We start from the raw sequence: 55,522 nt of genomic DNA, 5'->3' as shown, positions 1-55,522 counted from the left end.
AGCACCAGAATCCGTCTTCGTAGGTGCCGCATTCCGTGCCCTTGGGCGCGTAGATCGCGGTGACCTTGGAGTGCTTGGGCAGCAGGCCGCCCATGTAGAAGGCGTCGGCCACGTAGGGGCCCTTGTTGACGCCCTTGATCTTGTAGGTGATCTTTCCACCGGCCTTGACCTTCTTCGGCGCGGAAACCGTGACCGCGAAGGAGGCGAACGGTTCGGCCGCGGCCTTGACCGTCGCCGGCACCTGCGCGGGAGCCGCCGAGGCGGGGGCGGTGAGCAGCATGCCGCCGGCCAGCGGGGCGACCAGAGCAAGAGCGGCGATCTTGGAGATCGGGTGGCGCATCAAACGTCTCCCAGCTGGAGGGGTTAAGGGGACGCCTGGAACGCCCCATAAAGTTCCAGCGTTTTATCACACATATAGATGTGGGGAGAAATCATATTTCGCTATGTGATTTAGGTGGAACACCTGGCGCGGCGCCGTACCGGGTGGAGGCGCCGGGCGGGGCAGGGCCACACCGACCGGCACGCCTCGTGCGATCCGGGGCCCGGAGTGATCTGAGGCTCGAAAGGGCGGGGACTTCGCGCTGGGTTTCGTGAGGAACCCGAACCGGGAAAGGCCGGGTTTTGAAAATGCCTTAAAAGCGCACTAAGAGGATTTTAGGGGATGAAACCGGCTGGGGCTGTTTTCCGCGCGCGCCGCGTCGTCGACGTACGGGGCGTCACGATCGTCGCTGTTTTCGGCGATCGCCCCAGGGGGACGGCGGCACGCGCGGAACGCGCGGTTAGCGGAGCACCCGGGTCTTCACCCGCACGTACTTGACGTCGCTGCCGATGTCGATGCCGTGGATGTCGAAGGTGCCGAGCCCGCCCGCGGGGACGTCGATCGAGGCCGAGCCGAAATCGGCGGCCGCGGTGCCCCTGGCGCTGTTCTTCAACCAGACCCTGACCTTGATGGTGGCCGTCTTTCCGGGGTTCAGGGTGTCGAGCAGGCAGCCCACCTCGCGGCCGGAGATCTCGCAGTACGACCCGGCGGGCTTGCGGATGACGCGGACCTTGGAGACCTGCGAGGGAAGGTAGCCGCCGATGTAGGCGATGTCGGTGTACCACTTGCCCACGTTCTTGGTCGTGAGCGTGTAGACGTACGAGTCACCCGCCCAGGCCCTGCGCGGGTAGGTGACGGTCAGCTTCAGCGGCGCGAGCGGCTTGTCGGCGTGGACCGTCCCCTGCGGGGCGGTGATCCGGGGAGCCGCGGCGTTCGCGGTTCCAGGGGTGAGCAGCATGCCTCCCGCCAGGGCGATGGCGGCGAAGGCGGTCAGGTGCCGGCGCATTTCTTTACTCCAGTCGGAATTCGGTGATCCCCCGTTGGTTAATGAGATCAGCATGTGGGAGATCACTTGGAGATTCCTTGTGACTGACTGGCCGACCGAACGGTGAGCGGTTGGACGACGCGTCGGGTGCCCGCCGCGGCCCGGTCCTCGCCTCCCTCCCCCGGGGGTCTCGGCAGCAATGGGGCAGAATCCAACGAACCTGCCTCTGACCTGGGGTTATTTGGGTTTGGGGGACGCCTGACGATCCGCGGTGCGCGGACAAGGCCTACTCCTGCCGGCCGCACCGGGTGCCGATCGGGAAGCGGCGATCCGACGCGGCCGGGTCTGGCTCACCACCGTGCCCTTCGCGCCTTGGACGCGAAGGGACTCCCTGTGCCCATCTGTGGCGCCTGGGAGTGCGCGGAGTCTTTGAAGTCCGCCAGGAAATGTCGCGGCGGGATGTCGAGAACCCGAGCGCGGCTTCGTCCCCGGAGTGAACACGGCCACAATGGGCCGTACCGCACTGAGGAGAACATGATGGCCAAGTACCTGCTGCTCAAGCACTACCGGGGCGCGCCGGCATCGGTCAACGACGTGCCGATGGACCAGTGGACGCCGGAGGAGCTTTCGGCCCACCTGCAGTACATGCGGGACTTCGCCGCTCGGCTCGAGGACACCGGCGAGTTCGTCGACGGTCAGGCGCTCTCCCCGGAGGGCACGTTCGTCCGCTACGACGGCGAGGGGCGGCCGCCGGTCACCGACGGCCCGTTCGCGGAGACCAAGGACCTGATCGCCGGCTGGATGGTGATCGACGTCGAGACCTACGAGCGGGCGCTCGAGCTGGCCGGCGAGTTGTCCGCGGCTCCGGGTGCGGGTGGGAAGCCGATCCACGAGTGGCTCGAGGTGCGCCCGTTCTACGCCGAGCAGCCGACGGTAACCGAGTGAACGAGTCGCTGCTGCGGGAGCTGGTGCCCGCGGTGATCGGTGTTCTCGTCCGTCGTGGAGCCGACTTCGCGGCGGCCGAGGATGCCGTGCAGGACGCCCTGGTCGAGGCCGTGCGCGTGTGGCCGGACGACCCGCCGCGGGACCCCAAGGGCTGGCTGGTCACCGTGGCCTGGCGTAAGTTCCTCGACGCCGCCCGCGCCGATACCTCCCGACGGCACCGCGAGGTACGTGTCGAGGGCGAGCCCATGCCCGGCCCGGGCGAGGCGGTGGACGACACGCTCCAGCTGTACTTCCTGTGCGCGCACCCGTCCCTGACACCGGCTTCGGCCGTCGCGCTCACGCTGCGCGCGGTCGGCGGCCTGACCACGCGTCAGATCGCGCAGGCCTACCTCGTGCCGGAGGCGACCATGGCCCAGCGGATCAGCAGGGCCAAGCGGGCCGTCTCGGGCGTCCGGTTCAACCAGCCCGGTGACGTCGCCACGGTGCTGCGCGTGCTCTACCTGGTCTTCAACGAGGGCTACTCCGGCGACGTCGACCTCGCCGGCGAGGCGATCCGGCTCACTCGCCGGCTGGCGGCCAAGGTCAACCATGAGGAGGTCGCGGGCCTGCTCGCGCTCATGCTGCTCCACCACGCACGGCGCCCGGCACGGACCGGCCCCGACGGCAGGCTCGTGCCTCTTGCCGAGCAGGACCGCGGCCTGTGGAACACCCGTCTGATCGCCGAGGGCGTCGACGTGCTCCAGGCAGCCCTCACCCGCGACCGCCTGGGCGAGTTCCAGGCCCAAGCCGCCATCGCCGCGCTCCACGCCGACGCCCGGACGGCCGAGGAGACCGACTGGGTGCAGATCGTCGAGTGGTACGACGAACTGGTGCGCCTCACCGACAGCCCGGTGGCCCGCCTCAACCGGGTCGTCGCGGTCGGTGAGGCCGACGGCCCGCGGGCCGGTCTGGCCGCCCTGGCGGGGCTCGACCCCGCCCTGCCCCGCCACGCCGCCGTCGCGGCGTACCTACACGAGCGTGACGGTGACCCGGTGACCGCGGCACGGCTCTACGCCGAAGCTGCCCGATCGGCGCCCAGCCTCCCCGAACGCGACCACCTCACGCGACAGGCCGCACGGCTCAACGCGCAGCTGCGCAGTTGAGCGGCGGGCGTTCACCGACCCGATGGGGATGGTCTGCTCACCCTGTTGGCCGGCCGGACCGCGTCACCTGCCGTTCGAGAGGCCGACATCCTGTGCTCCTCGCTCCCGGCCAGCGATCACCGGACACCCGGCACCGATCGCGCGTCGGGTTCGTCACCGTCGACATCGAAGCCGAGCTCATCGAGGGGTGGCGGCCCCTACACCCGACCAGGGGCCACGACGCAGGCCTGCCCTTCCTGCTCCCCCTGATCCCCGGTGCCGCAGATCAGGGCAGTTCCGGGCCGGGAGTCGACGCTGCCGTGGAGCCGCTGTCCTGATCAGCTGCCGAGCCTGCCGAGTAGGTCCTGGATCGCTTGGAGAACGGCGTCGGGACGGCGGAATATGACGGAGACATGTCCGGCGTCGTCGATGACGCGGTTCTCGCCGTGCGAAACAGATTCGGCCAGCGCGGTGTAGAGCCGCGTTTTCGCTTCGGCCTCCTCCTGGAGGAGCGATGTGGGTATGCCCTGGGTGACCGCTTCTTTGAAGGGGTCGATCGCTACAGCGGTGAGTACGATCAGCGGGACGTCGGGCATCGGTCCCGCGTTGCGTACCTCGTCATGGAGTTGGTGACGGTTGGCCGCCTCCTGGCCGCCGATCCTCAGCCATTCCGGGCTGACGTGCCGTTCGATCAGCGACTCGCGGATCTCCTCCGGCCAGTCGGCCATCTCCCGCGCGAACAGGGCGCGGTAGAACTGGATGATTTCGTCGGGCAACTCGTCGGGCACCGCCTCGCCGGGGTCCCACGCCTGATACAGCTCGTTCAGTTCCTTGGGCATGTAGGAGTCGTAGTCCTCGTGTTCGGGCTCCACCAGGACCAGGCCCGCCACCTCGTCGGGGAAACGCTGCGCATAGTGGCGTGCGTGGAGGCCGCCGAGGGAATGACCGACCAGCAGGTAGGGAGCGGGCACGCCGACGACCCGCAGCAGCTCGCGCAGCTCGTCGGTGACCTGGGTGGCGGTGCGTGGCAGCTCGGCCCGGTCGCTCCACCCCGTTCCGGCCCGGTCGTAGAGCACGCTCGTGGTGAGTTCAGCGGCCCGCCGCTGAACGATGAAGCCGTCCATGCCGGATGAGCCGGCCCCGGGTAGGAACACCACCGCCGGGCTCCCGCTGCCCGATCGGTGGAGGAACAGTCTCCGATCCCCGACCTGGTGGTGCCGTCCCACTGGCGGCGTTGCCTCGGTCGTTTGGCGTTGCATCGCTGACTCCCTCACTGCCGGCGCCGGCTTGGCGGAGACGAGAGCGCACCTTTCGGGGTCGCCACCCGTCGCCACGCCATCGGGCATGTGCTTTACCAATTTCAGGAACGGTACCAGATATGGGATCGTAGGGCTGTGGACACCCTTGATCTGCTCCTGCACCCGGTCCGGCTGCGCATAGTGCACGCCATGTCCGGCGGTCGCACCCGCACCACGTCCGGCCTGTGCGCCGGCCTGCCCGACGTCCCCAAGACCACGGTGTACCGGCACGTCGGCCTGCTGGCCGAGGCGGGAGTGCTGGAGGTCGTCGACGAGCAGCGCGTGCACGGCGCCGTCGAACGCCACTACCGGCTACGCCGCGAGCATGCAGGGATCGACGCCGACATGGCCGCGTCGATGTCCCTGGACGAGCACCGTCACGGGTTCGCCGCAGCCATGGCCGCCCTGCACGCCGAGTTCAACGCCTACCTCGACCGGGACGGAGCCGACCCGACCGCCGACTCCGTGGGCTACCGGCAGGGCACCGTCTGGCTCAGCCCGGACGAGCTCGCCGAGATGATCGACGAGCTACGCGACGTCCTGGCCTCCAGGGCGGGCAACAAACCCGCGCCCGGCCGCAGCCCCCACCTCCTGAGCATGATCCTGTTCCCGACGGAGGAACCACCGCGGCACGAGGCCGGCCGGCAGGCCGACGACCACTCCTGAGTCCATGCACGGCTTCTGGTAAACGAGCGATTCCGAGAGAAGATCACCAACACATCCCGCCGCCCGCCCCGGTCGACCTCGACCGGCTATCAGCCGACATCCGCATCGGCTACGCCCGCTGCTCCTCCCTCACCCAGGAACTCCAGTCCCAGCTGGACGCCCTGGAGGCGCACGGCGCGGCGGACGGACCGGACGGCCGTCCCGCTCGATGGCCGGCGGCCCCGGCAAGCGGATCGTCAGCGAACGCACCTCCTCGGCCTTGATCGTGGTACCGGCCGCCGCACGGGCGTCCGTCCACCGGTACCGAGCCCGCCGAACGGTGGCGCCGAGCTCTCATCGGACCGGGGCTAGAGTCGTTCCGTGAGCTCCGAGAGTGAGGACCGGGACGCCGTGCTGCACGCGGTGAGCTCGGCCGTCCTCGCGGTGACCAGGCATCTGTCGGTCCGGGAGGTGCTCGGCGTCATCGTGCGGTCGGCGGGGCGGCTGCTGGACGCCCGCTACGCCGCGCTGGGCGTGCCCGACGACCAGGGGGCGTTCGCCGAGTTCGTCGCCGAGGGCATCTCCGACGAGGAGTGGGACGCGATCGGGCCCACGCCCCGCCAGCACGGCATGCTCGGCGCCCTGCTGCGCGAGGGCGTGCCGGTCAGGCTTCCCGACATCCGCAGGGACCCCCGGTTCGAATACTGGCCCCGTGCCCATCCGGTGCTCAAGGACTTCCTCGGGGTGCCGATCCTCGACGGGGACGAGGTGCTCGGCATCATCTTCCTGTCCAACAAGCGGGCCCCGGGCGGCTTCACCGAGGCCGACCAGCGGCTGCTCACCATGTTCGCCGCGCACGCCGCGCTCGCCCTCACCAACGCCCGCCTGTACGAGCGGAGCCGGGAGCTCACGCTGGTGGAGGAGCGCACCCGGATGGCCAGGGAACTGCACGACGCGGTGACCCAGAAGCTGTTCTCGCTGCGCCTCACCGCGCGGGCCGCGGCGTCGCTGGTCGCCGGCGACCCGGTACGGGCGGTGCGGGAGCTCGACCGGGTGGAACGGCTGGCGGGAGAGGCGCTGGCCGAACTGCGGGCGGTGATCGTCGAGCTCCGGCCGGCCGAGCTCGACCGGCACGGCCTGGCCGAGACGCTCCGCAAGCACGTCCGCCTGCTCGACCGGCTCCACCCGGCCTCGTTCTCGTTCGAGGAGGCTCCGGTGTGCGACCTCGAACCCGAGATCGAGGCGGCCGTGCTGCGGGTGGCCCAGGAGGCGCTGCACAACGCCTCCAGGCATTCGAAGGCGCGTGCCGTCGGCGTACGGCTGGGTTGCGAGGGCGGACGCGTGTTTCTGGAGGTGAGCGACGACGGGACGGGATTCGAGGTGACCGCCGCCGTGGGACGAGGGCTGGGCATCGCCTCGATGGGCGATCGGGCGGAGGCCGTCGGCGGCAGCGTGCGGGTGAGGTCGGAGCCCGGGGGCGGCACGCTCGTCCGGATGGAGGTGCCGGCGTGATCCGCGTCCTGATCGCCGACGACCACCCGGTCGTCCGGCAGGGGCTGCGTACCTTCCTGGACCTCCAGGAAGACCTCGACGTGGTCGGCGAGGCCGCCGACGGCGCCGAGGCGGTCGCCCTGGTGGAGACCCTCGCCCCGGACGTGCTGCTGCTCGACCTGAAGATGCCGGTCCTCGACGGGCTCGGCGCGCTGCTCCTGCTGGGGGAGCGGGGACTGTCGCCGCGGGCGCTCGTGCTGACCTCGGTCAGTGACCGGGAGGACGTGGCCCCGGCGATGCGGGCGGGCGCGGCGGGCTTCCTGTACAAGGACGTCGAACCGGCAGCGCTCGTGCACGCGATCCGGGCGGTGCACGGCGGCCAGGTGCTGCTCGCTCCGGAGGCCGCGGAGGCGATGCTCTCCCTCTCCGGATCCGTTCCGGCCACGCCGGAGGGCAGACGGGTGGCACCGTTGACCGAACGGGAGCGCGAGGTGCTCGCGCTGATCGCGTCGGGCCGTTCCAACAGGGAGATCGCCAGACAGCTCACCGTGGCGGAGAAGACCGTGAAGACCCACGTCTCCAACGTGCTGATGAAGCTGGGCGTGCAGGACAGGACCCAGGCCGCCCTCTACGCGGTGCGGAACGGCCTGGCCTGACCGGCCTGCGAGGTCAGGTGTCCTTCTTCTCCTCACGCCGTCCCGGCGGCGGGGGCGGTGGCGGGGGAGGCGGCGGCGGTGGTGGGGTGTAACTCCCGCCCCCACTGCGCTTGGGTTTGGGCGGCGTGGGGTGGACGATCTTGGTTTTCACCGTCTTGAGGTAGTACCAGTGGGGGAAGTTCAGCCGCCTCCACTCGTTGCGGCTGAGGTCCGCACCTCCGGTCGGGACGTTCCAGGTGTCGGCGCCGAGCTTGGCGACCGCGGTGCCCCTGGTCCGCTTGTTGAGCTTGACCCAGATGCGCACCGTCTCCGACTCGCCCTTGCCGATGATCCAGGGCGTCACACACCAGAAGCCGTCGGTGTAGAAGTCGCAGTCGGTGCCTTTCGGGCCCTTGTAGTAGACGGTGCTGTTGATGCCTTTTGGTAGGAGGGTCCCGCCTACGTAGAAGTAGTCGGCCTTCTGCGGTCCCCGATTGGTGATTCTGATCGTATACATGAACTCTTGGCCGCTTCTGACCCGTTTTGGGGCCTTCACTGAGACCTTGAAAGCGGACCAGGGCCTGTCCAGACCCGCCGCTGACGGGGCCACGGCCGAGACGTCCGTCCGGGGCGCCGACAGGACCTCGGAGGAAGTCGGGGACTGTGTGTTCGCGGCGGCGGCCGAGGCGTTGGGGACGATCGCGAGCGGAGTGATGAGGCTGAGACCTAGGAGCGTGCCGAAGCTTCGGCGCATGGGCGTCTCCGCACGAGCTAGGGGTGACCGTAGTCACCATTTGTTTCGAAGATTATGACTTAAGAAGGATGCGCCGGAAGAGTGAATGATCTACCTGAAAATTAGTTATTTGCGTATCTTTGGTGACTCGGGGATGGCGGCGGTTCACAGGCTGGACAACGGGGAGGCTCAGGTGCCGGATACGAGCCCGCTGCGCAGGGAGGACCCGGAGTCACTGGGCGACTACCGACTGCTCGGCCGCCTCGGTGAGGGGGCGCAGGGGGTGGTCTACGCGGGCCGGGGGGCCGACGGGGTGATGGTGGCGATCAAGCTGCTCCACCCCAGGCTGAGCGACACCGGCATGGACGGCGCCCGGTTCCTCCGTGAGGTCTCCGCCGCCCGCCGGGTGGCGCCGTTCTGTACCGCCCAGGTGCTGGGCGCCCACATGGACGGTGACCGCCCCTACATCGTGAGCGAGCTGGTGGAGGGGATCTCCCTGCAGCGGGTCGTGCAGGCCGAGGGACCCCGCGGCGGCAACGTGCTCCACCGGCTCGCGGTCGGCACCGTGACCGCGCTGGCCGCCATCCACCGGGCGGGCATCGTGCACCGCGACTTCAAGCCGAGCAACGTGCTGCTCGGTCCCGACGGACCCCGCGTGATCGACTTCGGCATCGCCAGGGCCCTCGACTCGGCGATGACCGTGACGAGCGGAGTGGTCGGCACCCCCGCCTACATGTCGCCGGAACAGGTCTCCGGGCACCGGGTCGAGCCCTCCTCCGACATGTTCAGCTGGGCGTTGACGATGGTGTTCGCCGCGACCGGGCGGCCCGCGTTCGGCCAGGACAGCGTGCCCGCGGTCATCTACAGGGTGATGAACGAGGCCCCCGACCTGTCCGAGCTTCCCGACACCCTGCGGCCGATCGTCACCTCGTGCCTCAGCAAGCAGGCCGGGGAACGGCCCAACGCCTCCGAGGTGCTGTTCGCGCTTCTGGACACCCAGTCGGAGGAGGCGGCCGCTCCCGAGCCTCCGCTCGCCGCTCCGCCCCTGCCCACTGCCCTGCCCGTGCCCCCGCCCGCCGCCTCGACCGTGCCCCCGCCGCCCGCTCCCGAGACGTTGTGGGTGCGGCCGTCAGGGGCGGACCCGGGGGAGCCTGGCGCGGGCCCCGGCCACGCTCCGGGCGGCAGGGCGGGCACCTCCCCGGCTGCTCCTCCGCCCGCGGCCGTCCCCTTCACCTCCCCCGCGGGACCCGCGCACTACCCGGGCAACCTGACGCCCGTCGGCAGGCAGGCCGCGCCCCCGCCGGGGGCGTACCCCCCGCCACCGCCGCGGCACCCGGACCTCTTCGGTGACCCGGTACCCGGCGCGCCCGGCGAGCACGGCGAGCCCGGCGAGCACGGGACGCGGCGCAGACGGGCCGCCCTCGTCACCGGGGTGCTCGTGGGATCCCTGGCCCTGGCCACCGCCGTGCTGGTGGCGGTGCCGAGCATGCGGAACGACACCACGGCGAGCTCCCCGGCTCCCGATGCCGGTACGCCGTCGTCCTCGATTCCCTCCACACGGCCCCCCACGGCCGCCTCGCAGGCTGCCACGCAGGCCCCGACACCTGTCGCGCAGGCCCTGACCCCGGCCCCCACGGCGAGCCTCACGACGGCGCCGACCTCCGAGCCGTCCGAGCCGCTCGCCATGCCGCCCACCGCGGTGCTCTTCGACGGTCAGGACGGCAAGGCGCTCAAGGGGCACAGCAGGGCCGTACAGTCCCTCGCCAAGGTCGAGATCAAGGGCAGGCCCACGGTGGTCTCGGGCAGCCAGGACGGTTCGCTCGGGATCTGGGACCCCGCCGAGCACAAGAGGCTCCACCGGCTCCGCGGCCACCGGGGCGAGGTCTACGCGGTCGCCACCGTCACCTTCGGCGGCACGCCGTACGCGGTGAGCGGCGGCTACGACCACTCCGTCCGCCTGTGGAACCTGAAGACCCGCAAGAGCAGGGTTCTCGGCCACCACCCCATCGCGGTCTTCTCCGCCGCGGCGGGCATCGTGAACGGTTCACCGGTCGCCGTCACCGGGGACGGCGACGGCACGCTCTACTTCTGGAACCTGAAGAGCCGCAGGTTGCTCAGAGTCGTCTCCGCGCACCGCGACGACGTCAACTGGCTCGCCTTCGGCAAGATCGGAAAGCGCTCCGTCGTCGTGTCCGCCGGCGCCGACAAGACGCTGAAGATCTGGGACCTCGTCACCAGGAAGCGGTACGGCAAGGTCTACCGGGGGCACAGCGGGCGGGTCTTCTCGGTGGCCTTCGGCAAGCTGGGCGACCGCACCGTGGTCGCCTCGGGCGGCAAGGACAAGAAGATCAGGATCTGGGACCCGAAGACCTCCAAGACCATCGGCAAGCCGCTCAAGGGTCACGGAGGCAACGTCTACTCCCTGGCGTTCGGCACGGTGGACGGGCGCACCGTGCTGGTGTCGGGCAGCACGGACGGGACCGTCCGGCTCTGGGACCCGGCCGAGGGCAAACCCCTTGGCAAGGCGATCAAGGCACACAAGGGCGGGGTCTACTCGGTCACCGTCATGACCGTCGGCGACCGTATGGTGGCCGTCTCGGCGGGCAAGGACCGCACCGTCAAGCTCTGGAAACTGACCTCCGGCCGGTGACCCGCCCCGCGACGGGCTCTCGGACCGGGCCCTCAGACCAGCTCGGTGATGGCGTGGTGGGCGACCACGCGGGCCCGGCGCACCGCGCGGTCGAGCTCACGCAGGGCCTCGGCGCGCACGGCGAGCTGGCCCGAGGTGAGCCCCCGCTCGTCGGCGATGCGGAGCACCGCGGCGAGACGGGCGGCCAGGGCGGCGACCCGATGGGCGCGGGCGGGATAGCCGGGGGCCAGGCCGTCATCGGTGATCTTCAGCTGCCGGTGGCCCTGGGCCGGACCCCCCACGCCGAGCAGGGCGTCGGTGGCCACCCGCATCGCGCGGGTCAGCTCGTGCTCCGCGTCGGCGAGAGAGGGCAGGTCGGGTGCCGTGGCTCGGGCCTCCAGCACGCTCCAGCGAACCCCGGCGTACGATGACCCGCGGTGGTCCTTTACCGGGACCAGGCCAAGGCATCTGTCACCGAGCACGGCTGTCGCCGCCTGTCCGGCCTCGATGGCCGCGGAGTTGAAGGGGGGCGGTCCGGTGAGCCCGAGCGGGTCGCCCGGGACGGGCAGGGCCAGTCGCAGCGACTTCATACCCCCGATCCGCAGGTCGGCGAGGAACCCGCGGAGGGGAAGGTCGCCGCTTTCCGCGGCGACGACTTGGGGGCCGGCCTGTCGTTCCACGCGGTCGGCGGCCTCGTCGAGGCCAACCTGTCCGGCGAGCCAGGCGTTGCCCCAGCAGACCAGGGTGGCCGAGATCGGTGAATCAGGGTGCACCGATCCACGATATGCGCTCACCCTGCAATAGGTTCTGTTCCAGCGATTCACAAGGAGGCGTAAGGGATGGGCGGTCAGGTGCTTCGGCTACAGGACGTCACCGTCCGCAGGGACGGGGCGGCCCTGCTGCGGGAGATCGACTGGACCGTTCACGAGGACGAACGGTGGGTCGTCATCGGTCCCAACGGCGCGGGGAAGACGACGTTGCTGCAGGTGGTCGGGGCGATGCTGTTCCCCACCGAGGGCATCGTGGAGATTCTGGGTGAGCGGCTCGGCCAGAGCGACGTCTTCGAACTGCGGCCCCGCATCGGGCTTGCGAGCGCCTCACTGGCGGAGAAGGTGCCGCCGGAGGAGAAGGTCATCGACCTGGTGCTCACGGCCTCGTACGCCATCCTCGGCCGCTGGACGGAGGAGTACGACTCCCACGACGTCACGCGCGCCGTCGAGCTGATCGACCAGTTCGGATGCGCCCACCTGATCCGGCGCCGGTTCAACACGTTGTCCGAGGGAGAGCGTAAGCGGGTCCAGATCGCCCGCGCGCTCATGCCGAACCCGGAGCTGCTGCTGCTGGACGAGCCCGCCGCCGGCCTGGACCTGGGCGGGCGCGAGGACCTGGTCCGCCGCCTGGCGACGCTCGCGCACGATCCGAAGGCGCCGACCATGGTGCTGGTCACCCACCACGTGGAGGAGGTACCCAGCGGGTTCACCCACGCGCTGTTGCTCCGGCACGGCTCCGTGGTGGCCCAGGGGCCGATCGAGCAGGTGATGACGGCGGAGAACCTGTCGCACACCTTCAGCGTCCCGCTCAGCCTGGATCAGGGGCGGGACGGCCGGTGGTACGCGCGGGCGCACCAACTCTGAGCTCATTTCGGTTGTCCAAAAACCGGTAAAGCATACCCCTGCCGTGAGACGGCGGCCGGGCTCCTCCTAGCATCCGGTAAGTGCCGTGCACCTCGTCATGGGCGCGAGCCTCACCAGCAAAGGGGAGTTCATGACACCGTGGGAGGCGGCTGCGATCTTCGTGGCCGGTATCGGAGCCGGAGGCATCAACGCCGTTGTCGGCTCCGGATCTCTGATCACGTTTCCGACCATGGTCGCGCTGGGGATGCCGCCGGTCGTCGCCAACGTCTGCAACAGCGTCGGCCTGGTCCCGGGCTCGCTGACCGGCGCGCTCGGCTACCGGGCGGAGTTGAAGGGGCAGCGCCAGCGGCTGATCCGGCTGGGAATTCCGACGATCATCAGCGCGGTGATCGGCGGGGTGCTCCTGCTCTATCTCCCCGCGGAGACGTTCAACGTCGTGGTGCCCGTCCTGATCGGTGTGGCGTGCGTGCTGGTGATCGCCCAGCCGAGACTCAACAGGTGGTTGAGCGCCCGGCGGGAGCACGCCCAGCCGCACGGCGGCCCCTGGCTCTGGATCGGTGTCTTCGCCTGCGGCATCTACGGCGGCTACTTCGGCGCCGCGCAGGGCGTGCTGCTCATCGGGCTGCTCGGCAGCTTCCTCGACGACGGCCTGCAGCGGATCAACGCGGCCAAGAACGTGCTCTCGCTGCTGATCAACATGTCCGCCGCGGCGCTGTTCATCCTGATCGCGGAGATCGACTGGCTGGCGGTGCTGATGGTGGCGCTGGGCGCCGCGATCGGCGGTTTCCTCGGTGCGAAGATCGGCAGGAAGCTGCCCGCTCCGGTATTGCGCTGGTTCGTCGTCTGCATCGGTGTGGTGGCGATAGTCAAACTGGTGTACGGGTGAACCTGCCTACTAGTGGGTACCAATCAGGTATGAAAGGTGACAAGGTCGAGGTTGTCATCGACGCAGGAGACAGTTCCCGTACCTACGAGGTCAGCGCCACCAGAGCGGGACGCCGCGTTGAGGTGGCCAACGCACGCGGCGGCGTCGTCGAGGTGAGCGAGGTCACCCGGAGCGGAACGGCCGTGCGCACCGCCCGGTTCATGTCCAGCCGGATCCTCGCCCTGGTGGAACACCCCGCCGACGGCAAGCCCGCATAGCCCCGAACGGGCCCGAACAGCTCAGGACCGGTGACGGGCCGGTTCTCGCCGCGCCCGGGAGGGGCGGTCCGTCATGCCTGGGCGGGACGGACCTGGAGCACGCCGTCACGGCGGACCCGGGTCTCGAAGGACGGCTGGGGGGCCGTGGCCGGGCCGTGTACGACGGCACCGTCGGAGAGTCTGAAGGTGCTTCCGTGCCATGGGCAGACCACGCAGGCGGTGCCCTCCTCCGAGATCAGACGCCCCTGGTGGAGTGGCCCGGCCAGGTGGGCGCACTGGTCGGCGAGGACCGTGACGGTGCCCCCGACACGGAGTACGAACAGGTCGATGTAGCCGAGCCGTCGCGTCACCGGACGTCCGTCCGGCAGATCGCCGATCTCGCACAGGTCGTGCCAGCCCAGCGGGACCAGGTGGGTGACGGACTCGGCGTGGTTGGACCCGGCCGCCTGCCGGTAGGCGAGGTAGCCGCCGAGGTAGCCGCCCACGCTCGCGGCACCCAGCCCGACGAACGACAGCAGCCGCCCGGTCCGGTCGCGCCCGGTCAACCGGAACGCCAGCGATCCGGCGTAGAGCCCCAGGGAGGTCAGGTTGGCGATCGCGTGCACGAACCCCACCCGCTGCTGCTCGCGGTGGAGCGCGGACCAGTCGACGATGCCCGCGGCCACCGCCGGGGTGGCGGTGGCGAGTCCACTCGCGACCAGCAGTTGCGACGCGCGTGGATCCGAGCGGGTCACGTCGAGCACCGCGGTCGCCGCCCAGAGGCCCAGGCTGAGGTTGGCGAGCGGTGGATGGAGTGGTTTGCCGAGCGGTACCCCGTGCAGCAGGTCACGGAGCAGGCCGGGGCCGATCCGTCGGCGCACCGCCTTGGCGAGTATGCGGATCGGCCGATCGGCCCTGGGGGACCGCTCGATCCGCTCGGTGAACTCGACCCCGGGCACCAGGCGCTTAAAAGTTCGGCGCCCTGTTTTGACGGTTTCCTTCACTATCGCCCCCTTCTCGACCCATAGGGACCTACCCGGGAACGGTGTTATGCACGCGCCAAATGCCCTCGGCTGACGGAGAGAGCGATGATCTCGGTGGCGTAGGCGCCCAGCGTCGCCGACCCCTCCTCGATGATTTTCACCTTCTCCAGCACCTGTTCCGCCGTCACCTTGTAGAGCGACCAGGTGCCGCCCTCGTTGTGGTGGTTGGCCATGATGGGCGCGATCCGGTCGAGGGCCTTGGCGAACTTGGCCTCGGGAGTCCTGCGCTCCTCGAACTCGTCCCAGAGGTCGCGCAACCGCGCGGCCTGGTCATCTGGGAGCAGCCCGAAGATCCGGTCGGCGGCCTTGCGCTCGATGCCCAACTGGGCCTCGACGGCGGAGGCGTCGTAGATGAAGGTGTCTCCCGCGTCGATCTCGACGATGTCGTGGACGAGCAGCATCGCGACGACCCTGTCGAGGTCGGTGCCCGGTGGTGCGTGTTCGGCCAAGACCATCGCCAGCATGCCCACGTACCAGGAATGCTCGGCGTCGTTCTCCCGCCGCGACCCGTCCATGAGGGTGTTGCGGCGGACGATGCGTCTGAGCTTGTCGATCTCCATGGCGAAGGTGAGCTGAGCGTGTAGACGGTCCTGTGCTAAAGGGGTGGTCACGCGCGCAAGCCTAATGCGCGTCGATGCCCCTTTTCCGAGCGATCATGGGATCATGCCCGGCCGAGTGTGACGGGGACCCCGTTGAACACGGCGTTTCCCGAGGGTACGTCCACGATGGAATCGTCTGTCAGCGCGTTCGCGTTGACCCCCGCGTGCTTGGCGGCCACCAGTTGCGAGGTGCCCGCGTGTCCCCATCCGTGGGGCAGGCTGACCACTCCCGGCATGATCGTGTCGGTCGGCTCCAGCGGTACGACCAGCTCGCCGGCCGCCGAGCGCACCACCGCGTGCTCGCCCAGCCCGAGCCTGCTCACGTCGTCCGGGTTGATCTGCAGGGTGCACCGGTTGGTCCCGCCGACCAGCGGGCCCACGTTGTGCAGCCAGCTGTTGTTGGAGCGCAGGTGGCGCCGGCCGATCAGCACGATCTCCGCGGGTGGCACGGTCAGCCGCCCGCGCAGCCGCGCGACGTCCTCGACCAGCCGCGGCGGGGCCAGCTCCACCCGCCCCGAGGCGGTGCGGACGATCTCCGTCAGCCGAGGTTCCAGAGCGCCCAGGTCGATGCCGTGCGGGTTCGCCAGGAGCGTGGCCAGGGAGAGCCCGTAGGGGCCGAGCCTGAGCATGGCGTCCAGTCGCATCTCGGCTCCGCTGCCGCCGTCCAGCGAGGCACGCAGCTCGGCCGGGTCCCCGCCCTCCATCGGTGAGCCGGGCGTCTCGGCCGCCTTGCGGAGCATCTGGTCGAGGATCAGCTCGTCGAGCAGGGCCGGGTCGGCGTCCGCCCCCTGCCCAGAGGCGATCATCGTCAGCCGCGCCATGATCTCGGCCTCGGAGGGACGTCCCGGCTCCAGCGGCAGGACCGGCGGGGAGAACCTCGCGTAGTTGCGGACCGCGACGAACAGCAGCGACAGGTCGTAGTGCGGCGACTGCATCACCCGGGGCGGCGGCAGGATGACGTTCGCGTGCCTGGTGGTCTCGTTCAGGTACGGGTCCACACAGACCATGAACTCCAGGTCACGGAAGGCCGCGTCCAGCCGGGGACCGCCCGGCGCCGACAGCACCGGGTTGCCGGCCACCATGACCAGCCCTCTGACCTGCCCCTCGCCCGGTGTCTCGATCTCGTCCGCGAGGGTGGCCACCGGGAGCTCACCGTTCGCCTCCGGCAGCCCGCGGACGCGGCTGTGCCAGCGTCCCGTGGTGTACGGCCTGCTCCTGCGGCCGTTCTCCACCGCGGTTTTCGCGAACATGACCCCGCCGGGGCGGTCGAAGTTGCCGGTCAGGATGTTGACGACGTCGACCAGCCACTGCGTGACGGTGCCGAACTCGACGGTGCAGGTGCCGATACGGGCGTAGACGGCGGCGGTCGGGGCCGCGGCCAGCTCGCGCGCCAGCCGTACGATCTCCGCGGCGGGCACCCCGCAGATCGGGGCCACGGTCTCCGGGGCGAAGTCCTCCGCCAGCCGTCTGACCTCGTCCAGCCCGTTGACCTCGACGCCCACCGAGGTCAGATCCTCGGCGAAGAGGGTGTGCACTATGCCGAACAGCAGGTAGGCGTCGGTGCCCGGCCTCACGAACAGGTGCTCGTCGGCGAGAGCGGCGGTGCGGGTGCGGCGCGGGTCGACGATCACGAGCCTGCCTCCGCGTCCGCGCAGCGCCTTGAGGCGGCCGGGAAAGTCAGGGGCGGTGCAGAGCGAGCCGTTGGACTCCAGCGGGTTGGCGCCGAGCATCAGCAGGTAGTCGGTGCGATCCAGGTCGGGCACCGCGATGGCCAGCGGGTCGCCGAGCATCAGGCCGCAGGAGACGTGCTTGGGCATCTGGTCCGCGGTGCTCGCGGAGAAGACGTTGCGGGTGCCGAGAGCGCGGATCAGGGGGGTGCCGTACAGGGCGCCCGCCATGGAGTGGGCGTTCGGGTTGCCGACGTAGACGGCCAGAGACCGGCGGCCGTGTGCGTCGATCACGCCCTTCAGGCCCTCCTCGACCGTGCGGAACGCCTCGTCCCAGGACGCCTCGCGCCACACCTCGCCCGTCCGGATCATCGGGACGCCCAGCCGGTCCGGGTCCTCGTCGAGGCGGCCCAGGCTTGCCCCCTTGGGGCAGATGAACCCCTTGGAAAACGGGTCGTCCGGGTCGCCCTTGACCGAGGTGACGTGCCCGGTGTCGTCGAGGGTGAGCCGGAGGCCGCAGACGGCCTCGCAGAGGGGGCAGGTCCGGTGCGCTGTTCTCATCGGCACTCCTGAGTCCGGCAAGTGAACTCATCATGGCCGTAGGCCGGGGCGAGGGGAAGCCCCCGAGGGCGAACTCGGGGGCTTCCGTGCCGCCAGGAGGACGGGACGGCCAGTGGAACCCAGACAGCCCGCTGCGTCCCGCGGCCGGATGGGAGGTTCGCGCGGCATGCTTCCCGTGGAGCGGAGGTTCACGCGGCCCGTTGCCGTTGGTCGGCGGGCTCGTGCGGCCCGGGGGGCAGGGCGGCGGCGGAGCGGATGCCGGACTCCTCCCGCACGGTCCGGTGGGCCCGTGGGCCGACCCAGTCCGTCCACCCGTACCACCGGTCGATTCCCGCCGGGGGGCCGGTGAACTCGTCCCTGCGGACGATCTCGACGGCCAGCAGGTGCGCCCACCTGCGGTGCCGAAGGACCACGGTGTCGCGGGCGTAGCACGCCGATGCGATCTCGGCCGAGAACGCCTCGAAGTCCTCGGCACAGATCCCGGCCCTGGCGAGGATCAGTGCCTTCTCCCCGGCGGCGGAAGGAGTGATCCACAGCACCAGCGGAAGCCGTCCCGAGCGGGTGTGTATCCCGGTCTCCACGCACGTCCTCTGGAGGCGGTGCCGGGAGATCAGACACCACGCGTGCGCCCGCACCCACCTGCGCCCGGAGCGGGAGGCGGCGGGGACGCCGGAGGTGCAGGCCAGAAGGGCGGAGGGCCACCAGTGGCCCTGTTTGAAGGAGAGGGCCGCCGCGGCCAGGACGGTCGAGACGGCGGCGAGCAGGACGATCTCCGTCCGCCAGCGCCACAGCCGGACGAGGAGGCCCGTCCTGCCGGGTGGCCGGCCGTCGGGGCGACCGTAGCGGTTGTTGCGGAGGTTACGCCGCGACATCGCCGCCCGCCCTCTTGCCGGGTACGGGCGCCAGGGCGAGGGCGGGGGCGGCGGTCCGCTCGGCCTTGAGGAGGTCGAACCGGGGCTCGCGGTAGTGCCTGCTCACGAAACCGGTCCTGGTCACGGTCCAGCCGAGCCGGTGGGCCCACTCGTCCTGGTCCATGCAGAGTTCTCGGTCGACGATGTAGATCAGATCGAGGATGAGGGTCTTGATTCCGCAGAGTCCCTTGGTACGGTGGAAGGACATAGGAGACTCCCTTCGTGGTTTCAACGTGGAGTTCTTGTGCCAACCGGGTCGGTGGCCGCCGACCCGGTGCTTTTTTGCGCCCGATCGGGCGCCCCCTGGTGCGTGCGACTCTGGGCCGTCGCCGGCCGATTTCCTCCGCTCCCCCTGCTGGCCTCCCCGGTTCAACTCCGTCGTGCTGGAGACGGCGCCGTTGCCGATCAGGTGCGCGCACGTTTCGCCCCGCGCGCGATTCGCGGAGGTCCTCGAAGACATCCCCCGGATGATCACCGGTGGATTCCCCGATCTTCCGAGAACCTTCCTGTTCTGATAGTCGCTCAGTAGAGATTTCCCTGCAAGACTTGCCGTAAGGAAAAAAGCAATAAACTTCTCCGAATACACTGCAAACGACAGTGTAATTTGCACTACCATTCGTCTGGTTCCTGTCGAGGCCATGACGTCCCCCCGCCCGTCATGGCGAGGAGGTCGTGATGCCGGAACGTGGTAGTCCAGCGCTCCGCCGGCGTCGGCTGGGCATGGAGCTTCGCCGGCTCCGCGAAGGCCTGAACATGACCGGCGACGAGGTGTCCGACCGTCTCGGGTGGTCGACCGCCAAGGTCAGCCGCATCGAGACCGCCAAGACACTGGCCAAGGAGGAGGACGTCGAGGCGCTCTGCGGGCTCTACGGGGTCGACGAGCACCTCCGGGAGGCTCTGGTCGCGCTGCGACACGACGCCGCCCGGAAGGGGTGGTGGGAGAGGTATCGGAGTTCCGTCCCCGATGACTACATCACGCTCATCGGGATGGAGGCGGAGGCCACCATGACGCGAAACTGGGAACCCCAGGTCGTGCCCGGCCTTCTCCAGACGAAGGAATACGCCCGGGAGGTCCTCGCGGCGGGTCAACACGCCAGCCAGCTACCGTCGAGCTGGTTTCAGGATCGCGCGGAGATCCGGATGATGCGCCAGCACACCCTGCTGCACGCGCCGCGACCGCTGACGCACATAAGCGTCTTCCACGAGTCCGTGCTGAAGAACCAGTACGGCGACGCCCAGGTCATGCGGGACCAACTTCTGCATCTGATCGAGATCTCCCGGTTACCGCACGTGGAGATACGGATCCTGCCCCAGGACGTTCCGCCGCCGGTGTCCACGGGCACCTTCGTGCACCTGACGTTCTCCGACTTCCCCGATGTCGTCTATCTGGAGTCCTTGTTCGGTGGACGGTTCATAGAGGACGCGGAAATGGTCTACGGGTACGAACGGGCCTTCGGCCATCTGGCGGAGCGGGCTCTGGGCGAGGCGGCGTCGCAGGAACTGATAAGAAACACAACGGAGTACTGGGAAAGATAGCGGCAGGCCGCTATGCACATATTGGAAGACAAATGAACAAGAAACATATCAGCGCCGCTGAGTGGAAGAAAAGCTCGCTCAGTTCCGTGAACGGGAACTGTGTCGAGGTGGCGGCGCTGGACGGGGGCCACATGGGGGTCCGGGACAGCAAGGAGCGGTCAGGGCCGGTCCTGGTCTTCACCCGTGAGGAGTGGGGAATCTTCGTCGGCGCGATCAAGAAAGATGGATTACATCTCTGAGAGATGAGAACGGCCCGCCGGCCGATGGCCGCGGGCCGTTTCCCCGGGCACCTCTCACCACCTCGTGCGGGTCGAGGACTGCCGGGCCGCGAAGCCGTACATCCGGTTCGAGGTTCACGGGCCCGCCGCCGACCGCTGGATGGAGGCGGTGTGCCGGGCGATCAACGATCTTGGTGGAATACCCGCCCCGCGGCCCGAGGCGCCTCAGGCGGGCGGCGCTGACGGGGATGCCCATGTGGGTGCAGATGGTGGGGGGAACCGTGGGCTCCACCGTCGCCGGTTTCCCGGTGTGAGGCCTGGCGCGATAAACCCGCTGGTTAGCGGACTATTCCATGTAAGAGTCTTGCATTTCCTCGTCTTCCCGATGAAATTCTGACATTGGTGCTGTTGGGTGAGAGGACGGGCATGGAATCAGGTGATGCGTTGATCTGGAAGAAGAGCAGCCACAGTTCCCTCAATGGTAACTGTGTGGAGGTGGCACGGCTCTCCGGACGTGAAGTCGGTGTGCGCGACAGCAAGGACCGGGAAGGACCGGTGCTCGTTTTCGGCCATGCCGGATGGGCCGCGTTCGTCGGTGGGGTGAAGGGTGGGGAGTTCGACTTCTGAACGGTTCCGCACCTCGGACGGGGGCTTGCCCAACGGAGGTCAGGCCCCTTTCGCGTCCCCGGGGGCGGTCTCTCCGGGAAACCGGGGGAGAAGCCGTATGGCCCGCACCTGTCGAAGGTGCGAGCCGTACGAGGAGAGGGTGTGACTATTCGGCGGTGACGCGCCCAGGCCCTGGCCGAGGCCCTTGTGGATGTTCGTCCAGTACTCCACGACGCGCTTCTTCATCTCGGCGGTGACCTCCGGGGCGGAGGCGTGGCCGACGACGTTGCTCACCAGGTGGGCGCGGTCGGTGGAAGAAGATCGGCGGGTTGTTGCCGACGATGTCGTCGTTGCCCTCTTCGGTGTAGAACTTCAGCGCGAAGCCGTGCGGGTCACGCTGGGTGTCGGGGCTGCCGAGCTCACCGGCCCTGGTCCTCCATGAACGACACGGTACGGTCTAAAGTTGAATTATTCGAATAAGCGATTTACTTAACTTTTGAGGAATCGAATCTCGTAGGGCGAGTTGTGCCACACATCGCGGGTGAGATGGCATCCTCGGATACCGATGGACACGTACAGCACCGCCCGACGTCTTGCCCTGGCCGCCACGATCACCGCCTCAGCCGTGCTCCTCGCGGCCTGTTCCACGGCCGAGTCGGTCACCCCCGGCGCACTCGCCGACGTCGAGGAGAAGCCGACCCCCCAGGCGGAGCCCACGCCTACCCCCGAGCGCAAGCCGTACACCATCTCCTTTGGTGGCGACGTGCACTTCGAGGGCTTGCTGCGAACCCGTCTGAACGCCGATCCGAAGACCGCGCTCGGCCCGATCGCCAAGGTGCTCAGCCGCTCCGACCTGGCGATGGTCAACCTGGAGACCGCGATCACCACCGGTGGCACCCCCGCACCGGGCAAGCAGTACACCTTCCGCGCTCCGGCGGCCGCGCTGACCGCGCTGAAGGCGTCAGGGGTGGACGTGGCGTCCCTGGCGAACAACCACGGCATGGACTACATGCAGAGCGGGTTGACCGACTCCCTCGCCGCCATAAAACGCGCCAAATTCCCCGTTGTGGGCGTGGGCAGGAACGAGGCCGAGGCCTACCGGCCGTGGCGGACCACCGTGAACGGCAACCGCGTCGCCATCATCGGCGCCACCCAGGTGCTGGACGCGGAGTTCGTCGGGGCGTGGACCGCCTCCGGTGACAAGGCCGGCCTCGCCTCGGCCAAGAACGAGGCGCGGTTGATCCAGGAGGTGCGCAGGGCCCGCAAGAACTCCGACACCGTGATCGTCCACCTGCACTGGGGCACCGAACTGCAGAAGTGCCCCAACGAGGCGCAGCGCGGCCTGGCGCCCAAGCTGGTCGCGGCCGGGGCGGATGTCATCGTGGGCGGCCACGCGCACATCCTGCTCGGCGGCGGCTACCTGAAGAACAGCTACGTCAACTACGGCATGGGTAACTTCGTCTTCTACAACTGGGGCCCGGAGACCGGCAGGACCGGCGTGCTCACTCTGACGATCAACGGCCGCAGGGTGCTCAAGGACCAGTGGACCCCGGCCAGCATCCAGGGCGGGGTGCCGATCCCGATCACCGGGCTCGGGCGGCAGCAGGCCATCGCGAACTGGAAGGCGCTGCGCGACTGCACCGGACTGGCCGCCAGACCCGGTCAGTCCGGCTGACCGGGCCGGTCCCGCTCTCCCCGCACGCCGCGTCGCCTTCGATGATCACCCCAGGTCGTGCGCGGCCGGCCGCGGGAAGCGGTCTGTCAGGATCCCGTTCTGTTCGACTACTGTCTTGGACAATCCATCCAACAGGAGGTCGTGGTGCGGTGGGTCGAGTCCGGCGACGTGCGGCTGGCACTGTTCGAGCAGGGTGATCCCGCCGCTCCCACGGTCCTGCTGGTCCATGGCTATCCGGACACCCACCGGGTCTGGGACGAGGTCGCCTCGCTGCTGGAGGACCGCTTCCACGTGGTCCGCTACGACGTCCGCGGTGCCGGACTCTCCGGCGCCCCGCGTGCCACCGAGGACTACGACTACGACCACCTGGCCGCCGACATGACCGCGGTCCTGGACGCGGTGGGCAAGCCGGGAGTGCACCTCGTCGGGCACGACTGGGGCTCCGTCCAGGGCTGGAAGCTGATCGGCAGGCCGGGAATCGAGGAGCGGATCCTCTCCTTCACCTCCGTCGGCGGCCCGCACCTGGACCAGGCCGCCCACTTCGTACGGTACGGCCGTCCGCGCGAGGTCGCCGGGCAGCTCCTGCGCTCCTGGTACATCGGCGCCTTCCAGATCCCCGTCATCCCCGAACTCGTCCTGCGCGCCGTGCTGCCGCGTGTGATGAGACGGTCCATACGGGCGGCCGGGCGCCCGGGGCACCCCGCGGACACGCTCGTCAGGGACGGACTGAACGGCCTCGGTCTCTACCGGGCCAACATGCTGACCCGCCGGGGGACGCCCGCCGAGCCCGTCCCCCGGCTACCCGTCCAGCTTGTCGAGACCACGAAGGACCTGTTCGTCTCCTCCGCGCTGCTCGCCTCGACGCGCCTGTGGGTGCCAAGGCTGTGGCACCGTCGCATCCCCGCGGGCCACTGGGCGCAGCGCAGCCATTTTTGGGTGCTCGCCCGCATGATCGCCGAGTTCGCCGAGCACGTCGAGGGGACGCCGCCCTCCAGGGAACTGCGCAGGGACCGGCCCGGCAGGCGCGGGCCCTACGACGACCGGCTGGTGGTGGTCACCGGTGCGGGCAGCGGGATCGGACGGGCCACGGCCCGCGCCTTCGCCGCGCACGGCGCCGAGGTGATCTGCGCGGACATCGATCTCGGCGCGGCCCGCCGCACCGTGGAGGGCATCGCCGCGGGTGGGGGCACGGCGCACGCCCGGAAAGTGGACGTCGCGGACGCCACCGGGATGGAGGAGTTCGCGCGGGTGGTCAAAGACCGGTACGGCGTGCCCGACATCGTGGTCAACAACGCGGGGATCGCGGTGGCCGGCCCGTTCCTCGACCACTCGGTCGACGACTGGCGGCGGACCCTGGACGTGAACCTGTGGGGCGTCATCCACGGCTGCCGCCTGTTCGCCGCCCAGATGGCCGAGCGCGGCCAGGGCGGTCACATCGTGAACGTGGCCTCGCTCGCCGCCTTCCTGCCCAGCCGGCTGCTGCCCGCGTACTCGACGTCGAAGGCGGCGGTGAAGATGCTCAGCGACTGCCTGCGTGCGGAGCTCGCCGGGCAGGGGATCGGGGTCACCGCGATCTGTCCCGGGTTCGTCTCCACCGCGATCGCGCGGAACGCCAGGTACGTCGGCGAGCTCGCCGAGGGCGCCGACAGGCCCGCGGGGAGGGCGCTGGCCGCGCGCGGGTACCCGCCCGAGCGGGTGGCCGCGCACATCCTGCGCGCGGTCCACCGCGACCTGCCCGTCGTCGCCGTGAACGCGGAGGGCAAAATCGGTCACGCGCTCTCGCGGATCTCCCCGGCGGCCGTGCGCCGGCTGGCACGGCTGGCCGGCGGCGGCGAAATCTCGCGAATGACGAATAAGCACTGACCCGACGGCGTCAGGCGGGCAAGATGGTGGGGTGTCCATCGTGCCCGCCGAGGAGCCCTGCGAAGTCCCACTGCGGCGTCAGCCCACCCAGCGACGGAGCGCACGGCGCGTGGAGCGAATGCTCGACGCGTGCGCCGACCTGCTGGACGAGATCGGCTACGACGCGCTTTCCACCACACGGATCGCCGAGCGCGCGGGGGTCGCGATCGGCTCGGTCTACCAGTTCTTTCCCGACAAACGGGCCATCGCCCAGGCGGTGACCCGGCGTCACATCGAGGGGTTCGTCTCCCGGATCGGGAGACGCTTCCTGTCGGAGGACTACGCGGGCTGGTGGGACGCGGTCGACGCGATCATCGATGAGTACGTGGAGATGCACAGGACCGTGCCGGGTTTCCGGTCCCTGCACTTCGGCGACGTGGTCGACCTCAACCTGCTCGACGCCGGTTCTGAGAACAACACGGTGATCGCCGGACGGCTGCGTGGCCTCCTCCTGCAGGAGTACGGCCTGGCCGACAGCGAGGAGTTCGACCTGGCCATCCTGGTCGCGGTGGAGGCCGGAGACGCGGTGCTCAAGCTGGCGTTCCGCCGTGATCCGAACGGCGACCCGCAGCTCGTGGCCGAGGCCAAGCGTCTGATCCGTGGCTATCTGAACCGTCAGTTCGCCCGGGTCTCGGTCTGAGAGAGCTGGGGGAGAAGGTTCTCTTCGAGAGACTCGCCGGTGCCCTCAGGCGGGTTCCCGCCGCCGGTCGAGTCCGGCGTGGCGAACACGGGCCCCGCGTCGGTGGGCCGTTCCCGATACTGCCGGACCTGGCCCCGGCGTTCGAGCTGGGACCACCGCTCCTGCGCGAAGGTCCCGCCGGCCGCCTCGGCTGCCCCGGCCGTCCCGGTCTCGACGCGCCTCTGCGCCGTCGGTCTCTGCGCTTCCAGCAGTCTCTGCGCTTCCGGCCCCTGCGGGTTCTGCCAGGCCGTTCCCGGTCTCTGGGTGCTCTGCCGCTGCACATCCTGCCGTTGCGCGCGCGGCGGTCTCTCGCGCGGCCACTCCGCGCCCGGCTCGATCGGCACCGCTACGACCGTGCCGGGTCCGGGCGGCAGCGCCCCCGACTCGACGCGGGAGCTCCGGATGGGCTCGGAGGGGGTGACCGGTTGGAGACGTCGCGCCCGATGGACCCGCTCCATCCTCTTGATCCGGGCGGCGAGCTTCTCATGACGGAGCCTGCTCTCCAGGGTGAGCAGCTCCTGGTGGGCCTGACCGATCGCCTCCATCTTGACCGACAGATATCCGGCGGACCCCGGAACGATCACGGAGAAGGCCAGGAGAAGCATCAGGGTGAAGGCCGTCTGCCTGGACATGCCCATCGCAGCTCCTCCCAATGATGTGCTCCCCTAGCAGGAGTCATCGCTCATATGCCCGTTTTACTGGAGAAACACGCGCACCGTAGTCGTTCGTTTACTCAAGGTCATATGGCCAATACCTGCCGTTGGCCGTACGCGGTCGAGCGTCGCTCGGTACTCTCGCGATGTGGCGCATGTGACACGTGAGCAACTTGATCGATTGCTTGAGCAGGCACTTCTGGCCGACGATCACGAAGCCCTGGCTCGGCGACTCGAAGCCCTGGTCGAGGCGTACGCGTCCGGCGACATGTCGCGGGCGGCGATCCTCGTGCTCGCCGCCGAGGAGTGGCGGCAGGCCGGACAGCCCGCTCGGGCCCTTGACTGCTTCCAGCGGGCGGTGGACGACGGTGGCGAGGTGAGCGTCGATCCCCGGGCCGGGATCGCCGACACTCTTTTCGAGCTCGAACAGCCGGACGAGGCGAGAGAGGTGATCGCGGCGATTCACGCGGTCGGCGAGGTCACCGCGGCCACCGCCCTCACGGTCGCTGAGACGCTCGTCGCCTACGGAGACCTCGGGGAGGCCCATCGGTGGGCCACCGAGGGGGCGCACCGGGCGGTGGAGGGTGGCGGTGAGCACATCGCCCTGCTCAGAACCCGCTACCGGATCCGCGTCGACCTCGGGCTCCCCGAAGACGAGCTCGACGCCCTCCTCGACGCTTCGTGCTGACGGCGGCCTGCCCCGAAACCAGGAAAGGACCGTGCCCGTTGGGGCACGACCCTTCCTCCGTGGTGGTTCGCGATCCGGTGGTTACCCCACATTGAGGCCCGGGATCGTCCTCTCCAGCGCGGGGAGGACGGAAAGCTCCGCGCCGCCCTCCGTGGTGGCGGCCTCGCCCGCGGAGGTGTCCGGCACCGTGGGAGTCTCCGGCGCCGCGGGGGCCTCCGGGCGTGCGACGGCCGGAGGCTCCACCACCGGCGTTTCGGCCGACGGCAGGTCCTCGGTGACGGCGTCCGCCTGGGCCGGCTGGGGCAGCGGCGCCGTGTCGTCGTCCGGCGTGACCGCCGCTTCGGCGGGTCGCTCGGGCGCCGGGGGCACCGGGGCCCGCAGCCAGCTGATGCCGTCGCTGGGAGCACCCGGCGCGCCCGGCAGGCCGGGCAGGTCCGGCGCGTCGGCCACGATGCTCACCCAGGAGTTCGTCCACTCGTGACCGGGCAGGCTCGACAGCCCGAAGGGCAACGCGTGGAAGCCGGTGCCCGCGGCGACGCCTCCGGCATCGGCGAAGCTGACCAGCGCTGAGGCCTGGGAGAGATCCGGCAGGTCGGTGACGTGTGCGAGCCGGTCCGCGGTCACCGGCGTCTCGCCGGTGCCGGCGGTCACCGACGCCCCGGTGCCGTCCGTCGCGACCGGCGTCTCGCCGATGTTTGCGGTCACCGATGCCCCGGAACCGTCTGCGATCGCCGGCGTCCCGGCGTCGCCGACCTCCTCGCAGGCGGCCGCCATGGCCCCGGGCGCCTGCGGTGCCCCTGCCGTCTCGCGCTCCTGGCAGGGCGCGACCTCCGCCGAGGCCGGAGAGACCATGGTCCAGCCGGCGCCGGCGGTGAGCAGCGCCACCGCGAGGATTCCCCTGATGTTCCGTGATGAGTTCGACATGCACATCCCCCTGTTGCGTTCGGTAATCCGATGACTGCCGAACGTAACAGGGGGGTCTTGCCCAGGGGCGCGCTTAACCCAATGGTGGTCGAGCCATTACCGGGCCCCACCCGGTGATGGTCAAGCCCTTACCGGGCCGATGTTCAGGGAGTCGCTCGCCTCGTCGAGGTCGACCAGCACCTCGTCGCCGTCCTGGACCTCGCCGGAGAGCACCTCCTTGGCCAGCTTGTCGCCGATCGCGGACTGGACGAGGCGGCGGAGCGGGCGCGCGCCGTACAGCGGGTCGTAGCCCGTCAGCGCCAGCCAGTCGCGTGCCGCCGGGGTCACCGTCAGCGTGAGCCGCCGGTCCGCCAGGCGCCTGGCCAGGTGGGTCACCTGCAGGTCCACGATCTGGGAGAGCTCCTCGGTGCCGAGCGCGTCGAACTGGATCACGTCGTCGAGCCGGTTGAGGAACTCGGGCTTGAACGAGCTCCTGACCGCGGCCATCACGGCGGTCCGCTGATCCTCCTTCGCCATGCTCGGGTCCACGAGGAACTGCGAGCCGATGTTGGAGGTGAGGATCAGGATCACGTTGCGGAAGTCGACGGTCCGGCCCTGTCCGTCGGTGAGCCGCCCGTCGTCGAGCACCTGGAGCAGGATGTCGAAGACCTCGGGGTGGGCCTTCTCGACCTCGTCCAGCAGCACCACGGTGTACGGCCTGCGCCGCACGGCCTCGGTGAGCTGGCCGCCCTCCTCGTAGCCCACGTAACCGGGTGGGGCGCCCACCAGCCGCGAGACGCTGTGCTTCTCGCCGTACTCGCTCATGTCGATGCGGACCATCGCCCGCTCGTCGTCGAACAGGAAGTCCGCCAGTGCCTTGGCCAGCTCCGTCTTGCCGACGCCCGTCGGACCGAGGAACAGGAAACTGCCGGTCGGCCGGTCCGGGTCGGAGATGCCGGCCCGCGCTCGCCGTACGGCGTCGGAGACCGCTTCGACCGCCTGCCGCTGGCCGATCAGCCGCCTGCCGAGTTCCTCCTCCATGCGGAGCAGCTTGCTGGTCTCGCCTTCGAGCAGCCGGCCTGCGGGGATGCCGGTCCACGAGGAGATGACCTGGGCGATGTCGTCGGCGCCGACCTCCTCCTTGACCATCGGGTTCTCGGGCTGGGCGGCCTTGCTGGCCTCGGCGAGCTTGGCCTCCAGGCTGGGCACCTCGGCGTACATCAGCCGCGAGGCGGCCTCGAAGTCGCCGTCGCGCTGCGCGCGCTCGGCGGCGCTCCGCACCTCGTCGATCTGCTTCTTCAGGTCGCCGACCCGGTTGAGGCCGGCCTTCTCCTGCTCCCACCGGCCGACCAGGGCGTTGAGCTCCTCCTGGCGGTCGGCGAGTTCCCCGCGGAGCCGCTCCAGCCTCTGCAGGCTGCTCTCGTCGGTCTCCTTGGCGAGCGCCAGCTCCTCCATCTTCATCCGATCCACGTTCCGCTGGAGCTGGTCGATCTCGACGGGACGGGAGTCGATCTCCATGCGGAGCCGGGAGGCGGCCTCGTCGACAAGGTCGATCGCCTTGTCGGGCAGGAAGCGGGAGGTGATGTAGCGGTCGGAGAGGGCGGCTGCGGCCACGAGCGCGCCGTCGGCGATCTGGACCTGGTGGTGTGCCTCGTAGCGCCCCTTGAGGCCGCGCAGGATGGCGATCGTGTCCTCGACGGTGGGCTCGCCCACGTAGACCTGCTGGAACCGCCGCTCCAGCGCGGGGTCCTTCTCGATGCGCTCGCGGTACTCGTCCAGCGTGGTGGCGCCGATCATCCTCAGCTCGCCGCGGGCCAGCATGGGCTTGAGCATGTTGCCCGCGTCCATCGCGCCCTCGCCGGCGCCCGCGCCGACCATGGTGTGCAGCTCGTCGATGAAGGTGACGACCTGGCCGTCACTCTCCTTGATCTCCCCGAGCACCGCCTTGAGACGTTCCTCGAACTCGCCGCGGTACTTGGCGCCGGCGACCATCGCGCCCAGGTCGAGCGCGATCAGGCGCTTGTCACGCAGGCTGGAGGGCACGTCACCCGCGACGATCCGCTGGGCCAGCCCCTCCACCACGGCGGTCTTTCCGACGCCGGGCTCGCCGATGAGCACCGGGTTGTTCTTGGTACGGCGGCTGAGCACCTGGACGACGCGCCGGATCTCCGAGTCGCGGCCGATCACCGGATCGAGCTTGCCCGCCCGGGCCCGCTCGGTCAGGTCGATCCCGTACTTCTCCAGCGCCTGGTAGGTGTCCTCGGGCGTCTCGCTGGTCACCCTGGCGTGCCCGCGTACCTTCTCGAAGGCGTCGAGCAGCGCGTTCGGGCTCGCGCCGCGCGATTTGAGCAGTTGGGCGATGGGGCCGCCGTCCGTGGCGAGACCGACCAGCAGGTGCTCGGTCGAGACGTAGTCGTCCTCAAGGCCGCGGGCCCGCTGGGCCGCCGTGTTCATCACGGTGAGAAGCTGCCGGGAGCTCGACGGGGCGCTGACCGTGGCGCCCTGCGCCTTCGGCAGGGCCGCGAGCTGCTTCTCGGCCTCGATCCGCAACTGCTTCCAGTCGGCGCCCACCGCTTCGAGCAGGGGCACCGCGGTGCCGCCGGTCTGGGCGAGCAGTGAGGTGAACAGATGGGCCGGGGCGACCTCGGGGTTACCCTCCGCGGCTGCCCGCCGGATGGCGGAGGAGACCGCCGCCTGACTCTTCTGGGTGAGCTTGTAGTCCATTGACTTCCCTCGTGTGGTTCAGGAGGCGCTGTCGGCGACGCTGGCGCGTCGCGGTTCGGCCGCTGGGGTCCGGTGACTTCCCTCGTCGAGGGAGGCCGCTCGTTCCTCGCAACCTCCCTCTCCTCAGTCCAGTCACCGGCGCGGCCTCACGGGCTGCCGGCGACGCTGCGCGTCGCGGTGAGGCCGCTCAGGCCCAGTCACCGGCGGGGCCTCACGGGTTGCCGACGACGCTGGCGCGTCGCGGTTCGGCCGCTGGGGTCCGGTGACCTCCCCGTCACCGGCGGGGCCTCACGGGCTGTCGGCGACGCTGGCGCGTCGCGGTTCGGCCGCTGGGATCCGGTGACTTCCCTCGTCGATCGGGGGCGTTCGTTCCTCACGACCCCGCTCTCCTCAGTCCAGTCACCGGCGCGGCCTCACGGGTAGGAGTTTCAGGCGGGAGGTAGCTGGTACTGGATGAGGGCGCGGATCATGTTCATCTCCGCGCGGAGACGGTGGTTCTCGTCACGCAGGCGCAGGGCCTCCGTCTCGAGGACCAGGATTCGCTTGATGCCCGCGAGGTTGATGCCCTCCTCCTGGGAGAGCCGCTGGACCTCGCGGAGCATCATGATGTCGCGGGTGGAGTACAGGCGTCCGCGTCCCGCCGTACGGCCTGGGCTGACCAGGCCGAGACGGTCGTACTGGCGAAGGGTCTGCGGGTGCAGACCTGACAGCTGGGCGGCCACCGAGATCACATAGACGGGTGTGTCATCCGACAGATCGAAGTAGTTGGCTTCCATGGCTACTCGCTTCTGGCCTGTTCGATGAGGTCCGCCCGTGGGTCACCACCCGAGGTGGCGTCGCGGAACTCCTCAAGGGCCCCTCTCGCCTTGTCCTCCAGGTGCTGTGGCACCAGAACCTCGATCGTGGCGAGCAGATCGCCCTTGGTGCCGTCCTTACGTGCCACACCCCTGCCGCGCACCCGGAAGGTGCGGCCGTTCGGGGTGCCCTCGGGGATGCGCAGCGTGACCGGCATTCCCTTGAGAATCGGCACCTTGATCTCGGCTCCCAGCGCCGCCTCGGTGAAGGTGACCGGAACGGTGACCGTCAGGTTCTCGCCCGTCCTGCCGAACACGGAGTGCGGCTTGACGTGGATCTGGACGTAGAGGTCACCGGCGGGGCCGCCGTTCTCCCCGGGCGCGCCCTTCGCCTTGATCTTGATGCGCTGGCCGTCGCCGACCCCTGCCGGGATGCGGGCCTGGATCGTGCGGGTGCTCTTGCCCCGCCCGCTCCCCTCACATACCTGGCACGGGTCGTCCACCAGCAGGCCGCGGCCCTTGCAGTCGCGGCACGGCTCGGAGAAGGCGAAGTTTCCGAGGTTGCGGCTGGCCGCCCCGGTGCCCTCGCAGGTCGGGCAGACCCGCGGGGTGGTGCCGGCCTTGGCGCCGGTTCCCCCGCACGCGGTGCACGCGGAGGAACTGGTCAGACGGAGCGAGACCGTGGTGCCCTCCACCGCCTCGGAGAAGGAGAGCGAGACCTCGGACTCGATGTCCTGGCCGCGCCGTGCCCTGGTCGACGTCCCGCCGGGGCGGCTCGCGCCACCCCGGTTGAAGAGGCCGCCGAAGATGTCGCCGATGCGCTCCCCGGCGCCGCTCTGCTGGTGGGTGCCTCCGAAGAGGTCTCCCAGGTCGAACGGGAACCCACCCGCGCCGGTGCGCGGAGCCCCCCCGGTCCCCGCGTAGCCGCCCAGACCCGATCCGAACAGCGTCCGCGCCTCGTCGTACTCCTTGCGGCGCTTGGTGTCGGACAGGATGTCGTAGGCCTCGGAGACCTCCTTGAACTTGGCGGTGCTCTCGGAGGTCGCCGAGCTTCCGGGGTTGGCGTCAGGGTGATACTTCCTGGCCAGCTTCCGGTACGCCTTCTTGATCTCATCGGCCGTGGCGGTCTTGGGCACACCAAGGACGGCGTAGTAGTCCTTCTCCAAGTAGTCCTTGGTGCTCATCCACGTTCCTTCTCAGAGATTGGATCTTGGGGGGTCAGTTGTCGTCCGCGACGGGCTCTTCGGGCTCGGCCACCGCGACTCGCGCGGGGCGGAGCACTCGCTCGCCGATCCGGTAACCGGGCTGCAGGATCTCCACGCAGGTCGGCTCTGTGACGTCGGGGGAGTAACTGTGCATCAGGGCCTCGTGCACCGTCGGGTCGAACGGTTCGCCCTTGGTGCCGAAGGCGCTCAGCCCCAGTTTCCCCGTGGCCGCCTCCAGCGACTCGCTCACCTTGGCGAAACCGCCGGTCAGCTCGCCGTGGTCGCGGGCTCGGCCGATGTCGTCGAGGACAGGGAGCAGTTCGGCCAGCGCGCCGGCCACCGCCTGCTCCTTGACCATGGCCCGGTCCCGCTCGACCCGCTTGCGATAGTTGGAATACTCGGCCTGAAGACGCTGCAGGTCCGCGGTGCGCTCGGCGAGCTGGGTGGCCAGCTCGATCGAGGCGAGGTCCGATGCCAGGGAGGACGAGGAGGACGACCTGTCGGCCTGCTCCTTGTCGTCCTGACCCGTGGCCTCCGCCGGGGCCGTCTCGCGGACCTGTCCCGTCTCCGGGTCTATCTTCCGGTTGTCGCGGATCACCGGCTCCTCCTCGGAACCGTTCTCGCGCGTGCTCACGCTGCTGCTCCCCTCGACTTTCCGGCCGTCACTTGGTGCCGCTGTCGCGCTTCGGCTCGTCGTCCACGATCTCGGCCTCGACCACATCGTCGTCCGCCTTCTGTCCGGCGGTGGCGTCCGCCCCGGGGGCGCCGGTCGGGGCCTCGGAGGCCTGCGACTGAGCGTAGATGGCGGAGCCCATCTTCTGGCTGACCGTGGCGAGCTTCTCCGCGGAGGCGCGGATCTCGGACGAGTCGGTGCCCTCCAGGGCCTTCTTGAGCTCGGCGACGGCCTCGTTGACCTCGTTCTTGATGTCCTCCGGGACCTTCTCGGCGTTCTCGCCGAGGAACTTCTCGGTCTGGTAGACGAGCGAGTCGGCGTTGTTGCGCGTCTCGGCCTCTTCGCGGCGCTTCTTGTCCTCGTCGGCGTAGGACTCGGCCTCGCGCATCATGCGCTCGATGTCGTCCTTCGGCAGCGCGGAGCCGCCGGTGATCGTCATCGTCTGCTCCTTGCCGGTGCCGAGGTCCTTGGCGGAGACGTTGACGATGCCGTTGGCGTCGATGTCGAAGGTGACCTCGATCTGCGGGATCCCGCGCGGCGCCGGGGCGATGCCGGTCAGCTCGAAGGTGGCCAGCTTCTTGTTGTACGCCGCGATCTCGCGCTCGCCCTGGTAGACCTGGATCTGCACCGACGGCTGGTTGTCCTCGGCCGTGGTGAAGACCTCGGAGCGCTTGGTCGGGATCGTGGTGTTACGCTCGATGATCTTGGTGAAGATCCCGCCCTTGGTCTCGATGCCCAGGCTCAGCGGGGTCACGTCGAGCAGCAGGACGTCCTTGACCTCGCCCTTGAGCACACCGGCCTGGAGGGCGGCGCCGATGGCCACGACCTCGTCCGGGTTGACGCCCTTGTTGGGCTCCTTGCCGCCGGTCAGTTCCTTGACGAGGTCGGCGACGGCGGGCATGCGGGTCGAGCCGCCGACGAGCACCACGTGGGCGATGTCGGAGACCTTGATGCCGGCGTCCTTGACGACCTGGTTGAACGGGCCCTTGCACCGCTCGAGCAGGTCGGCGGTGAGCCGCTGGAACTCGGCGCGGGTGAGCTTCTCCTCCAGGTGGAGGGGACCCTCGGCCGAGGCGGTGATGTAGGGCAGGTTGATGGAGGTCTCCGACTGGCTGGAGAGCTCGATCTTGGCCTTCTCCGCGGCCTCACGCAGGCGCTGGAGGGCCATCTTGTCCTTGGTCAGGTCGACGCCGTGGGCGTTCTTGAACCGGGTGGCGAGCTCGTCGACGACGCGCTGGTCCCAGTCGTCACCACCGAGGTGGTTGTCGCCGCTGGTGGCCTTGACCTCGACGAAGCCGTGGCCGTCCTCCTGGCCGACGTCGAGCAGGGACACGTCGAAGGTGCCGCCGCCGAGGTCGAAGACGAGGATGGTCTCGTCCTTGTCCTTGTCCAGGCCGTAGGCGAGCGCCGCGGCGGTGGGCTCGTTGATGATGCGCAGCACGTTGAGGCCGGCGATGGTGCCGGCTTCCTGGGTGGCCTGACGCTGAGCGTCGTTGAAGTAGGCGGGAACGGTGATCACCGCGTCGGTGATCTTCTCGCCCAGGTAGGCTTCGGCGTCCTGCTTGAGCTTCTGCAGGACGAAGGCGCTGATCTGCTGCGGGGAGAACTTCTTGCCGTCGATCTCGACGGTCCAGTTGGTGCCCATCTCGCGCTTGACCGAGCGAATCGTCCGGTCGACGTTGGTGACGGCCTGCCGCTTGGCGACCTCTCCGACGAGGACCTCGCCGTTCTTCGCGAAGGCGACCACGGACGGCGTGGTCCGCGAACCCTGGGCGTTGGCGATGACGGTGGGCTCACCGCCCTCAAGAATCGAGACGACGGAGTTGGTCGTCCCCAGGTCGATACCTACCGCACGTGCCATGAGTACGTCCTTGTAGTCAAAGTTGAGTCGATGCCACTCATAGTGGAACCCCGAGCGAGGTTTGTCAAACGACTTGAGTCTATTGGGCTCAACCTTCGACCGCGTGGAAGCATTCCCGATTTCCGGGAAACGGGCGGGATCCTTCATCCCCTCCGACGAGGGAACGCGCGTGGTCGTTCCCGGCGGTGACCGGAGGCCGTCCGGTCACCGCCGACGGGGGCCGTTCTGGACACGTGAGCCCCGGAGGGCACCGCGTCAGCGGGCGCCGTCGACCACCTTGCGGGAGCCGAGTGGCTTCTTGAGCTTGACCGTCGTCACCTTCTGGATGGCGATCTCGATGCAGGCGACGTTCTGGGCCTTGCTGCTCGGGCCCTCCCACAGGGTGACGGTCACCCGCTTGGAGGTCTCCCGTACGGTGACCCGGTCGAGCACGTTGCACGGCTCCACCCCGGACCACCAGATGATCCGCAGGCTCCGGCCGTCCTTCGACGGGGTGGCCTTCAGCCACCTGACCTTGCGGGGATTCTCGGTGTGGCCCTCCGGCTTCGTCGGTCTGGGGCCGCCGCCGGTGGGTTCGTCCCGGGGGGCCACGGTGTGGCTCGCCGGCTCCGAGGGACCGCCGGGAAGGGCGGTGCTCCGGCTCACCGGCTGCGAGGGGGTGGCGCTGGGTTCGGTGCCGCAGCCCAGCGCCAGCAGGAGACTTCCGGCCAGGATGGGAGTCGCGATCATACGCATACCCCTAAGACGGATCGGGGCCTTGGGAGGTTCAGGGCACCCCGATGCCGCGCTGCCGTACCTCGGCCATGACCGCCGAGACCGTGACGAGGTCATTGTCGACGGGTAGTACGGTCGGCCCGTGGTGCATGGCGGTTCATGTCGATGGCGTATGTCCACATACATCGCCACTACCCAGCGGCGCTGGATGATTTCGTGGGAAGACGGGGCCGATAGGCTGCGAGGAGTTTCGATCCCTGATTTCGAGGTGCTCACATGATCGCGATTCTTGGAACCGGCAAGATGGGGGAGGCCCTGCTGTCCGGGCTGCTCAGAGCCGGGTTCAAGCCGGGCGACGTGATGGCGACGGCACGACGTGCCGAGCGGGGCGAGGCCCTCGCGAAGCAGTACGGCATCCGGGTGGTCTCCAACGCCGAGGCAGCCAAGAGCGCCGACACGATCATCCTCGCGGTCAAGCCGCAGGACATGGGGTTCCTGCTCGCCGAGATCGCGGCGCACCTGCCGGCCGACCGGCTGGTCATCTCGGCGGCGGCGGGGATCACGACCTCGTTCGTCGAGTCGCGGCTCGGTGCGGAGATCCCGGTGGTCCGGGTCATGTCCAACACGCCGGTGCTGGTCGACGAGGCGATGAGCGTGATCTCGGCGGGAGCGCACGCCTCCGAGGAGCACCTCAAGCGCGCCGAGAACCTGTTCAGCCCGGTCGGTAAGGTGCTGCGCATCCCCGAGGCGCAGCAGGACGCGGCCACGGCCCTGTCGGGCAGCGGTCCCGCCTACTTCTTCTATCTCGTCGAGGCCATGGTCGACGCCGGAATCCTGCTCGGCATGCCCCGTGCCGCCGCCCTCGACATGGTCACCCAGTCGATCGTCGGCGCGGCGATCATGCTCCGCGACTCGGGCGAGCACCCGGTGATACTGCGCGAGGCGGTCACCTCGCCGGGGGGCACCACCATCGCCGCCATCGCCGAACTGGAGCGGCACAGCGTCCGAGCCGCCTTCCTGGCCGCCATCGAGGCCGCCAGGGACAGGGGACGCCAGCTCGCCGAGGGCTGAGCTCGCCCCCGCCAGGAAATCTATTAGGAAATTTTCCTATATAACGGCATCATTTTCCGCGGAACTTCGGGGGAAATGGGGCCATCGTGGGGCAGGCCGTACTGGATGATGATCAGCGGGAACTCGGCGGCCCCTCCGTCTGGACGCGGAGCTTCCTGCTCTTCTTCACCGCCAGATCGATCTCCATGCTCGGCGCGTCGATGGTGCCGTTCGCGACGGCGGTGGGGGTGGGCGGGCTCGGTTACGGTCCCACCGGGGTGGGGCTGGCACTGGCCGCCTGGATGGCGCCCTTCGCGGTGCTGATCCTGTTCGGCGGGGTGTTCGCCGACAGGTTCACGCCGCGCCGCATGATGATCGGCGCCGACACGGTCCGGATGGTGACCCAGGGGATCAGTGCGGCGCTGTTCATCTCCGGCAGGCCGGACCTCTGGCAGATCCTCGTCATCTCCGCGGTCAACGGTGTCGCCGCCGCGATGTACCAGCCGGGGGTCTCCAGCACGGTCCCGCGGGTGGCGCGGGACGTGCAGAGGGCCAACGCCACCCTGCGCGTCTCCGAGTCGATCATGATGCTGGCCGGGCCGGGGGTCGCCGGTGCCATCGTCGGCTTCTGGGGGGTCGGCGTCGTCTTCGCGATCGAGGCCGCCGGGTTCGCCGTCAGCGCGGTCTGCCTGCTCCTCCTGCGCCTGCCCGCGGTCGCCTTCCAGGCCGTGGCGCGGTCGGTCTGGCGTGACCTGCGCGGTGGCTGGCAGGAGTTCCGGTCCAGGACCTGGATGTGGTCGGTGATCCTGGTCTGGACGGTCTTCGGCGTCACCCTGTTCGGCCCGATGATTCCGCTGGGCTCGGTGCTGATCACCGAGCGGCTCAGCGAGACCGCCTACGGCCTGGTCATGTCCGCCTCGGGCGCGGGCACCGTCGTCGGCGGTCTGATCGCCATGCGGGTCCGCCCGGGACGGCCGCTGATGGCCGGCGCGATCGGCCTGTTCGGCTTCGCCCTGGAGCCGCTCTCCATCGCCCTGGCATCGCCGCAGGGCGTCCTCATGGCCGCGCATGTGATCGGCGGCGCGGGATGGGCGTTCTGGTCGGTCATGTGGGCCACGAGCATCCAGACCCAGGTGCCCGCGGAGGCGCTCAACCGGGTCACCGCCTACGAGGTCGCCGGCTCGACCCTGTTCGTCCCGATCGGCCAGGTGCTCGCCGGCCCGGTGGCAGGGGTGATGGGTGCGCCGCAGTTGCTGACCATGTCCTCGATCGTGGCGGTCGCCGGATGCGCCTCACTTCTCCTGATCCCCGCTGTCCGGGGACTGCGCCGGGTGCACCTCACCTGACCACACCGTCCGGAGGGTGCTCCGGACGGTGTTCCGGGCAGCGGTCTCGTGTCCCGGCACCCGGAACTGTTAATAGCAATAAATTAGGATATTTCGCTCAGATGAAAACCGCTCTGTCCTCCGAGACGCGTGCGTAAACCGCATTCCGTACACGTGCGGTAACGTCGAGCCGGGAGTAGGAAGATCGGGCCGTGGCGCGCGGCGTCGCGACCAGACAGGGAGTGCGCATGAGCCGATCCGTGCGGGTTGTCTGGGACGATGCGCTCATCTCCTACGATTTCGGTCCGGGGCACCCGCTCGCGCCCGTGCGGGTCGAGCTGACCATGGCGCTGGCCAGGGAACTGGGCGTGCTGGACCTGGTGGAGATGAGCGGATGCGCGCCCGCCACCGACGACGAGCTGGCGCTCGTTCACAAGCGTGACTACATCGAGGCGGTCAAACGGGTCTCCGCCACCGGGCGACGCGACCTGGCCTGCGGGCTCGGCACCGAGGACAATCCCGCCTTCGTCGGGGTCCACGAGGCGTCCGCGCTGATCACCGGGGCCAGCCTGGCCGCGGCCCGCGCGGTGTGGACCGGCGAGGTCGAGCACGCGGTCAACGTCGCGGGCGGCCTGCACCACGCGATGCCCGCCCTGGCGAGCGGGTTCTGCGTCTACAACGACCCGGGTGTGGCGATCGCGTGGCTGCTGGCCCAGGGCGCGTCCAGGGTCGCCTACGTGGACGTGGACGTGCACCACGGCGACGGCGTGCAGGCGATGTTCTACGACGATCCCAGGGTTCTCACCATCAGCCTGCACGAGAGCCCCCGCACGCTCTTCCCCGGTACGGGCTTCCCCAATGAGAGCGGCGCGGAGGGCACCGCGGTCAACGTGGCCCTACCCGCCGGATGCGGCGACAGCGACTGGCTGCGGGCCTTCCACGCGGTGGTCCCGCCGCTGCTGCGGGAGTTCGCCCCCGAGGTCCTGGTCACCCAGCACGGCTGCGACAGTCACGCCCTCGACCCGCTGGCCAACCTGATGCTCAGCCTGGACGGCCAGCGCGTGGCGTACGCGGCGCTGCACGAGCTGGCCCACGAGACCGCGGGCGGGCGATGGGTCGTGACCGGCGGCGGAGGGTACGAGCTGGTGCAGGTCGTGCCCCGGGCGTGGACCCACCTGATCGCGGAGGTGGCGGGCCACCCGCTCGACCCGAGGACCGCCACTCCCGAGGCGTGGCGCACGTTCGTCAAGGAACGGACCAACCAGTCGGCACCCCTGACGCTGACCGATGGCAGGAATCCGGAATTCAGCGATTTCTCCGCCGGTTATGACCCAGCAGACCCGATCGACCGAGCCATCATGGCGACAAGAAAAGCCATCTTCCCCTTCCACGGCCTCGACCCCCTCCCGTGACACGAGTGTCCGTGGGCGAATTGGACTGGTATACCGATGACCCGTGCTGAGCTTCGTGAGCACCTGGTCCGGACTCGGATCGCCGGTGATGTGGCGACCAGCCGGGAGAACAACCTGGACCACTACCGGTCGCTGGCCAACCGTGATCCGCACTACATGTTCGGGCTGACCGTGGACGGAGCCTGGTCCTATCGGGACGTGCTGGAGTTGATGGCCAAGTCCGCCGGGGTGGTGGCCGATCCGCTGCACCGGGAGGGTCAGGACACCATCGACCCCGACCGTACGATCGAGGCGGTCGAGAAGATGGGCGACACGATCGCGGGAGTGCTCGGCAGGGAGAATCCGCAGATCCTGATCGCCACCGGGCACCCCACCGGCCTGCTCACCATTCACCTGGCCCTGGCCCGGATGCTCAGGGCGCGCGGGGCGGTCCTGATGAGCCCGGCCGAGGGGTGGTCGTACTGGGGCAGCGGGTTCGGCCGCAGGCGCAAGATCCGTTATCTGGACGACGTCGCGATGCTCGACGACAAGGGCGCCTTCGTGCACACCCACGACCCCGCCCCGATGCGGGCCATGATCGCCGAGCTCGACGCGGACCGTCCCGATCTGGTGATCGCCGACCACGGCTGGGCCGGAGCGGCGGGCGAGGCGGGCATCCTCACCGTCGGATTCGCCGACAGCAACGACCCCGCGCTCTTCGTCGGGGAGGCCGAGGGCAAGATCGCGGTGACCGTCCCGCTCGATGACAACGTGCTACCGAGGTATTACGAACCGCTGACACACCACCTGGTCGAGAGGGTCGCGCGAGCCCTCTGAGACGGGGGATGCGCAAATTGGGTCATCCCTATACAGGTATTTCGCGCCTGCATTCCACGGAGCTCGCCGACCGTTTGCCAACTTTTTGGTGATTGTGGGCGACTCTAATAGGAGACAGTTGGTCCGTTCCAAGATCGAAAACAGGGGCACGGTCCGGCTGCTGGCCAGCGATTTTGTCGGTTTCACTGACGTGAGGCTCAGAGGGCTGAGAAAATAGGGGGTTTGCGTGCCCGGCCTCCCGACTTACGCTGACGGCAGTACACGTGCGTGAGCAATGGCACCAGTGGGGATAACCCGGATACACGTGCGGAAGAGGCGTCCGATGGGTGCAGGCGAAAGACCTCTCAGCGAGGTGAAGTTCCTGACGGTGGCAGAAGTGGCCACTGTCATGAGGGTGTCCAAGATGACTGTGTACCGACTCGTGCATTCGGGCGAGCTGCCGGCCATCCGGGTCGGTCGATCCTTCCGGGTGCCTGAGCAGGCGGTGCACGATTATCTCAGGGATGCCTACATCGAGGCAGGTTGAGACAGGGGGCTCGGCGCGCCGAGCCGAGCGGCCGGTGGAGGGAACATCCGGCCGTGAGGTGGGCGAGGCGCGCTGACGGCTCGTGAGTCTGTCCCTTCCGGTCGTGCCGGAGCATGATTTCCGGTGCGACCGGTGTGTGACAGGTCTCTGTCTCGTCGAGGTAGCGACGTGTACGCCACGTCGTGAGTTGATGTGCCCGGGGTCCCCCCAGGGGCGATCTACCGTGGATCGCCGGTAGTCTGTTGTGCCGGTGTGCTATCGCATGCCGGTTTGACATTCTCGGCTACCAGCTACCTGGGGGTCCCGTGGGCTCTGTGATCAAGAAGCGTCGTAAGCGCATGGCGAAGAAGAAGCACCGCAAGCTTCTGAAGAAGACCCGCATCCAGCGGCGTAACAAGAAGTAACTGCGCGGATCTGCGAGGCGCCGATGACCCACACCGTGCTTGTCACCGGGGTCTCGCGCCACATCGGCGCCCGAGTGGCGAGCGTTCTCGCGGATGACCCGGATATCGACCGGGTCATCGGAGTGGATACGGTGCCGCCGCCCTCGCTGTCAGGTGATGGCGGCGTACCTCTCGGCCGGACGGAGTTCGTCCGCGTCGATCTGCGCAGTCCCGACATCGCGCAGGTGATCGCGGCCGCCGACATCGACACCGTCGTTCACATGAGCCTGGTGAGCGCTCCTCCCCGGAGCGGTGGCCGGGCACTCATGAAGGAGCACAACGTCATCGGCACCATGCAGTTGCTCGGTGCCTGTCAGCGGTCCGCGACGGTCCGCCGTGTCGTCGTGCGCTCCACCACCGCCGTCTATGGTTCCTCCCCGCACGATCCCGCGGTCTTCACCGAGAACGCCGAGCCGGCCGAGCCGCCGAGCCACGGCTATGCCAAGGACGCCTCCGAGGTGGAGGGCTATGTTCGGGGCTTTGCCAGGCGGCGCCGCGACATGGTCGTGTCGACGCTCAGGTTCGCCAACTTCATGGGTCCCGGCGTCGACTCCCCACTGACGCGTTACTTCGCCCAGCCCGTCCTGCCGACCGTGTTCGGGTTCGACCCGCGGCTGCAGTTCGTTCACGAGGACGACGCGGTCGAGGTGCTGCGGCGGATGGCGATGGAGGACCACCCCGGCACGTTCAACGTGGCCGGGGACGGCGTGCTGCTCCTGTCGCAGTGCGCGCGCAGGGTGGGCCTGCTTTCGCTTCCGATGCCCTCTCCCGTCTTCGGTCTCATGGGCGACCTCGCCCGCGGTGCGGGGCTGGTCGACTTCTCCCCCGAGCAACTCCGCCTGATGTGTCACGGCCGGGTGGTCGACACCACCCTGCTGTCCGCGGCTCTCGGCTGGAAGCCGAAGTTCTCCACCGCCACCGCCTTCGAGGATTTCATCCGCGCGCGGGATCTGGCCGGTGGCCTTCCCGCCGCCATGATGGGCATGTTGTCCCGGGCGGTGACGGAATGACCGAGACGGCAGGGGAGAGCCGGGAGGCCGAGGTGATTCCCATCACCCGCGCCCGCACCTTTGGCGAGCCTGTCTCCGAGGAGACGCCGGACGAGCCTTTCCCCGGGCCGCCGGCGGGCGGAGGCGACGATCAGAGGCTGGCCGAACTGCTCGCCTTCCTGCGGCGCCGGGTGACCGGAGAGTACGAGGTCGACGAGTTCGGGTTCGATCCCGAGCTCACCGACCGGGTGCTGCTGGAGCTGATCCGCCCGCTGTACCGCCACTGGTTTCGCACCGAGACCGTCGGCCTGCACAACGTGCCCGGCGACTCCGGCGCCCTGGTCGTGGCCAACCACTCGGGCACCATCCCGCTTGACGGGCTCATGCTGCAGGTGGCCCTGCACGACGAACATCCCGCGCGCCGCGCGCTCCGTCTGCTGGGGGCCGACCTGGTCTACCGGCTCCCGGTGCTCGGGCATCTGTCCCGTAAGACCGGCCACACCCTCGCCTGCCGCGAGGACGCCGACCGGCTGCTCCGCAAGGGCGAACTCGTCGGCGTCTTTCCCGAGGGGTTCAAGGGGGTCGGCAAGCCGTTCTCCGATCGCTACCGGTTGCAGCGCTTCGGGCGGGGCGGCTTCGTCGCCTCCGCCATCCGCGCGGGCGTGCCGATCGTTCCCTGCGCCATCGTGGGCGCCGAGGAGATCTACCCCAAGATCGGTGACCTGCGTCTCCTGGCCAGGGTGTTCGGCCTTCCCTACCTGCCGGTCACGCCGCTGTTCCCCTGGTTCGGGCTCCTCGGGCTGGTCCCGCTCCCGTCCAAGTGGATGATCAGCTTCGGTGAGCCGATCCGTACCGACGAGTTCGACCCGGCCGACGCCGACGACCCGATGCTGGTCCTCAACCTCACGGACCAGGTCCGTGAGACCATCCAGCAGCAGCTGGACGAGCTCCGGCTCCAGCGCGGCCACGCGTTCCCGCCCCTCTTCTGAGGTTCTCCGGCCTCCCGCCGATCCGGATGGAGACCTGTCGCGCGAGCGCGCGCCCGGCGGACAAGCGGGGGCGGTTTTTATTAGTCACAGCGTCTAACAACGAGTGCTTTCTGTCGGTATGGTGTGCTCAACATCGATCTTCCGGATCAAGGGAGTGGTCATGGGCGCAGGCCGTACCGCGACAGGGGCCGCCATCGCCGGGCTGGCCGTGGGGGCGGTACTGGGAGTCGCCGTACGGCGGCGCAGGGCGTACGCGGGCACGGTGCTCGGCGGGCACCGCGGCCGGTCGGCCACCGTCACCACCGGTGACGGCGTGCGGCTCGCGGTCGACATCGAGGAGGCCGGGGCGCCCGAGCTGGCTGTGATCTTCACGCACGGCTGGGTGATGAACAGGCACTGCTGGCACTTCCAGCGCGAGGCGCTCGCCGGCCGGGCCACCCTGATCTTCTACGACCAGCGCGGGCACGGCGCCTCCTCGGCGGGTGCCCTCGACGCCTGCACCGTCGACCAGCTTGGTGACGACCTCGCCGCGGTGATCGAGGCCACCGTGCCCGAGGGGTTGCCGGTGGTCCTCGCCGGCCACTCCATGGGCGGTATGACGGTCATGGCGTTCGCCGGGCGGCATCCGGAGACGTTCGCCGCCAGGGTGGCGGGAGTGGCCCTGCTGAGCACGTCGTCCGGGCAGCTGAACGGCAGCACGTTCGGGCTCCCCGGGCCGATCGGGCGGCTCGCCCCGCGCGTCACGCCCCTCATGTTCGAACGCATGCTGGCCAGGGGCACGCTCATCGACCGCGGCGTGGCCCTCAAATCTCGCACCAACCTGCCGATGACCCGGTACGTCGCCTTCGGGCCCCGCGCCCCGCGCGAGCACGTGCGCTTCGTCAACGACATGGCCGCGGCCACCCCGACGGAGGTCATGGTCGGCTTCTTTCGTGACTTCCTCATCCACGACAAGCTGGCCGCGCTGGCCGCGTTCGGCGGGGTCGAGACGCTTGTCATGGTCGGGGACCGCGACCGTCTCACTCCACCGGTGCACAGCAGGCGCATCGCCGAGGCCCTGCCGGGCGCCAGGCTGGTCGTGTTCCCCGAGGCCGGCCACATGATCGGCCTGGAACGCCCGGAGGCCGTCAACCGGGAACTGTCCGCGTTGCTGGACCGGATCACGGCCGCCGGTACGGCAGGCTGACCGGAGCCGCGCCAGGCCGTCCTGCGGGCGCCGGAGCGGCGGGTGGGTCAGCCGCCGGAACGGTAGTGCCGGCGCAGGGCGATGGCGGCGGCGATGCTCCCCGCGAGGGCCCCGGCGCCCGCCGCGATGGGCAGGCCGATCAAGGTCGCCTTGCGGCCCGTGCGGAAGTCCTTTATCTCCCAGCCGTTCTCCCTGGCGAAGTCGCGCAACTCGGCGTCGGGGTTGATCGCGGTGGCGTGGCCGACCAGGGAGAGCAGCGGCAGGTCGTTCGCCGAGTCGCTGTAGGCGGAGCAGCGGGTCAGATCGAGACCCTCCCTGCGGGCCAGAGCCCTGACGGCCTCCGCCTTGGCCGGGCCGTGGAGCAGGTCGCCGACCAGGCGGCCGGTGTAGACGCCGTTCTCGGTCTCAGCGACGGTGCCGAGGGCACCGGTCAGGCCGAGGCGCTGGGCGATCACGCGGGCCAGCTCCACCGGGGTCGCGGTGACCAGCCAGACTCGCTGGCCGGCGTCGAGGTGTGCCTGCGCGATGGCGCGGGTGCCCGCCCAGATGCGGTCGGCCATCACCTCGTCGTAGATCTCCTCACCGAGCCGGATGATCTCCTCGACCTTGCTGCCCGCCACGAACGCCAGCGCGGTCTCCCTGGCCTCTGCGATGTGGGCCGGGTTCTCGTCGCCGCGGACCCGGAAGACAGCCTGGCCGAGCGCGAACCTGAACAGGTCCTTGCTGGTGAACAGGCCCCGGGAGGCGAGGCCCCGGGCGAAGTGGTAGATGGACGCGCCGCGCATCATGGTGTTGTCGACGTCGAAGAAGGCGGCGGCCACCGGGTCGGGTTCGGCCATCGGCATCGCCACGGCGGCCGCGGCCGCGACCTCCCCGGCCGCCTGCTCCCCGACCGTCGCCGTTTCGCCCCGTCGTCGTAGTAGCCGCCTCATAGCACCTCAGCTTAACCGGGACACGGGGGGTAGATCGGTAGCCGCCGTGTTAGCCAAATGTGACGTCTCGCTGTCATACGGCATGGCACGACCTGGACGGAACAGGCTAATCGGGTGGGGCCAGACCGTCGATGTAGTTGAGGTAGACGTGGGCCTTGATCTGATCCTCGGCATCCATCTTGGGGATCATCCCACTGATCTGGGTGCGCTGTTTCTGGACGAAGAGCTTGAGCTCCCTGGCGTTCGCGGCGTCACGGCGCCGGACCTGCCTGAGGGAGGTCACCGCGGAGCGAGTGGTGTCCTCCATCGCCTGGAGGGTCTCCCCGATCATGTCCTCGCGCTCGCCGGAGCCCAGGAGTTCCTCGACCTCGCGGGCGCGGGTCTCCGCGTAGCCGAAGGAGCGGTCGGCCCGCTCGGCCTCGTCGGTGCTCAGGTGGAACAGCGTCCTCTCGGCGGCGCGCTTGAGCGGGTAGAAGGTGTCACCGGGCATCGACCGGGAGGTCCATATACCGGAGGTGACCATCGCGGCCACCAGGACGACGCTCAGCAGCTGCGTGAACAGCCCCGTACGAGGTCTGCGCCGGGAGTGGCGCGGGCCGGTCTGCGGCCGCTCCGCGAGGTCCTCTCCGGGAGGGGGCTGGGTGAGCTGCTCGCGGAGCCTGGCGTGGAACTCGGGACGGGGGGTGGCCGCCATGCGGTTACCGAGGCGCGACACGCGGTTTTGGATGTGAGCCTGCGATCTCCGTGAGATTCCGGGCAGCCACTTCCCCATGAACGCTCCCTGCCGCCCCCAGCTCATGATCCATCGGTGTCACTTGCCTAACGACGACTCCGCACGTCAGGTTACGCGCCGCACCGGCATCGGCATGGTGAACAATCCTCTTGCGCCCGGCCGGACGCGGGATTCTTCCCGCAGGCTCCCCCGGGTGGGGTCCTTTGGGGCGGGGTAAGGGGCGCGGACGCGGCGTCAGCCCAGATCCGAGGGGAGCGCGCGGGCCAGGGAGCGGATCGCGCGGAACTGCAGCGCCTTGATCGCGCCGCTCTTCTTGCCCATGATGAGCGCGGTCTCCGCCAGCGACATACCGTGCAGGAAGCGCAGCACCACGCACTCCTGCTGCTCGGGGCCCAGGTCGCGGACGGCGCTGAGCACCCGGTCGCTGATCATCGAGATGACGACGGCGTTCTCCGGGATGTGCGGGCCGTCGAGCGGGGTGTCGATCACCTCGGCCGTTGTGACCTCAAGACGGTACCTGCCGGACTTGAAGTGATCGGTGATCAGGTTCCTCGCGATGGTCACGAGCCAGGCCCCGAAATCACGCCCTTGCCACGTGAAGTCAGTGATCCGGCGGAGCGCGCGGAGAAAGGTCTCGCTCGTGAGATCCTCGGCCAGCGGGTGTGAGCCGACCCGGAAATAGACATAGCGGTAGACCAGGGTGAGGTAGCGATCATAGAGCGTGCCAAAAGCATCCGTGTCTCCGGTTTTGGCACGCAAAACGAGCCTCCGGAGTTCTTCGGAGGCGTCCTCACGCAGAGTGAGGTCGTTACTGCGGACGGGCTGGGCCATCCCGACGGTCGTGGGGAGGTGCCCGGCGAGCGGCCACGTTTCAGGCATCCGGTATCCCTGAGGGGAAGGGGGTACGGCGTGCCTGATCACTCTAGGAAACCAAGCGGTAATTCCACAATCCACTTCGAAGCGCCGTGACTGGGGGTAATCACCAGATACGGTGTTGGGTCGGTTGTTTCATGCCGACTCCGGGAGCCGACCGAGGGTTCGGCTACCGGTTAGGGGGTAATGTCCGGCAGCATTGGAGACACCATGGAAGTCCTCGTCGCTGTCATCGCCTTCGCCGGTGCATTGCTCGCCGTCATCGCCACCGGTGCTCTCATCAGCCGTCTTCGCAGTGAGCCCAAGGGCTGGCTGATCGCCTGGAGCATCACGACGGCGTCTCTCTCCGTCTCACTCGGAGTAATCGCCATCGGCTACATAACTGGGTTCGGGGCAGGAACATTTCGTGTTTATCAACTGACCGGATCCATGCTGGCGCCCCTGTGGCTGGCTGTTGGAGCCATCCAACTGCTGGCCCGTAAGGGCACGGCCAGGTTCGCCTCATGGCTCCTGGGGATCGCACTCACCGTCATCGCGACGGTGATCCTGGCGGTCGACCCGGTCCTGCAGGACAAGGACTTCGCCAAGGTCCTCCCGCTGGGTAGCCACCACTGGGACCTGCCGTCGAAATACCTGCTGCTTGTCGTCCACGTGATCGTCGCGATCGTGCTGCTGGCCGGACTGCTGCTCGCGGTCGTGCGCTGGCGCGGCGGCGACGACTACGACGCCGACAACATGCACGCGCTCCTGGTGCTCGGCCCCACCGGTCTCGCGCTGGTGGGAGCCGTCAGCTTCGCGGTGCCCGGAATGTTCACCGCGCTGCTGCTCCTCGTCACCGCCGCCGCCGTCTGGTACGCCTTGCTCCGTCCGCTCGCGCCCTACGAGGACGACGACGAGGAGGCCGAGGACGACGACTGGGAGAAGCGCCTCCCGACACTCCGGCCCCCCGAGTACCAACCCCGCGACGTGCAGGTCGCCGGACGCAGGATGTCCCAGGAGGCCCCTGGCGGCCGGACCCTGGCCGAGGAGCCTCCCCGCCGCTCCGGGCTCGGCGACCTCGTCGCCGAGTACCGCGCGGGCGACCAGGAGGTCGACTACGCGGCGCGCATGGGGCAGCAGCCTCCGCCGGGCGACGACAGGTTCGGCGGACCCGCCACCGGGATGTTCATGGCGGGTGAGTACGGCATGCCCTCCCCCGACCAGCCGTTCGGCGGCGACCTCGGCAGACGGGGTGGCGCCCCCGGGGGACAGCCGCCGGTCACCGGTCAGTTCGGCATGCCGTCCGGGGGGCCGGCGACCGGCGAGTACGACATTCCGGCCCACGAGTTCGGCAGGCACGGGGCTCCCGGTCCCGGCAGGCAGTCCGGCCCGGGCACCGGTGAGTTCGGCCGGCCCGGGGGGCCAGGGGGGGCTGCCGGGCCCGCCACCGGTGAGTTCGGCAGGCCGGGCAGTCTCCAGCCGATGCCCGCCGACCAGGCGTTCGGCGGCGCGCCCTCCCTGGGCATGGACCAGGGGCGAGGCGGTTTTCCCGGCTATGACCAGGCATTCGGCGCCGCCCCCGCAAGCGGCGCCATGTACCCGGGTGGACCGGGCGGGGCGGGTGACCTGCCGGGCGGCTCGGGCCGTCCCTCACCGAGCATCTTCGGCATGCTGACCGTCTTCACCCTCCTCGACGGCACCGGCGAGAGGTTCGACCGGCTCGCCGAGGAGACCGTCGAGGCGGTACGCCGATCCGAGCCGGACACGCTCATCTACGCCTGCCACTCGGTGAAGTCGGCGCCGCTCCAGCGCATCGTCTACGAGATCTACCGTGACGAGGTCGCCTACAGCGACCATCAACGCCAGCCGCACACGGAGCGCTTCGTCACCGAGCGCCAGCCGATGGTGCTCGCCACCAACGTCATCGAGCTCACCATGAACGCCGCGAAGGTGATGCCGCTCCCGACGGCCTTCAGGCCGTGACCACGGCGCGCGGGCGGTGGTCGTCCGCGCGCCGGATCAGGCGAGACGTCTCAGGCGCCGAGGGCGGCGCGGAGGCGGTTCTCGTCGACGCGCCAGAAGTCGTGCTGCACGCCGTCGACGAAGGTGACCGGGATCATCTCCCAGTACCGTGCCTGATCCTCCGCTGAGGCCGTGATGTCGCGTTCCTCCCACGGGACGCCGAGTTCGGCGGCGACCCGTTCGATCACTGCCCGCGCGTCGTCGCACAGGTGGCAACCGGGCTTGCCGAGCAGGGTGATGCGGTGGTCTCGGGGTGACATGACCGCCACGGTAGCCGAGTCAGGGCGCCACGCCGGACTGCCCGCCGGCCTGCCTGGTGGGCGGTGGGCGGTCCGGTGACGGCCCTCGGGGGACCTGCCGGAGGCGCAGGTCAGGGCCCAGATGAGGGGGTCGGACCACGAACCGGCGGAGGGGGTGGCCAAGATTGTGAACACTCACTTTGTGCACCGGTTCACAAAAGGACTAACCTGAATGACAGTGGCCTCACCTCGTCATCCGTCGCGTCCGGGCCGCGCCGGTCGCCTGTCCCCCTGGAGCTCCGGCACGTGATCCGCCGTCTGTCCCAAGCCCGCGAACGCGGCATACCCGAGGCGACCGTCGCCCGGCTGCCGCTCTATCTGCGAGCGCTGAACGGCATGGCCGAGCGTGGCCTGGCGACCGTGAGCTCGGAGGACCTGGCCGTCGCGGCCGGCGTCAACTCCGCCAAGCTTCGCAAGGACCTCTCCCACCTCGGGTCGTACGGCACCCGAGGGGTCGGCTACGACGTCGAATATCTGATCTACCAGATCTCCCGTGAGCTGGGCCTCACCCAGGACTGGGCCGTTGCCATCGTCGGAGTGGGTAACCTCGGTCGTGCGCTCGCCAATTACGGCGGGTTCGTCTCCCGAGGATTCAGGGTCGCGGCGCTGCTCGACGCGGACCCCGAAGTGGTGGGCGACCACATCGCTGGATTGAATGTGGAGCACATCGACGAGCTGGAAGCCGTGATACGACGGCGGGGAGTGTCGATCGTGGTGCTTGCGACACCGGCCGTGGCGGCCCAGCAGGTGGCCGACCGGGTCGTTGCCGCGGGGGTCACCAGCATCCTGAACTTTGCCCCCGTTGTACTTTCTGTTCCAGAAGGTGTCGATATCCGTAAAGTCGACCTATCGATTGAACTACAGATCCTTGCGTTCCACGAGCAACGTAAGACGGATCGGACGAGTGGGGGGCCCGCGATGGCCGAGGAGTGGCCCGAGGCGGTGGACTTGTGAGGAAGCACCGCACACGAACTGACCGGCACACACTCTTCAGGCCTTCCCGGGCGACCACGATGAGCATGATCACTACGACGCGTACCACGAACATGGAGACGACGGGGGCGGACCGAGCCCTCTCGGGGAAGGCGGTGGAGGGTCGGTGAGCGTTCTCGTCGTCGGCCTGAGCCACCGCACGGCCCCGGTGGCCCTGCTGGAACGGGTCTCCGTCTCCGGTGACTCGCTGGTGAAGCTGCTCCAGGACGTCCACCGGGATGTCCACGTCGTCGAGGCCATGGTCGTCTCGACCTGCAACCGGGTCGAGGTCTACGTCGAGGTCGACCGGTTCCACGCCGCGGTGACGTCGATCTCCTGGCTGCTCAGCACCCATTCCGGCGTCCCCATGGACGAGCTGGCCGCCCACCTCTACGTGCACTACGAGGATCGCGCGATCGAGCACCTGTTCTCGGTCGGTTCGGGCCTCGACTCGATGGTCCTGGGCGAGGGACAGATCCTCGGCCAGGTGCGTTCGGCGCTCAGGCTGGCCCAGGAGGAGGGCACGCTCGGCCCGACGCTCAACGAGCTCGTCCAGCAGGCACTGCGGGTGGGCAAGCGCTCGCACACCGAGACCGGCATCGACCGGGCCGGCGCCTCCCTCGTCGGAGTCGGGCTCACGCTCGCCGAGCGGGCCCTCGGTCCCCTTGAGGGGATGCGGGCCCTGGTGGTCGGCGCGGGCTCGATGAGCGCCCTGTCGGCCGCGACCCTGCAGCGGGCGGGCCTCACCGACATCGTGGTGGTCAACCGGACCCACGAGCGCGCGGTGCGGCTGGCGCAGACGGTCGGCGGCCGGGCCGCCGAGTTCGGCGATCTGGAGAGGGAGCTGGCCAGGGCCGACCTGGTCATCTCCTGCACCGGCGCCACCGACGTGGTCGTCACCGCCGACATGGTGACTCCGCACCGGATGTTCATACTGGACCTGGCCCTGCCGCACGACGTCGACCTCGCCGTACGGCGGTTGCCCGGCGTGACGCTGGTCGACCTGGAGTCCATGCAGGAGAGCGGGGCCGACGCCGGCACCGACGACGGTGGCCGGGCCGAGGCCGTGGCCTCCGTGCGCGGCATCGTCGCCGAGGAGGTCGCCGCCTACCTGTCGGCCGAGCGCGCCGCGCGCGTCACGCCGACCGTGGTGGCGCTGCGGAGCAAGGCGGCGCAGGTGGTCGAGACGGAGCTCGAACGGTTTGCCGCACGGCTTCCCGAACTCGACGGACGAGTCAGGGCCGAGGTCACCCAGACCGTCAGGCGGGTGGTCGACAAGCTACTCCACGAGCCCACAGTGCGTGTCAAGCAGCTGGCGGAGTCTCCGGCGGGCGATCATTATGCGGAAGCACTCCGCGAACTGTTCAATCTTGACCCGAAGGTGCCCGAAGCGGTGCGGCGTATCGAGACGATCGACGTCGAGCAGGGTAGGAACACCGAGCCGAGCAAGAAGGAGGCAGGCTTGTGAGCAGCATTTCTCCTCCGCTCCGGCTGGGAACGAGGCGGAGCGTCATGGCGACCACGCAGTCGGGCCTGGTCGCCGACCGCCTCACCGAGCTGACCGGAAGGGCCGTCGAGCTCGTCGGCGTCGTCACCTTCGGCGACGTGACCAAGGGCGACCTCACGCAGCTCGGCGGTACGGGCGTCTTCGTCAGCGCGCTCCGTGACGAGCTGATCGAGGGCTCGATCGACTTCGCGGTGCACTCGCTGAAGGACCTGCCCACCACGCCCGACCCGCGCGTGGTCATCGCGGCGATCCCGCCGCGCGACGACCCCAGGGACGCCCTGGTGAGCGCCGCCAAGCTGGCCGACCTGCCGTCCGGAGCGAAGATCGGCACGGGCTCCCCGCGCAGGATCGCCCAGCTTCGAATGATCCGTCCTGATCTCGACTATGTGCCCATCCGGGGCAACGCCGACACCCGGATCGGCAAGGTGACCTCGGGTGAGCTGCAGGGGGTCGTGCTCGCCGCCGCCGGGCTCGGCAGGCTGGGCCGCGAGGCCGAGATCTCCCAGATCTTCGAGGTCGAGGAGATACTCCCCGCCCCCGGTCAGGGAGCGCTGGCCGTGGAGTGCCGCTCCGACAGAGCCGACATGATCGAGCTGCTGAGCGTGCTCGACGACGCGCGTACCCGCGCCGAGGTCACCGCCGAGCGCGCGGTGCTCAATGCCCTGGAGGCGGGGTGCGCCGCCCCGCTGGGCACGTACGCGGCCGAGCACGGGCACGATCTGTTTTTGACCGCCGCTGCCGTCGCCGTCGACGGCAGGCGGGCGGTGCGCAAGTCCGCCGCCGGGAGCTCTTCTGCGCCCATGGATCTCGGTCGCGACCTCGCGGCCGAGATGATCGCCGAAGGGGCCGGCACGTTGATAGGGGAGCAAGCACATTGAGCTCCGGAAGTACCACCTTCGAGCATCCGTCCGGGTTCGTCGCCTTTGTCGGCGCGGGGCCCGGCGATGAGGGGTTGCTCACGCTACGCGGTGCCGATCTGCTCTCCAGAGCGGACATCGTCATCCTCGACCAGGAGGCGTACGGCTCGTTGCTACGTCACTGCCGCGAGGGCGTCGAGATCGTCGGCACGGCAGAGGAGGGCGCCGTCTCGCTGAAGGCCGTCAAGGCAGCCAAGGGCGGCAGCTGCGTCGTGCGGCTGTGCGCGGGCGACCCGATGTTCTTCTCCTCGATCACCGAGGAGGTCGCGGCCTGCGCCAAGGCGGAGGTGGACTTCGAGATCGTGCCCGGCGTGCCCCCGGCCACGGCGGTGCTCACCTATGCCGGGATCCCGGCCGCGGTGTCGGTGCCCGAGTTCCGGGTGGTGGACGCGACCCAGATCAAGGACTGGTCCGCCTACGCCGCGGGAGCGGGCACTCTGGTGATCTACAACGGCGTCGCCGAGGCCGTTCCGATCGGCAAGGCGCTGATCGCGGCGGGCCGTCCCGACTCGACGCCGGTGGCGATCAGCAGCGCGGGTACCACGACCGAGCAGCACACCGTGGTGACCACGCTGGGCCGGATCGGGCCCGATCTCAAGCACGCCGGGATGGTCGAGCCCGCGCTGATCGTGGTCGGGGAGGCCGTCGGCATGCGCGACCGGCTGTCCTGGTTCGAGACCAAACCGCTGTTCGGCTGGCGGGTGCTGGTGCCCAGGACCAAGGAGCAGTCGGCCGGCCTGGTCGACCAGCTGCGTTCGTACGGCGCGGTGCCCGAGGAGGTCCCCACGATCTCCGTCGAGCCGCCGCGCACCCCGCAGCAGATGGATCGGGCGATCAAGGGCCTGGTCACTGGACGCTACGAGTGGGTGGCCTTCACCAGCGCGAACGCGGTCAAGGCGGTGCGCGAGAAGTTCGAGGAGTACGGCCTGGACGCCCGCGCGTTCGCCGGGCTCAAGGTCGCGGCCGTGGGCGAGAGCACCGCGCGGGCCCTGGTGGAGTTCGGCGTCAGGCCCGATCTGATGCCGTCCGGCGAGCAGTCGTCGGAGGGCCTGCTGGTCGAGTGGCCTCCGTACGACTCGATGCTCGACCCGATCAACCGGGTGCTGCTGCCGCGTGCCGACATCGCGACCGAGACGCTGGTGGCCGGGCTGATCGAGCTCGGCTGGGAATGCGACGACGTGACGGCCTACCGGACCGTCCGCGCCGCGCCGCCGCCCGCCCCCACCCGCGAGGCGATCAAGGGCGGTGGGTTCGACGCGGTGCTGTTCACCTCGTCGAGCACCGTCCGCAACCTGGTCGGCATCGCGGGCAAGCCGCACAACGTCACGGTCATCGCCGTGATCGGCCCGCAGACCGCCAAGACCGCGGAGGAATTCGGGCTCAGGGTCGACGTCATGGCCGACAAACCTTCGACTTCCGCCCTCGCGGCGGCGCTGGCGGAGTACGGTGCCAAGCAGCGGCAGGCCGCGGTCATGGCGGGGGACGTTCCCCGCAGGCCCTCGCAGACCCGAAGAGGGGCCCGGCGCCGCGCCAAGTAACCTTGAACAAGGCGGCTGCCCGCGCGAAAAGGGCGGGCAGGCCGTGCTCGACGGTCCCGCGCGAGCGCGCCGGGCCGTGACCGGCGGCGCCCCGGCAGGCGGTGCGTCGCCACAGGTGGTGGGGCGTGGCGACCGGAGTGCCGCGGAACGCGGTGCGTGATGTGCGGTGCCGGGCGGCGCGCCATGAGACAGCGGCGCGTCGCGGCGAGCGGTGAGCCGGCACACACATCGAGCTTCTCCGGCCCGCAGTCCCCTACCGGCCGGGGGAAGGGGGAGACACCATGACGGCCCAGTTCCCTGTCGCACGCCCGCGAAGGCTCCGCCGCACGGCACCGATGCGCCGGATGGTGGCCGGCACCCGGCTGCACCCGGCGGAACTGGTGCTGCCGATGTTCGTGAAGGAGGACATCGACCAGCCGAACCCGATCGGCTCGATGCCCGGGGTGTTCCAGCACACCCGCGACTCGCTGCGCAAGGCCGCCCACGAGGCGGCCGAGGCAGGGGTGGGCGGGCTGATCCTGTTCGGCATCCCCGCGGTGAAGGACGGCAGGGGGTCGGCGGCCGACGACCCGGAGGGGATCGTCCAGCGAGCCGTCGCCGATCTGGTCTCCGACGTGGGTGACACGATGGTCGTGATGACCGACACCTGCCTGGACGAGTTCACCGACCACGGGCACTGCGGCATCCTGACCGCTGAGGGGGAGGTCGACAACGACGCCACCCTGGAGCGCTACGCGGCCGCGGCGGTGGCCCAGGCACGGGCCGGATCGCAGGTGATCGCACCGAGCGGCATGATGGACGGCCAGGTGGCGGCGATCAGGGCGGCCCTGGACGGTGACGGCTTCGAGCAGGTCCCGATCCTCGCGTACTCGGCCAAGTACGCCTCGGCGTTCTACGGCCCGTTCCGCGAGGCGGCCGAGTGCGCTCCGCAGTTCGGCGACCGCAACGCCTACCAGCAGGACGCGGCGGGACCGGTCGGGGAGGCGCTGCGCGAGGTGCGGCTGGACCTCGACGAGGGCGCCGACGCCGTCATGGTCAAGCCGGCCCTGGCCTACCTCGACATCCTGCGCCAGGTGCGCGACGCCGTGCACGTGCCGGTGGCGGCGTACCAGGTCAGCGGCGAGTACGCCATGGTCGAGGCCGCCGCCGCGAACGGCTGGATCGACCGGGATCGGGTGATCATGGAGTCGCTGGTCGCGATCCGCAGGGCGGGGGCCGACATGATCCTCACCTACTGGGCGACCGAGGTCGCCGCGAAGCTGAGATGAGATCGGCGGCACGTACCGAGAACTGGAGGTTCGTCGCTTGCTGGAGATACGTGTGCGTTAGAGTGCGATAACCGGTGCGGATGTGTCCCAGGTGGCGTAGACCCTGGGGGGTTTGACGTTCCCACTGACCAGAGTGTGGACAGGTCGTCGCATCCGGGTGGCACGCGGGATGCGCGGACGACGGAGGACACAATGGTCGGGGTACCGATGGTTCGTCGAAACAGACGACATGGCCATCCGAAGCAGATGATCAGTTCTGTGCTGGAGTACGCCGCGCTGGGCTGGGCGAGCTGTCTGGGCGCGCGGCCGCTGAGAGGCGGTTCGCGCTCCTGCTCCTGCGACCGCGTCGGCTGTCCCGACCCGGGATGCCACCCTCTCTCGGTGGCCTGGCAGATGCAGGCCACCACCGACCCCACCCTGCTGACCAACTGGTGGCGGTACGAACCCGAGGCGAATGTGATTCTCCCCACGGGGCGGGTGTTCGACGTGTTCGACGTACCGCTCGCCGCGGGGCGCACCGCCCTCGCGAACATGGACTCCGCCGGAGCAGCCCAGGGCCCGGTCGCCGTCAACGGCG

The 55,522-nt window shown here is 69.4% G+C and carries 55 protein-coding genes and 2 pseudogenes (1 of these 57 cut by a window edge); 33 read left to right on the top strand and 24 right to left on the bottom strand.

What is annotated here, in order from left to right; translation table 11 throughout:
- Both ABZU75_RS07710 and ABZU75_RS07705 read right to left on the bottom strand, forming a co-directional pair.
- Window positions 1-340: the 5' portion of a hypothetical protein gene (locus ABZU75_RS07710; RefSeq protein ID WP_355550603.1), read on the bottom strand. The gene continues 215 nt to the left of window position 1, outside the view; the window shows 340 of its 555 coding nt (coding positions 1-340); it begins with the start codon at window positions 338-340; its stop codon lies beyond the left edge, outside the window.
- 439 nt (window positions 341-779) lie between these two features.
- Window positions 780-1,325 carry a hypothetical protein gene (locus ABZU75_RS07705; protein ID WP_355550601.1) on the bottom strand — a complete coding sequence of 182 codons (546 nt, stop codon included), beginning with the start codon at window positions 1,323-1,325 and terminating at the stop codon, window positions 780-782.
- A 516-nt stretch (window positions 1,326-1,841) separates the two neighbouring features.
- On the opposite strand from ABZU75_RS07705, the gene ABZU75_RS07700 reads away from it, so the two are divergent.
- The 3 genes from ABZU75_RS07700 to ABZU75_RS07690 all read left to right on the top strand — a co-directional run bounded on the left by ABZU75_RS07700 (window position 1,842) and on the right by ABZU75_RS07690 (window position 3,708).
- On the top strand, window positions 1,842-2,249 hold the full coding sequence (locus ABZU75_RS07700) for a YciI family protein (RefSeq protein WP_355550682.1): 408 nt from the start codon (window positions 1,842-1,844) through the stop codon (window positions 2,247-2,249).
- Complete coding sequence (locus ABZU75_RS07695; RefSeq protein WP_355550599.1) at window positions 2,246-3,391, top strand: DUF6596 domain-containing protein; 1,146 nt, start codon at window positions 2,246-2,248, stop codon at window positions 3,389-3,391. The genes ABZU75_RS07700 and ABZU75_RS07695 overlap by 4 nt, the downstream gene beginning before the upstream one ends.
- Window positions 3,392-3,483: 92 nt before the next feature.
- Window positions 3,484-3,708 carry a hypothetical protein gene (locus ABZU75_RS07690; protein WP_355550597.1) on the top strand — a complete coding sequence of 75 codons (225 nt, stop codon included), beginning with the start codon at window positions 3,484-3,486 and terminating at the stop codon, window positions 3,706-3,708.
- Here the strand turns inward: ABZU75_RS07690 and ABZU75_RS07685 are convergent, their stop codons facing one another.
- Window positions 3,709-4,527: an alpha/beta hydrolase gene (locus tag ABZU75_RS07685; RefSeq protein ID WP_355550595.1), complete on the bottom strand. Its 819-nt coding sequence runs from the start codon at window positions 4,525-4,527 to the stop codon at window positions 3,709-3,711.
- Window positions 4,528-4,764: 237 nt separating this feature from the next.
- On the opposite strand from ABZU75_RS07685, the gene ABZU75_RS07680 reads away from it, so the two are divergent.
- From ABZU75_RS07680 to ABZU75_RS07670, 3 genes are all read left to right on the top strand, one after another.
- Window positions 4,765-5,334: a helix-turn-helix domain-containing protein gene (locus ABZU75_RS07680; RefSeq protein ID WP_355550593.1), complete on the top strand. Its 570-nt coding sequence runs from the start codon at window positions 4,765-4,767 to the stop codon at window positions 5,332-5,334.
- A 360-nt stretch (window positions 5,335-5,694) separates the two neighbouring features.
- Window positions 5,695-6,825, top strand: coding sequence for a GAF domain-containing sensor histidine kinase (locus tag ABZU75_RS07675; RefSeq protein ID WP_355550591.1), 1,131 nt, complete (start codon window positions 5,695-5,697; stop codon window positions 6,823-6,825).
- Window positions 6,822-7,460: a response regulator transcription factor gene (locus ABZU75_RS07670; RefSeq protein WP_350918659.1), complete on the top strand. Its 639-nt coding sequence runs from the start codon at window positions 6,822-6,824 to the stop codon at window positions 7,458-7,460. The genes ABZU75_RS07675 and ABZU75_RS07670 overlap by 4 nt, the downstream gene beginning before the upstream one ends.
- Before the next feature lie 13 nt (window positions 7,461-7,473).
- On the opposite strand, the gene ABZU75_RS07665 is transcribed toward ABZU75_RS07670, so the two are convergent.
- Entirely contained in the window at window positions 7,474-8,193 is a 720-nt protein-coding gene (locus ABZU75_RS07665) for a hypothetical protein (protein WP_355550588.1), read from the bottom strand.
- Between the two features lie 172 nt (window positions 8,194-8,365).
- On the opposite strand from ABZU75_RS07665, the gene ABZU75_RS07660 reads away from it, so the two are divergent.
- Window positions 8,366-10,822 (top strand): protein kinase, encoded by a 2,457-nt coding sequence (locus ABZU75_RS07660; RefSeq protein WP_355550586.1) that lies wholly within the window; start codon window positions 8,366-8,368, stop codon window positions 10,820-10,822.
- A 32-nt stretch (window positions 10,823-10,854) separates the two neighbouring features.
- Here ABZU75_RS07660 and ABZU75_RS07655 read toward each other — a convergent pair whose 3' ends face one another.
- On the bottom strand, window positions 10,855-11,574 hold the full coding sequence (locus tag ABZU75_RS07655; RefSeq protein ID WP_355550584.1) for a hypothetical protein: 720 nt from the start codon (window positions 11,572-11,574) through the stop codon (window positions 10,855-10,857).
- A 66-nt stretch (window positions 11,575-11,640) separates the two neighbouring features.
- Here ABZU75_RS07655 and ABZU75_RS07650 point away from each other — a divergent pair, with 66 nt between their 5' ends.
- The 3 genes from ABZU75_RS07650 to ABZU75_RS07640 all read left to right on the top strand — a co-directional run bounded on the left by ABZU75_RS07650 (window position 11,641) and on the right by ABZU75_RS07640 (window position 13,578).
- Complete coding sequence (locus tag ABZU75_RS07650; RefSeq protein WP_350918647.1) at window positions 11,641-12,435, top strand: ABC transporter ATP-binding protein; 795 nt, start codon at window positions 11,641-11,643, stop codon at window positions 12,433-12,435.
- Between the two features lie 130 nt (window positions 12,436-12,565).
- Window positions 12,566-13,321 carry a sulfite exporter TauE/SafE family protein gene (locus tag ABZU75_RS07645; RefSeq protein ID WP_355550680.1) on the top strand — a complete coding sequence of 252 codons (756 nt, stop codon included), beginning with the start codon at window positions 12,566-12,568 and terminating at the stop codon, window positions 13,319-13,321.
- Window positions 13,322-13,350: 29 nt separating this feature from the next.
- Entirely contained in the window at window positions 13,351-13,578 is a 228-nt protein-coding gene (locus ABZU75_RS07640; RefSeq protein WP_329088968.1) for a hypothetical protein, read from the top strand.
- A gap of 71 nt (window positions 13,579-13,649) precedes the next feature.
- Here the strand turns inward: ABZU75_RS07640 and ABZU75_RS07635 are convergent, their stop codons facing one another.
- The 5 genes from ABZU75_RS07635 to ABZU75_RS07615 form a co-directional block, all read right to left on the bottom strand.
- Complete coding sequence (locus tag ABZU75_RS07635; protein ID WP_355550581.1) at window positions 13,650-14,516, bottom strand: Rieske 2Fe-2S domain-containing protein; 867 nt, start codon at window positions 14,514-14,516, stop codon at window positions 13,650-13,652.
- A gap of 89 nt (window positions 14,517-14,605) precedes the next feature.
- Window positions 14,606-15,160 (bottom strand): HD domain-containing protein, encoded by a 555-nt coding sequence (locus ABZU75_RS07630; RefSeq protein WP_245651701.1) that lies wholly within the window; start codon window positions 15,158-15,160, stop codon window positions 14,606-14,608.
- Window positions 15,161-15,261: 101 nt separating this feature from the next.
- Complete coding sequence (locus ABZU75_RS07625; protein WP_355550579.1) at window positions 15,262-17,427, bottom strand: molybdopterin-dependent oxidoreductase; 2,166 nt, start codon at window positions 17,425-17,427, stop codon at window positions 15,262-15,264.
- Window positions 17,428-17,615: 188 nt separating this feature from the next.
- On the bottom strand, window positions 17,616-18,299 hold the full coding sequence (locus tag ABZU75_RS07620; protein ID WP_355550577.1) for a hypothetical protein: 684 nt from the start codon (window positions 18,297-18,299) through the stop codon (window positions 17,616-17,618).
- Window positions 18,286-18,546, bottom strand: coding sequence for a hypothetical protein (locus ABZU75_RS07615; protein ID WP_355550575.1), 261 nt, complete (start codon window positions 18,544-18,546; stop codon window positions 18,286-18,288). Before ABZU75_RS07615 ends, ABZU75_RS07620 begins: the two co-directional genes overlap by 14 nt.
- 467 nt (window positions 18,547-19,013) lie before the next feature.
- On the opposite strand from ABZU75_RS07615, the gene ABZU75_RS07610 reads away from it, so the two are divergent.
- The 3 genes from ABZU75_RS07610 (at window position 19,014) to ABZU75_RS07600 (ending at window position 20,719) form a co-directional block, all read left to right on the top strand.
- Window positions 19,014-19,874 (top strand): helix-turn-helix transcriptional regulator, encoded by an 861-nt coding sequence (locus tag ABZU75_RS07610; RefSeq protein ID WP_355550573.1) that lies wholly within the window; start codon window positions 19,014-19,016, stop codon window positions 19,872-19,874.
- Between the two features lie 32 nt (window positions 19,875-19,906).
- Window positions 19,907-20,113 (top strand): DUF397 domain-containing protein, encoded by a 207-nt coding sequence (locus tag ABZU75_RS07605; protein ID WP_355550571.1) that lies wholly within the window; start codon window positions 19,907-19,909, stop codon window positions 20,111-20,113.
- A gap of 381 nt (window positions 20,114-20,494) precedes the next feature.
- Entirely contained in the window at window positions 20,495-20,719 is a 225-nt protein-coding gene (locus tag ABZU75_RS07600) for a DUF397 domain-containing protein (RefSeq protein WP_350918623.1), read from the top strand.
- A 39-nt stretch (window positions 20,720-20,758) separates the two neighbouring features.
- Here the strand turns inward: ABZU75_RS07600 and ABZU75_RS07595 are convergent, their stop codons facing one another.
- On the bottom strand, window positions 20,759-20,992 hold the full coding sequence (locus ABZU75_RS07595; protein WP_355550568.1) for a hypothetical protein: 234 nt from the start codon (window positions 20,990-20,992) through the stop codon (window positions 20,759-20,761).
- Between the two features lie 13 nt (window positions 20,993-21,005).
- Window positions 21,006-21,137, bottom strand: a pseudogene (locus tag ABZU75_RS07590) (catalase); the annotation flags it as partial.
- 126 nt (window positions 21,138-21,263) lie between these two features.
- Between ABZU75_RS07590 and ABZU75_RS07585 the strand changes: the two are divergent.
- The 3 genes from ABZU75_RS07585 to ABZU75_RS07575 all read left to right on the top strand — a co-directional run bounded on the left by ABZU75_RS07585 (window position 21,264) and on the right by ABZU75_RS07575 (window position 24,915).
- Window positions 21,264-22,373 (top strand): CapA family protein, encoded by a 1,110-nt coding sequence (locus tag ABZU75_RS07585; protein WP_355550566.1) that lies wholly within the window; start codon window positions 21,264-21,266, stop codon window positions 22,371-22,373.
- 144 nt (window positions 22,374-22,517) lie between these two features.
- Window positions 22,518-24,236, top strand: coding sequence for an SDR family oxidoreductase (locus ABZU75_RS07580; protein ID WP_355550564.1), 1,719 nt, complete (start codon window positions 22,518-22,520; stop codon window positions 24,234-24,236).
- Window positions 24,237-24,354: 118 nt separating this feature from the next.
- Entirely contained in the window at window positions 24,355-24,915 is a 561-nt protein-coding gene (locus ABZU75_RS07575) for a TetR family transcriptional regulator (RefSeq protein WP_355550678.1), read from the top strand.
- On the opposite strand, the gene ABZU75_RS07570 is transcribed toward ABZU75_RS07575, so the two are convergent.
- Entirely contained in the window at window positions 24,891-25,586 is a 696-nt protein-coding gene (locus ABZU75_RS07570) for a hypothetical protein (RefSeq protein ID WP_355550562.1), read from the bottom strand. The genes ABZU75_RS07575 and ABZU75_RS07570 overlap by 25 nt on opposite strands.
- A gap of 178 nt (window positions 25,587-25,764) precedes the next feature.
- Here ABZU75_RS07570 and ABZU75_RS07565 point away from each other — a divergent pair, with 178 nt between their 5' ends.
- On the top strand, window positions 25,765-26,295 hold the full coding sequence (locus ABZU75_RS07565; protein ID WP_355550560.1) for a hypothetical protein: 531 nt from the start codon (window positions 25,765-25,767) through the stop codon (window positions 26,293-26,295).
- A gap of 81 nt (window positions 26,296-26,376) precedes the next feature.
- On the opposite strand, the gene ABZU75_RS07560 is transcribed toward ABZU75_RS07565, so the two are convergent.
- The 7 genes and pseudogenes from ABZU75_RS07560 to ABZU75_RS07530 all read right to left on the bottom strand — a co-directional run bounded on the left by ABZU75_RS07560 (window position 26,377) and on the right by ABZU75_RS07530 (window position 35,184).
- Complete coding sequence (locus tag ABZU75_RS07560) at window positions 26,377-27,219, bottom strand: hypothetical protein (protein ID WP_355550558.1); 843 nt, start codon at window positions 27,217-27,219, stop codon at window positions 26,377-26,379.
- Between the two features lie 120 nt (window positions 27,220-27,339).
- Window positions 27,340-29,922, bottom strand: a complete 2,583-nt coding sequence (gene clpB, locus ABZU75_RS07555) for an ATP-dependent chaperone ClpB (protein ID WP_355550556.1) — start codon at window positions 29,920-29,922, stop codon at window positions 27,340-27,342.
- Window positions 29,923-30,422: 500 nt separating this feature from the next.
- Window positions 30,423-30,698 (bottom strand): annotated as a pseudogene (locus ABZU75_RS07550) (helix-turn-helix transcriptional regulator); the annotation flags it as partial.
- Window positions 30,699-30,700: 2 nt separating this feature from the next.
- The gene (gene dnaJ / locus ABZU75_RS07545) at window positions 30,701-31,900 is read right to left on the bottom strand and encodes a molecular chaperone DnaJ (protein ID WP_355550554.1); all 1,200 of its coding nucleotides are present in this window, start codon (window positions 31,898-31,900) and stop codon (window positions 30,701-30,703) included.
- A 34-nt stretch (window positions 31,901-31,934) separates the two neighbouring features.
- Window positions 31,935-32,555 carry a nucleotide exchange factor GrpE gene (gene grpE / locus ABZU75_RS07540; protein ID WP_355550552.1) on the bottom strand — a complete coding sequence of 207 codons (621 nt, stop codon included), beginning with the start codon at window positions 32,553-32,555 and terminating at the stop codon, window positions 31,935-31,937.
- Window positions 32,556-32,583: 28 nt separating this feature from the next.
- Window positions 32,584-34,455: a molecular chaperone DnaK gene (dnaK, locus tag ABZU75_RS07535; RefSeq protein ID WP_030916824.1), complete on the bottom strand. Its 1,872-nt coding sequence runs from the start codon at window positions 34,453-34,455 to the stop codon at window positions 32,584-32,586.
- A gap of 255 nt (window positions 34,456-34,710) precedes the next feature.
- Window positions 34,711-35,184, bottom strand: a complete 474-nt coding sequence (locus ABZU75_RS07530) for a hypothetical protein (RefSeq protein WP_355550549.1) — start codon at window positions 35,182-35,184, stop codon at window positions 34,711-34,713.
- A gap of 261 nt (window positions 35,185-35,445) precedes the next feature.
- Here ABZU75_RS07530 and proC point away from each other — a divergent pair, with 261 nt between their 5' ends.
- The 9 genes from proC to ABZU75_RS07485 all read left to right on the top strand — a co-directional run bounded on the left by proC (window position 35,446) and on the right by ABZU75_RS07485 (window position 43,905).
- Entirely contained in the window at window positions 35,446-36,240 is a 795-nt protein-coding gene (gene proC, locus ABZU75_RS07525) for a pyrroline-5-carboxylate reductase (RefSeq protein WP_350959143.1), read from the top strand.
- An 86-nt stretch (window positions 36,241-36,326) separates the two neighbouring features.
- Complete coding sequence (locus tag ABZU75_RS07520; RefSeq protein ID WP_355550546.1) at window positions 36,327-37,565, top strand: MFS transporter; 1,239 nt, start codon at window positions 36,327-36,329, stop codon at window positions 37,563-37,565.
- A gap of 227 nt (window positions 37,566-37,792) precedes the next feature.
- A complete protein-coding gene (locus ABZU75_RS07515) occupies window positions 37,793-38,956 on the top strand; it encodes an acetoin utilization protein AcuC (protein WP_355550544.1) in 1,164 nt (387 codons plus the stop codon).
- A 36-nt stretch (window positions 38,957-38,992) separates the two neighbouring features.
- Window positions 38,993-39,772, top strand: coding sequence for a phosphatase (locus tag ABZU75_RS07510; protein WP_355550542.1), 780 nt, complete (start codon window positions 38,993-38,995; stop codon window positions 39,770-39,772).
- A 322-nt stretch (window positions 39,773-40,094) separates the two neighbouring features.
- Window positions 40,095-40,298, top strand: a complete 204-nt coding sequence (locus ABZU75_RS07505) for a helix-turn-helix domain-containing protein (RefSeq protein WP_012887307.1) — start codon at window positions 40,095-40,097, stop codon at window positions 40,296-40,298.
- A gap of 305 nt (window positions 40,299-40,603) precedes the next feature.
- A complete protein-coding gene (locus ABZU75_RS07500) occupies window positions 40,604-40,702 on the top strand; it encodes an AURKAIP1/COX24 domain-containing protein (protein WP_018654693.1) in 99 nt (32 codons plus the stop codon).
- A gap of 23 nt (window positions 40,703-40,725) precedes the next feature.
- On the top strand, window positions 40,726-41,751 hold the full coding sequence (locus tag ABZU75_RS07495) for an NAD-dependent epimerase/dehydratase family protein (RefSeq protein ID WP_355550540.1): 1,026 nt from the start codon (window positions 40,726-40,728) through the stop codon (window positions 41,749-41,751).
- Window positions 41,748-42,719 (top strand): lysophospholipid acyltransferase family protein, encoded by a 972-nt coding sequence (locus ABZU75_RS07490; RefSeq protein ID WP_355550538.1) that lies wholly within the window; start codon window positions 41,748-41,750, stop codon window positions 42,717-42,719. Before ABZU75_RS07495 ends, ABZU75_RS07490 begins: the two co-directional genes overlap by 4 nt.
- Window positions 42,720-42,879: 160 nt before the next feature.
- Window positions 42,880-43,905 (top strand): alpha/beta hydrolase, encoded by a 1,026-nt coding sequence (locus tag ABZU75_RS07485; protein WP_355550536.1) that lies wholly within the window; start codon window positions 42,880-42,882, stop codon window positions 43,903-43,905.
- Between the two features lie 47 nt (window positions 43,906-43,952).
- Here the strand turns inward: ABZU75_RS07485 and ABZU75_RS07480 are convergent, their stop codons facing one another.
- From ABZU75_RS07480 to ABZU75_RS07470, 3 genes are all read right to left on the bottom strand, one after another.
- Window positions 43,953-44,837: an HAD-IB family hydrolase gene (locus ABZU75_RS07480; protein ID WP_355550534.1), complete on the bottom strand. Its 885-nt coding sequence runs from the start codon at window positions 44,835-44,837 to the stop codon at window positions 43,953-43,955.
- Window positions 44,838-44,943: 106 nt separating this feature from the next.
- On the bottom strand, window positions 44,944-45,552 hold the full coding sequence (locus ABZU75_RS07475) for a DUF5667 domain-containing protein (RefSeq protein WP_355550532.1): 609 nt from the start codon (window positions 45,550-45,552) through the stop codon (window positions 44,944-44,946).
- 252 nt (window positions 45,553-45,804) lie between these two features.
- Window positions 45,805-46,449 carry a sigma-70 family RNA polymerase sigma factor gene (locus ABZU75_RS07470; RefSeq protein ID WP_051752836.1) on the bottom strand — a complete coding sequence of 215 codons (645 nt, stop codon included), beginning with the start codon at window positions 46,447-46,449 and terminating at the stop codon, window positions 45,805-45,807.
- A 204-nt stretch (window positions 46,450-46,653) separates the two neighbouring features.
- Here ABZU75_RS07470 and ABZU75_RS07465 point away from each other — a divergent pair, with 204 nt between their 5' ends.
- Complete coding sequence (locus ABZU75_RS07465; protein ID WP_355550530.1) at window positions 46,654-48,405, top strand: antibiotic biosynthesis monooxygenase; 1,752 nt, start codon at window positions 46,654-46,656, stop codon at window positions 48,403-48,405.
- Between the two features lie 50 nt (window positions 48,406-48,455).
- Here the strand turns inward: ABZU75_RS07465 and ABZU75_RS07460 are convergent, their stop codons facing one another.
- A complete protein-coding gene (locus tag ABZU75_RS07460; protein ID WP_350918561.1) occupies window positions 48,456-48,704 on the bottom strand; it encodes a glutaredoxin family protein in 249 nt (82 codons plus the stop codon).
- Window positions 48,705-48,989: 285 nt separating this feature from the next.
- Between ABZU75_RS07460 and ABZU75_RS07455 the strand changes: the two genes are divergently transcribed.
- The 6 genes from ABZU75_RS07455 to ABZU75_RS07430 all read left to right on the top strand — a co-directional run.
- Complete coding sequence (locus ABZU75_RS07455; RefSeq protein ID WP_355550527.1) at window positions 48,990-49,697, top strand: redox-sensing transcriptional repressor Rex; 708 nt, start codon at window positions 48,990-48,992, stop codon at window positions 49,695-49,697.
- Window positions 49,698-49,842: 145 nt separating this feature from the next.
- Window positions 49,843-51,183 (top strand): glutamyl-tRNA reductase, encoded by a 1,341-nt coding sequence (locus tag ABZU75_RS07450; protein WP_355550525.1) that lies wholly within the window; start codon window positions 49,843-49,845, stop codon window positions 51,181-51,183.
- Window positions 51,180-52,100 carry a hydroxymethylbilane synthase gene (hemC, locus tag ABZU75_RS07445; RefSeq protein ID WP_355550523.1) on the top strand — a complete coding sequence of 307 codons (921 nt, stop codon included), beginning with the start codon at window positions 51,180-51,182 and terminating at the stop codon, window positions 52,098-52,100. The genes ABZU75_RS07450 and hemC overlap by 4 nt, the downstream gene beginning before the upstream one ends.
- On the top strand, window positions 52,097-53,677 hold the full coding sequence (locus tag ABZU75_RS07440; RefSeq protein WP_350959166.1) for a bifunctional uroporphyrinogen-III C-methyltransferase/uroporphyrinogen-III synthase: 1,581 nt from the start codon (window positions 52,097-52,099) through the stop codon (window positions 53,675-53,677). The genes hemC and ABZU75_RS07440 overlap by 4 nt, the downstream gene beginning before the upstream one ends.
- A 281-nt stretch (window positions 53,678-53,958) precedes the next feature.
- Window positions 53,959-54,945 (top strand): porphobilinogen synthase, encoded by a 987-nt coding sequence (gene hemB / locus ABZU75_RS07435; protein ID WP_350918546.1) that lies wholly within the window; start codon window positions 53,959-53,961, stop codon window positions 54,943-54,945.
- A 246-nt stretch (window positions 54,946-55,191) separates the two neighbouring features.
- Window positions 55,192-55,522 (top strand): bifunctional DNA primase/polymerase (locus ABZU75_RS07430; protein ID WP_355550519.1); only part of this gene is annotated, 331 nt, incomplete at its 3' end.

This window comes from Streptosporangium sp. NPDC005286 (assembly GCF_040607515.1).
In the GTDB taxonomy this organism is placed as follows: domain Bacteria; phylum Actinomycetota; class Actinomycetes; order Streptosporangiales; family Streptosporangiaceae; genus Streptosporangium.
This window is presented reverse-complemented; position numbering and strand designations above follow the sequence as displayed.

Excerpts from the sequence above, each read along its gene's own strand:
- ABZU75_RS07705 (WP_355550601.1), bottom strand. The coding sequence starts at position 1,325 with ATGCGCCGGCACCTGACCGCCTTCGCCGCCATCGCCCTGGCGGGAGGC.
- ABZU75_RS07700 (WP_355550682.1), top strand. The coding sequence starts at position 1,842 with ATGGCCAAGTACCTGCTGCTCAAGCACTACCGGGGCGCGCCGGCATCG.
- ABZU75_RS07665 (WP_355550588.1), bottom strand. The coding sequence starts at position 8,193 with ATGCGCCGAAGCTTCGGCACGCTCCTAGGTCTCAGCCTCATCACTCCG.
- ABZU75_RS07650 (WP_350918647.1), top strand. The coding sequence starts at position 11,641 with ATGGGCGGTCAGGTGCTTCGGCTACAGGACGTCACCGTCCGCAGGGAC.
- ABZU75_RS07645 (WP_355550680.1), top strand. The coding sequence starts at position 12,566 with ATGACACCGTGGGAGGCGGCTGCGATCTTCGTGGCCGGTATCGGAGCC.
- ABZU75_RS07640 (WP_329088968.1), top strand. The coding sequence starts at position 13,351 with ATGAAAGGTGACAAGGTCGAGGTTGTCATCGACGCAGGAGACAGTTCC.
- ABZU75_RS07630 (WP_245651701.1), bottom strand. The coding sequence starts at position 15,160 with ATGGAGATCGACAAGCTCAGACGCATCGTCCGCCGCAACACCCTCATG.
- ABZU75_RS07625 (WP_355550579.1), bottom strand. The coding sequence starts at position 17,427 with ATGAGAACAGCGCACCGGACCTGCCCCCTCTGCGAGGCCGTCTGCGGC.
- ABZU75_RS07620 (WP_355550577.1), bottom strand. The coding sequence starts at position 18,299 with ATGTCGCGGCGTAACCTCCGCAACAACCGCTACGGTCGCCCCGACGGC.
- ABZU75_RS07615 (WP_355550575.1), bottom strand. The coding sequence starts at position 18,546 with ATGTCCTTCCACCGTACCAAGGGACTCTGCGGAATCAAGACCCTCATC.
- ABZU75_RS07610 (WP_355550573.1), top strand. The coding sequence starts at position 19,014 with ATGCCGGAACGTGGTAGTCCAGCGCTCCGCCGGCGTCGGCTGGGCATG.
- ABZU75_RS07605 (WP_355550571.1), top strand. The coding sequence starts at position 19,907 with ATGAACAAGAAACATATCAGCGCCGCTGAGTGGAAGAAAAGCTCGCTC.
- ABZU75_RS07585 (WP_355550566.1), top strand. The coding sequence starts at position 21,264 with ATGGACACGTACAGCACCGCCCGACGTCTTGCCCTGGCCGCCACGATC.
- ABZU75_RS07575 (WP_355550678.1), top strand. The coding sequence starts at position 24,355 with ATGCTCGACGCGTGCGCCGACCTGCTGGACGAGATCGGCTACGACGCG.
- ABZU75_RS07570 (WP_355550562.1), bottom strand. The coding sequence starts at position 25,586 with ATGTCCAGGCAGACGGCCTTCACCCTGATGCTTCTCCTGGCCTTCTCC.
- ABZU75_RS07560 (WP_355550558.1), bottom strand. The coding sequence starts at position 27,219 with ATGTCGAACTCATCACGGAACATCAGGGGAATCCTCGCGGTGGCGCTG.
- clpB (WP_355550556.1), bottom strand. The coding sequence starts at position 29,922 with ATGGACTACAAGCTCACCCAGAAGAGTCAGGCGGCGGTCTCCTCCGCC.
- dnaJ (WP_355550554.1), bottom strand. The coding sequence starts at position 31,900 with ATGAGCACCAAGGACTACTTGGAGAAGGACTACTACGCCGTCCTTGGT.
- dnaK (WP_030916824.1), bottom strand. The coding sequence starts at position 34,455 with ATGGCACGTGCGGTAGGTATCGACCTGGGGACGACCAACTCCGTCGTC.
- ABZU75_RS07530 (WP_355550549.1), bottom strand. The coding sequence starts at position 35,184 with ATGATCGCGACTCCCATCCTGGCCGGAAGTCTCCTGCTGGCGCTGGGC.
- proC (WP_350959143.1), top strand. The coding sequence starts at position 35,446 with ATGATCGCGATTCTTGGAACCGGCAAGATGGGGGAGGCCCTGCTGTCC.
- ABZU75_RS07515 (WP_355550544.1), top strand. The coding sequence starts at position 37,793 with ATGAGCCGATCCGTGCGGGTTGTCTGGGACGATGCGCTCATCTCCTAC.
- ABZU75_RS07510 (WP_355550542.1), top strand. The coding sequence starts at position 38,993 with ATGACCCGTGCTGAGCTTCGTGAGCACCTGGTCCGGACTCGGATCGCC.
- ABZU75_RS07505 (WP_012887307.1), top strand. The coding sequence starts at position 40,095 with ATGGGTGCAGGCGAAAGACCTCTCAGCGAGGTGAAGTTCCTGACGGTG.
- ABZU75_RS07495 (WP_355550540.1), top strand. The coding sequence starts at position 40,726 with ATGACCCACACCGTGCTTGTCACCGGGGTCTCGCGCCACATCGGCGCC.
- ABZU75_RS07490 (WP_355550538.1), top strand. The coding sequence starts at position 41,748 with ATGACCGAGACGGCAGGGGAGAGCCGGGAGGCCGAGGTGATTCCCATC.
- ABZU75_RS07485 (WP_355550536.1), top strand. The coding sequence starts at position 42,880 with ATGGGCGCAGGCCGTACCGCGACAGGGGCCGCCATCGCCGGGCTGGCC.
- ABZU75_RS07480 (WP_355550534.1), bottom strand. The coding sequence starts at position 44,837 with ATGAGGCGGCTACTACGACGACGGGGCGAAACGGCGACGGTCGGGGAG.
- ABZU75_RS07470 (WP_051752836.1), bottom strand. The coding sequence starts at position 46,449 with ATGCCTGAAACGTGGCCGCTCGCCGGGCACCTCCCCACGACCGTCGGG.
- ABZU75_RS07465 (WP_355550530.1), top strand. The coding sequence starts at position 46,654 with ATGGAAGTCCTCGTCGCTGTCATCGCCTTCGCCGGTGCATTGCTCGCC.
- ABZU75_RS07460 (WP_350918561.1), bottom strand. The coding sequence starts at position 48,704 with ATGTCACCCCGAGACCACCGCATCACCCTGCTCGGCAAGCCCGGTTGC.
- hemB (WP_350918546.1), top strand. The coding sequence starts at position 53,959 with ATGACGGCCCAGTTCCCTGTCGCACGCCCGCGAAGGCTCCGCCGCACG.